Origin of the sequence: Vibrio kyushuensis (assembly GCF_050337325.1) — a bacterium.
Classification (GTDB): domain Bacteria; phylum Pseudomonadota; class Gammaproteobacteria; order Enterobacterales; family Vibrionaceae; genus Vibrio; species Vibrio kyushuensis.
Window position 1 is genome coordinate 1 of sequence record NZ_JAKJSV010000019.1, and the last position, 49,745, is coordinate 49,745.

The 49,745-nt window shown below is 43.5% G+C and carries 43 protein-coding genes and 6 tRNA genes; 37 read left to right on the plus strand and 12 right to left on the minus strand.

All coding sequences use genetic code 11. From position 1 onward, the window contains the following. Positions 1-121 precede the first annotated feature (121 nt). From L4D20_RS23695 to L4D20_RS23710, 4 genes are all read left to right on the plus strand, one after another. A tRNA-Gly gene (locus L4D20_RS23695) sits at positions 122-197 on the plus strand. Positions 198-267: 70 nt separating this feature from the next. Continuing rightward, positions 268-344: transfer RNA gene (locus tag L4D20_RS23700), tRNA-Met, on the plus strand. 59 nt (positions 345-403) lie between these two features. Then, a tRNA-Gly gene (locus tag L4D20_RS23705) sits at positions 404-479 on the plus strand. A 53-nt stretch (positions 480-532) separates the two neighbouring features. After that, positions 533-609, plus strand: a tRNA-Met gene (locus L4D20_RS23710). Positions 610-1,199: 590 nt separating this feature from the next. Here L4D20_RS23710 and queG read toward each other — a convergent pair. Further along, on the minus strand, positions 1,200-2,324 hold the full coding sequence (gene queG, locus L4D20_RS23715) for a tRNA epoxyqueuosine(34) reductase QueG (protein WP_428804072.1): 1,125 nt from the start codon (positions 2,322-2,324) through the stop codon (positions 1,200-1,202). 226 nt (positions 2,325-2,550) lie between these two features. On the opposite strand from queG, the gene tsaE reads away from it, so the two are divergent. The 9 genes from tsaE to L4D20_RS23760 all read left to right on the plus strand — a co-directional run bounded on the left by tsaE (position 2,551) and on the right by L4D20_RS23760 (position 11,929). Then, positions 2,551-3,015, plus strand: a complete 465-nt coding sequence (gene tsaE, locus L4D20_RS23720; RefSeq protein WP_428804040.1) for a tRNA (adenosine(37)-N6)-threonylcarbamoyltransferase complex ATPase subunit type 1 TsaE — start codon at positions 2,551-2,553, stop codon at positions 3,013-3,015. A gap of 38 nt (positions 3,016-3,053) precedes the next feature. Further along, positions 3,054-4,754: a LysM peptidoglycan-binding domain-containing protein gene (locus L4D20_RS23725; protein WP_428804073.1), complete on the plus strand. Its 1,701-nt coding sequence runs from the start codon at positions 3,054-3,056 to the stop codon at positions 4,752-4,754. An 8-nt stretch (positions 4,755-4,762) separates the two neighbouring features. Next, entirely contained in the window at positions 4,763-6,700 is a 1,938-nt protein-coding gene (gene mutL / locus L4D20_RS23730) for a DNA mismatch repair endonuclease MutL (RefSeq protein ID WP_428804041.1), read from the plus strand. Between the two features lie 3 nt (positions 6,701-6,703). Continuing rightward, positions 6,704-7,636: a tRNA (adenosine(37)-N6)-dimethylallyltransferase MiaA gene (miaA, locus tag L4D20_RS23735; protein ID WP_428804042.1), complete on the plus strand. Its 933-nt coding sequence runs from the start codon at positions 6,704-6,706 to the stop codon at positions 7,634-7,636. 201 nt (positions 7,637-7,837) lie between these two features. Continuing rightward, positions 7,838-8,095 (plus strand): RNA chaperone Hfq, encoded by a 258-nt coding sequence (hfq, locus tag L4D20_RS23740; RefSeq protein WP_428804043.1) that lies wholly within the window; start codon positions 7,838-7,840, stop codon positions 8,093-8,095. A gap of 44 nt (positions 8,096-8,139) precedes the next feature. Beyond that, the gene (gene hflX, locus L4D20_RS23745; RefSeq protein ID WP_428804044.1) at positions 8,140-9,429 is read left to right on the plus strand and encodes a ribosome rescue GTPase HflX; all 1,290 of its coding nucleotides are present in this window, start codon (positions 8,140-8,142) and stop codon (positions 9,427-9,429) included. Between the two features lie 44 nt (positions 9,430-9,473). Next, entirely contained in the window at positions 9,474-10,655 is a 1,182-nt protein-coding gene (hflK, locus tag L4D20_RS23750) for an FtsH protease activity modulator HflK (RefSeq protein WP_428804045.1), read from the plus strand. 2 nt (positions 10,656-10,657) lie between these two features. Then, on the plus strand, positions 10,658-11,635 hold the full coding sequence (gene hflC, locus L4D20_RS23755) for a protease modulator HflC (RefSeq protein WP_428804046.1): 978 nt from the start codon (positions 10,658-10,660) through the stop codon (positions 11,633-11,635). Between the two features lie 108 nt (positions 11,636-11,743). After that, positions 11,744-11,929, plus strand: a complete 186-nt coding sequence (locus tag L4D20_RS23760) for a DUF2065 domain-containing protein (RefSeq protein ID WP_428804047.1) — start codon at positions 11,744-11,746, stop codon at positions 11,927-11,929. A gap of 42 nt (positions 11,930-11,971) precedes the next feature. On the opposite strand, the gene L4D20_RS23765 is transcribed toward L4D20_RS23760, so the two are convergent. Both L4D20_RS23765 and L4D20_RS23770 read right to left on the minus strand, forming a co-directional pair. Next, positions 11,972-12,199: a SlyX family protein gene (locus tag L4D20_RS23765; protein ID WP_017035793.1), complete on the minus strand. Its 228-nt coding sequence runs from the start codon at positions 12,197-12,199 to the stop codon at positions 11,972-11,974. Beyond that, positions 12,192-13,172: a WD40 repeat domain-containing protein gene (locus L4D20_RS23770; protein WP_428804048.1), complete on the minus strand. Its 981-nt coding sequence runs from the start codon at positions 13,170-13,172 to the stop codon at positions 12,192-12,194. The genes L4D20_RS23765 and L4D20_RS23770 overlap by 8 nt, the downstream gene beginning before the upstream one ends. 131 nt (positions 13,173-13,303) lie before the next feature. On the opposite strand from L4D20_RS23770, the gene fkpA reads away from it, so the two are divergent. The 17 genes from fkpA to rpoC all read left to right on the plus strand — a co-directional run bounded on the left by fkpA (position 13,304) and on the right by rpoC (position 33,027). Continuing rightward, the gene (gene fkpA, locus L4D20_RS23775; RefSeq protein ID WP_428804049.1) at positions 13,304-14,092 is read left to right on the plus strand and encodes an FKBP-type peptidyl-prolyl cis-trans isomerase; all 789 of its coding nucleotides are present in this window, start codon (positions 13,304-13,306) and stop codon (positions 14,090-14,092) included. A 248-nt stretch (positions 14,093-14,340) separates the two neighbouring features. After that, positions 14,341-15,075 (plus strand): helix-turn-helix transcriptional regulator, encoded by a 735-nt coding sequence (locus tag L4D20_RS23780; RefSeq protein WP_428804050.1) that lies wholly within the window; start codon positions 14,341-14,343, stop codon positions 15,073-15,075. Continuing rightward, on the plus strand, positions 15,075-15,470 hold the full coding sequence (gene tusD, locus L4D20_RS23785; RefSeq protein WP_428804074.1) for a sulfurtransferase complex subunit TusD: 396 nt from the start codon (positions 15,075-15,077) through the stop codon (positions 15,468-15,470). Before L4D20_RS23780 ends, tusD begins: the two co-directional genes overlap by 1 nt. After that, positions 15,467-15,823, plus strand: a complete 357-nt coding sequence (tusC, locus tag L4D20_RS23790; protein WP_428804051.1) for a sulfurtransferase complex subunit TusC — start codon at positions 15,467-15,469, stop codon at positions 15,821-15,823. Before tusD ends, tusC begins: the two co-directional genes overlap by 4 nt. Before the next feature lie 8 nt (positions 15,824-15,831). Continuing rightward, a complete protein-coding gene (tusB, locus tag L4D20_RS23795) occupies positions 15,832-16,110 on the plus strand; it encodes a sulfurtransferase complex subunit TusB (RefSeq protein ID WP_428804052.1) in 279 nt (92 codons plus the stop codon). 182 nt (positions 16,111-16,292) lie between these two features. Beyond that, positions 16,293-16,667 carry a 30S ribosomal protein S12 gene (gene rpsL / locus L4D20_RS23800; RefSeq protein ID WP_017035800.1) on the plus strand — a complete coding sequence of 125 codons (375 nt, stop codon included), beginning with the start codon at positions 16,293-16,295 and terminating at the stop codon, positions 16,665-16,667. Positions 16,668-16,772: 105 nt separating this feature from the next. Beyond that, complete coding sequence (rpsG, locus tag L4D20_RS23805) at positions 16,773-17,243, plus strand: 30S ribosomal protein S7 (RefSeq protein WP_017035801.1); 471 nt, start codon at positions 16,773-16,775, stop codon at positions 17,241-17,243. A gap of 126 nt (positions 17,244-17,369) precedes the next feature. Next, positions 17,370-19,466 (plus strand): elongation factor G, encoded by a 2,097-nt coding sequence (gene fusA, locus L4D20_RS23810; protein ID WP_428804053.1) that lies wholly within the window; start codon positions 17,370-17,372, stop codon positions 19,464-19,466. A 145-nt stretch (positions 19,467-19,611) separates the two neighbouring features. Then, on the plus strand, positions 19,612-20,796 hold the full coding sequence (gene tuf / locus L4D20_RS23815; RefSeq protein ID WP_428804054.1) for an elongation factor Tu: 1,185 nt from the start codon (positions 19,612-19,614) through the stop codon (positions 20,794-20,796). 232 nt (positions 20,797-21,028) lie between these two features. Further along, entirely contained in the window at positions 21,029-21,409 is a 381-nt protein-coding gene (secE, locus tag L4D20_RS23820) for a preprotein translocase subunit SecE (protein WP_428804055.1), read from the plus strand. A gap of 12 nt (positions 21,410-21,421) precedes the next feature. Next, on the plus strand, positions 21,422-21,970 hold the full coding sequence (nusG, locus tag L4D20_RS23825; protein WP_017035408.1) for a transcription termination/antitermination protein NusG: 549 nt from the start codon (positions 21,422-21,424) through the stop codon (positions 21,968-21,970). Positions 21,971-22,114: 144 nt separating this feature from the next. Continuing rightward, positions 22,115-22,543 (plus strand): 50S ribosomal protein L11, encoded by a 429-nt coding sequence (rplK, locus tag L4D20_RS23830; RefSeq protein WP_428804056.1) that lies wholly within the window; start codon positions 22,115-22,117, stop codon positions 22,541-22,543. A 4-nt stretch (positions 22,544-22,547) separates the two neighbouring features. Continuing rightward, positions 22,548-23,249, plus strand: coding sequence for a 50S ribosomal protein L1 (gene rplA, locus L4D20_RS23835; RefSeq protein ID WP_428804057.1), 702 nt, complete (start codon positions 22,548-22,550; stop codon positions 23,247-23,249). Positions 23,250-23,550: 301 nt separating this feature from the next. Continuing rightward, a complete protein-coding gene (gene rplJ, locus L4D20_RS23840; protein WP_428804058.1) occupies positions 23,551-24,045 on the plus strand; it encodes a 50S ribosomal protein L10 in 495 nt (164 codons plus the stop codon). A gap of 57 nt (positions 24,046-24,102) precedes the next feature. Next, the gene (gene rplL, locus L4D20_RS23845; RefSeq protein WP_428804059.1) at positions 24,103-24,471 is read left to right on the plus strand and encodes a 50S ribosomal protein L7/L12; all 369 of its coding nucleotides are present in this window, start codon (positions 24,103-24,105) and stop codon (positions 24,469-24,471) included. Between the two features lie 235 nt (positions 24,472-24,706). Further along, positions 24,707-28,735, plus strand: a complete 4,029-nt coding sequence (rpoB, locus tag L4D20_RS23850) for a DNA-directed RNA polymerase subunit beta (RefSeq protein ID WP_428804060.1) — start codon at positions 24,707-24,709, stop codon at positions 28,733-28,735. An 89-nt stretch (positions 28,736-28,824) separates the two neighbouring features. Then, positions 28,825-33,027 carry a DNA-directed RNA polymerase subunit beta' gene (rpoC, locus tag L4D20_RS23855; protein WP_428804061.1) on the plus strand — a complete coding sequence of 1,401 codons (4,203 nt, stop codon included), beginning with the start codon at positions 28,825-28,827 and terminating at the stop codon, positions 33,025-33,027. Positions 33,028-33,296: 269 nt separating this feature from the next. Here rpoC and rsd read toward each other — a convergent pair whose 3' ends face one another. Then, positions 33,297-33,791, minus strand: coding sequence for a sigma D regulator (gene rsd, locus L4D20_RS23860; RefSeq protein WP_428804075.1), 495 nt, complete (start codon positions 33,789-33,791; stop codon positions 33,297-33,299). A 163-nt stretch (positions 33,792-33,954) separates the two neighbouring features. On the opposite strand from rsd, the gene nudC reads away from it, so the two are divergent. The 4 genes from nudC to L4D20_RS23880 all read left to right on the plus strand — a co-directional run bounded on the left by nudC (position 33,955) and on the right by L4D20_RS23880 (position 37,845). Further along, on the plus strand, positions 33,955-34,725 hold the full coding sequence (nudC, locus tag L4D20_RS23865) for an NAD(+) diphosphatase (protein WP_428804076.1): 771 nt from the start codon (positions 33,955-33,957) through the stop codon (positions 34,723-34,725). 269 nt (positions 34,726-34,994) lie between these two features. Next, positions 34,995-36,062: a uroporphyrinogen decarboxylase gene (hemE, locus tag L4D20_RS23870; protein WP_428804062.1), complete on the plus strand. Its 1,068-nt coding sequence runs from the start codon at positions 34,995-34,997 to the stop codon at positions 36,060-36,062. 104 nt (positions 36,063-36,166) lie between these two features. Beyond that, positions 36,167-36,802 (plus strand): TetR/AcrR family transcriptional regulator, encoded by a 636-nt coding sequence (locus L4D20_RS23875; RefSeq protein ID WP_428804063.1) that lies wholly within the window; start codon positions 36,167-36,169, stop codon positions 36,800-36,802. Between the two features lie 86 nt (positions 36,803-36,888). Continuing rightward, positions 36,889-37,845, plus strand: a complete 957-nt coding sequence (locus tag L4D20_RS23880; protein WP_428804077.1) for a DHH family phosphoesterase — start codon at positions 36,889-36,891, stop codon at positions 37,843-37,845. On the opposite strand, the gene L4D20_RS23885 is transcribed toward L4D20_RS23880, so the two are convergent. From L4D20_RS23885 to rsgA, 7 genes are all read right to left on the minus strand, one after another. After that, on the minus strand, positions 37,842-38,981 hold the full coding sequence (locus L4D20_RS23885; protein WP_428804064.1) for a murein hydrolase activator EnvC family protein: 1,140 nt from the start codon (positions 38,979-38,981) through the stop codon (positions 37,842-37,844). The two genes, L4D20_RS23880 and L4D20_RS23885, sit on opposite strands and share 4 nt — an antisense overlap. A gap of 206 nt (positions 38,982-39,187) precedes the next feature. Further along, positions 39,188-40,720 carry a 2,3-bisphosphoglycerate-independent phosphoglycerate mutase gene (gene gpmM / locus L4D20_RS23890; RefSeq protein WP_428804065.1) on the minus strand — a complete coding sequence of 511 codons (1,533 nt, stop codon included), beginning with the start codon at positions 40,718-40,720 and terminating at the stop codon, positions 39,188-39,190. Positions 40,721-40,881: 161 nt separating this feature from the next. Next, positions 40,882-41,769 (minus strand): DMT family transporter, encoded by an 888-nt coding sequence (locus tag L4D20_RS23895; RefSeq protein WP_428804066.1) that lies wholly within the window; start codon positions 41,767-41,769, stop codon positions 40,882-40,884. Positions 41,770-41,858: 89 nt separating this feature from the next. Next, entirely contained in the window at positions 41,859-43,739 is a 1,881-nt protein-coding gene (locus tag L4D20_RS23900) for a methyl-accepting chemotaxis protein (RefSeq protein WP_428804067.1), read from the minus strand. A 261-nt stretch (positions 43,740-44,000) separates the two neighbouring features. Next, the gene (locus L4D20_RS23905; protein ID WP_428804068.1) at positions 44,001-45,416 is read right to left on the minus strand and encodes an SLC13 family permease; all 1,416 of its coding nucleotides are present in this window, start codon (positions 45,414-45,416) and stop codon (positions 44,001-44,003) included. Between the two features lie 181 nt (positions 45,417-45,597). Next, positions 45,598-46,479 (minus strand): archaetidylserine decarboxylase, encoded by an 882-nt coding sequence (gene asd, locus L4D20_RS23910; RefSeq protein ID WP_428804069.1) that lies wholly within the window; start codon positions 46,477-46,479, stop codon positions 45,598-45,600. A 112-nt stretch (positions 46,480-46,591) separates the two neighbouring features. Further along, positions 46,592-47,647: a small ribosomal subunit biogenesis GTPase RsgA gene (gene rsgA / locus L4D20_RS23915; RefSeq protein ID WP_428804070.1), complete on the minus strand. Its 1,056-nt coding sequence runs from the start codon at positions 47,645-47,647 to the stop codon at positions 46,592-46,594. Positions 47,648-47,794: 147 nt separating this feature from the next. Between rsgA and orn the strand changes: the two genes are divergently transcribed. Next, complete coding sequence (gene orn / locus L4D20_RS23920; RefSeq protein WP_428804071.1) at positions 47,795-48,340, plus strand: oligoribonuclease; 546 nt, start codon at positions 47,795-47,797, stop codon at positions 48,338-48,340. 66 nt (positions 48,341-48,406) lie between these two features. Here the strand turns inward: orn and L4D20_RS23925 are convergent, their stop codons facing one another. Continuing rightward, positions 48,407-49,135, minus strand: coding sequence for a hypothetical protein (locus L4D20_RS23925; protein WP_428804078.1), 729 nt, complete (start codon positions 49,133-49,135; stop codon positions 48,407-48,409). A gap of 311 nt (positions 49,136-49,446) precedes the next feature. Here L4D20_RS23925 and L4D20_RS23930 point away from each other — a divergent pair. Then, positions 49,447-49,522 (plus strand) — tRNA-Gly (locus L4D20_RS23930). 90 nt (positions 49,523-49,612) lie between these two features. After that, positions 49,613-49,689, plus strand: a tRNA-Met gene (locus L4D20_RS23935). Positions 49,690-49,745: the final 56 nt, after the last annotated feature.

The window sequence follows — 49,745 nt, forward strand, 5'->3', positions numbered from 1 at the left end:
TTTGGTAGCTCGTCGGGCTCATAACCCGAAGGTCGTCGGTTCAAATCCGGCTCCCGCAACCACATTACAGTTAGACGTCGATTTATTGCTTCATGGAAGTAAAGAGTGACGGTTAACTAATGCGATACTAGCTCAGTTGGTAGAGCGCAACCTTGCCAAGGTTGAGGTCATCGGTTCGAACCCGATGTATCGCTCCAAATTCTTTCTTTGAGCGTTTGCTCAGAATGAAAATGGTTTAGTCTCATTGTCTTAAACAATGCATCCGGACGCGGGATGGAGCAGTTTGGTAGCTCGTCGGGCTCATAACCCGAAGGTCGTCGGTTCAAATCCGGCTCCCGCAACCACATTACAGTTAGACGTCGATTTATTGCTTCATGGAAGTAAAGAGTGACGGTTAACTAATGCGATACTAGCTCAGTTGGTAGAGCGCAACCTTGCCAAGGTTGAGGTCATCGGTTCGAACCCGATGTATCGCTCCAGTTTCTTTTCGAAGAAAGATGAAAGTCTCATTATCTTAAATAATACATCCGGACGCGGGATGGAGCAGTTTGGTAGCTCGTCGGGCTCATAACCCGAAGGTCGTCGGTTCAAATCCGGCTCCCGCAACCACTTTCTTGTTACTTGCTACTAAGCACTCAAGAATAAAATATTAGCTCTTCTACTGTCATAGTGATTCTTTCACTAATAGCCGCAAGGCTTTGCTCTTTTCTATCATGCTGCGAAGCATAACCCCCCACAATGAATAAAACACTGCCTAACGGTAGATGTTCTTGTCTGACTTAAATAGCCTATTGGTTTTAAGACGAGCCAACGCCGCGTCATCATTGATGTTGAGTGTTACTTTGTACTGTCTATCAACAGAGTTATCCACAAAACAAGTCGTGTGGATAAGTTGGTGGGTAAACTGATTTTTCGGGCTAGAAGCGATGAAGAATAAAAGATCTTTTTCAATTTAACTAACGGAAATAAAATACAGTAAGCTCCATAACCTGTTGATTTTTAAGTTATTGGTCACTCAAAAAGAACATGGTGAACCATTTACTTAAGATCATTAAGTGATTGTTTTTTGATCCTAGTCATTTAAAGACTTTGTGGCTAACTTTCTCTAGCTATAGGAAACGCTGTCTAGTTTAGTTTTTTTTCCACATTCTGATTTTTTAGAACTAAGTCAAAAAATGAGCAATGGATTTATGTAAGATTCATGCGTCCCTAGGAAGACCTTTTTCTATCACTCGAATTAATCTTTGTTTTTTAGTATCAATTTTTTCACTACTTGATGGTATTTGATTAAGTTGTTGCTCTAATGCCCAGTTAATATGTATATCAAGCATTTCATTAAGGCCAGTCTTGCTCTCTAAAACAGAAACAATAGCTTGAGAGAAGGGCGCATTTCCCATCGCTATCGATAAATTTCTTAGCCATTGAATATGACCAATTCTTCGAATGGCAGAGCCTTCCATTTTTTGCAAAAACTCATCTTCACTCCAACAGAAGAGCGAAACCAAATCAGCGTTGGATAAAGTATCTCTACGGTGAAAGTCTTTTTGTTCAGTTAATTCAGCAAATCGATTCCATGGGCAAACAAGTTGGCAGTCGTCGCAACCGTAAATACGATTTCCCATAGGCTTACGAAATTCTTCCGGAATGACACCGTCAAATTCTATAGTCAAATAGGAGATACATCGTCGTGCATCTACAACGCCATCAGCGATAATCGCTTGGGTTGGACAAGAGGTAATACAAGCTTTGCATTTTCCACACTCATTGATGCTAGGCTCATCGACAGGAAGTGGCAGGTCAATCAGCAATTCGCCCAGAAAAAACCAAGATCCAGTCTCTTTATCGAGTAGTAAAGAGTGTTTACCCGCCCAACCTAAACCTGCTTTCTCAGCTAATGGCCGTTCTAGTATTGGCGCAGTATCCACAAATGGACGATAACCAAAGCTACCGGCTTCTTGTTCAATTCGTTGACCAAGTTTCTTTAGTCGGTTACGAATTAACTTATGATAATCACGACCAAGTGCATAGCGGCTGATATAAGCTTGAGTTTTGTCTGCTAAGTTTGAGGCAAACTGTGCCTCTGGTGGGAGGTAGTCCATTCTTACGCTGATAACTCGAATGGTTCCAGGAAGTAACTCAGCAGGACGCGCTCGCATCATTCCGTGGCGTGCCATCCAGTCCATTTCACCATAAAGCCCAGCATCAATACTCTTTTGCAGTTGAGGTTCGTGCTCTGAAAGGTCGATATCGCAAATGCCAACCTTTTGAAAGCCTAGCTCTGTCGCCCACACTTTGATTTGATTAGCGAGGTGTTGGTAATCCAAAGATGGAGAACTTGCCATGATAAAGAGCCTGGTGAAATAGGGGGGCGCGATCTTACAAGATCTTATTACAAGGATCTAGCAATAAGATGACCTAGATTTTGAGATTATTTGCCATTATTTGCGTTTAATTACACAAGAGCCCTTGTCTCTCAATTCTAACCCAGTTTACTATTCCTATTCTTTTGATTTATATATAGTCAGTTTGAGTAAGTTCGAGAAGCCAGTCATGAATACAAAACAATTTACCTTAATCAATGAAGAGGCGACGATTAAAGTCGGTACTCTGCTCGCCAACTACTGTACACAGCAAACGACTATTTATTTGCATGGTGACCTTGGAGCAGGAAAAACAACCTTTAGCCGTGGTTTTGTGCGCGCTCTTGGCCATCAAGGGAATGTAAAAAGCCCAACGTATACACTTGTGGAACCATATCAATTAGATAAGTGGCAGGTTTACCACTTTGACCTCTATCGCTTGGCTGATCCCGAAGAATTGGAGTTTATGGGAATACGTGACTACTTTACTTCTGATGCTATTTGTTTGGTCGAATGGCCAGAAAAAGGGGCGGGCTTACTCCCACAGCCTGACCTTGATATTGAATTGCGTTACCTAGGGGAACAGCGCGTCATTACACTGACCGCTAATAATGAGTACGGACATTCATTGCTAAATCAATTGGAGTTAAGTTGAGCATTCAAGCTATTTCAATAAATAGAGCTATTCCTGTGATGAAATCGGTTCCTGCTTTTCGAGCAGGTTTGGTTGCCATTACCGCATTCTTTCTATTTTTCTCAAACTCTCTATGGGCTAATGCTCTAGAAGGGGTTCGTGTCTGGCCATCACCGGATGAAACACGAGTTGTTATCGATTTAAAAAATGAGGCTGATTTTAGTTATTTTACCTTAAGTAGCCCAAGTCGCTTGGTTGTTGATTTAAACAAGACATCGCTCAGCACTAAGCTTCCTTTAAAAGTAACTGATAGCCCGGTGCTTAGTCAGGTGAGAAAGAGTACACCGCCTGAGAAGTCAACGTATAGGCTTGTGTTTGAGCTAAAACGTAAAGTCTCAGCCAATATATTTAAGCTTGCTCCGACTCCTGGTGGTCAATATGGCCATCGTTTGGTGATTGACTTACCACATGGCTCGACCTCTGCTAAAGTGCCAACGGCGACGGCACCAACGGTGAGTAAAGATGCCTCTCAGATAAAGCGCCAAGAAGAAATTCTGATTGTGATCGACCCTGGTCATGGCGGAGAAGACCCGGGTTCAATTGGGCCAACTCGTAAGTATGAAAAGAATGCGACGTTGAGTATCTCAAAGAAAATGGCGGCGCAATTAAATGCGATACCAGGCATTAAAGCAAAGCTAACCCGCTCTGGTGATTACTTTGTTAATTTGAATAGACGAGTCGCGATCGCCAGTGAAAATAATGCACACTTACTAATATCTGTGCATGCTGATGCCTTTACTACACCTCAGCCGCGTGGGGCATCGGTTTTTGTTTTGAACACACGTCGTGCCAATACTGAAATATCACGATGGATTGAAGATAAAGAAAAACAATCTGAGCTGCTCGGTGGTGGTGGGGCTGCTTTTCCTAGCAGTATTAATGATCGGAACGTAAACCAAACCCTACTTGATCTTCAGTTTAGCCATTCTCAAAAAGAGGGTTATAAACTGGCGACAACCATTTTGTCTGAGATGGGAAAAGTTGCAAAACTGCATAACTCGAAACCAATTAATACCAGCTTAGCTGTACTGCGTTCTCCACAGATCCCATCAGTCTTGGTTGAAACGGGGTTTATTTCGAATCCTACTGAAGAGAAACTACTTTTCCAAAGATCGCATCAAGACAAGCTTGCACGTTCAATTACTAAAGCGGTGGTTAAATACCTAAAAGCGAACCCGCCAGAAGGTACCTCGTTTACAGCGCAGACAAAGGCGAGAACTTATAAAGTAAAAAGTGGTGACTCTTTGTCGGCGATTGCGAAGAAGTTTGGTACATCAACCAGCGTATTGATGAAAGAAAATAAGCTTAAAAGCAGTGGTCTAGCGATTGGCCAAGTGTTGAAAATTCCAGGTAGTGGCTCTGTTTCGACGGCTGCGAATACTGTTGAGACCAAGAAGGTCACTCATACCGTTCGTTCTGGTGACTATTTAGGCAAGATAGCCAGTAAGTATAAAGTCACGGTAGCAGCGATTAAGCGAGAGAATAACCTGAAATCGGATACATTAAGGCTAGGGCAAAAGCTTAAAATTACTGTCAGCCTAAAAGATGTTCCAATCCGCAAGCATAAAGTTCAGCGAGGGGAGTTCTTAGGCAAGATTGCGAGTAAATATGGTGTTTCGGTTAGTAGCATTCGACAAGCTAATAAACTGCGCTCCGACGAACTGGCTATTGGCCAAGTATTGATCATCCCTAATAAGTAGCGCATGTCATGACAATAAAGATCTTACCAGCTCGTCTAGCTAACCAAATTGCAGCAGGAGAAGTCGTTGAACGACCGGCTTCTGTTGTAAAGGAGCTGGTAGAGAATAGCTTGGATTCCGGCGCTACTCGAATCGATATCGATATTGAAAAAGGTGGCTCGAAGCTCATTCGAGTGCGAGACAATGGAAAGGGCATTGATAAAGATGAATTAGGCTTAGCGCTTAGTCGTCATGCTACTTCAAAAATTCACTCTTTGGATGATCTGGAAGCGATCGTTAGTCTTGGATTTCGTGGCGAAGCACTGGCGAGTATTAGCTCTGTTTCACGTTTAACGATGACCTCACGCCCCGCAACTCAAGAGCAGGCATGGTCTGCTTATAGTGAAGGGCGAGATATGCAGGTAAAGCTAAAGCCAACAGCTCACCCTATCGGCACTAGCGTAGAAGTGCTGGATCTTTTCTTCAATACTCCGGCTAGGCGCAAATTTCTTCGCACAGAAAAGACCGAATTTACCCACATTGATGAGCTCATAAAACGCATCGCGTTGAGCTGTTTTGATGTCACCATCAACCTAACTCACAACGGTAAATCAGTTAGACAATATCGTGCGGCTAAAACAGAGATACAAGCAGAAAAACGCATTGCAGCTGTTTGTGGAAGTGGTTTCGTTAAAAACATGCTCAAAATAGAGCTAGAGCACCAAGGCTTGCATTTACATGGGTGGATAACCACACCTGAAGGTGCGAGGCAGCAAAACGATCTTCAGTACTGCTATGTTAATGGCCGTATGATGAAAGATAAACTAATCAATCATGCGATCAGGCAAAGTTATGAAAATACACTACGCCCAGATCAGTTTGCTACTTATATTCTGTTTATTGAAATCGATCCCCATCAAGTTGATGTCAATGTACATCCTGCCAAACACGAAGTTCGTTTTCATCAAGCTAGACTAGTTCATGATTTTATCTATCAAGCGTTGAGTGATGCGCTTGTTCAAAGTAAGCACATAGAGACTCCACAAATCACAGAGTCGGCATTTCATCGAGCAGAGCCACAAGGGGAAGATGTTGATACGGTATCACCTCAAGTGATTGCTGCGGTAGAGCGTACTCCTGATTATCCAAATAAAGTGCCTAGTGTTAGCTCTGGTGAAGTGAATGAAACGGCTCGCCATGCTAATGAGTGGGTAGGTTCTAAAAGCCCTTCTTCTCGTTCAGTATATAAACCCGATCTGCCACAAGCACCGACTAAGCGAGAGCTTCATGCATATACTGATCTGCTGACAACAGAAACCCTAGAGTCGACTATAGAAGCAAAAGATCCCAACATATCATTGTCGGTAGAGAAGACGATTGAACAGACATTACCGATAGACGCGCTTGGCAAAGCCATATGTGTGACAGGTGGACATTACCTAGTGATGGGAGATAAGAAGAGCTGCGTATTGGTCTCTTTAGCAAAAGCGGAATGGCTTCGTATCCGTGGTCAGCTTGATACGGCCCACGGTAACCTTAAACCTCAACCGTTACTTGTTCCTCTATCTTTGAAAGTTGACGATGATCAGCGTTTAAGTTGCGAAGCTATTCAACCACTCTTTCATAAATTGGGCATTCAAATTAAAGAGCGCAACAAGCACGCCTTAATGATCATGGGGGTTCCACAGCCACTGCGCCAGCAAAACCTACAAAAAATCATTCCAGATCTGTTATCTTACGCAGCATCAAATGACTTGGGTACCGGCTCACCGTTGGGGGAAACTCAACTAGTGGTTTGGTTAGCAAATCATATAACTCAGGTGAAAAGCGACTACACTTTATCGGAAGCTATTCAAATTATTGCGGAACTAGAACAGCTTTGGCATGGTCAACTACCTTTAGATGATCCTAATTTTGTGCAACCGATAGATTTTTCGGTCACAATTGCTGCGTTACTGGCTAAATAAAAAATGACTAATAAATTACCTTTGGCTCTATTCTTAATGGGCCCAACAGCGTCTGGAAAAACGGATCTAGCGATTCGTTTAAGACAAAAGTTTCCTGTAGAAATAATAAGCGTGGACTCTGCACTAATCTATAAAGATATGGATATTGGCACGGCTAAGCCTGATGAACGAGAGTTGGCACTGGCACCCCATCGTTTAATTGATATTTTAGATCCGAGTGAAGCTTATTCAGCTGCGGACTTTCGTCGTGATGCACTTTCGGAAATGAACCGTATTGTTGCAGATGGAAAAATCCCACTTCTTGTTGGTGGAACCATGCTGTATTACAAAGCACTGCTTGAAGGGCTTTCACCGTTACCTGCCGCGAATCCTGAAATTAGAAAACAAATTGAAAGTGAAGCATTGAGCGAGGGTTGGCAGTCATTACATGATCAATTACGAGAGATTGATCCTGTTTCAGCAACAAGAATTCACCCTAATGACCCACAAAGATTGTCTAGGGCATTGGAAGTTTATCGAATTTCCGGTAAAACTCTTACTGAGCTAACTGAAATTAAAGGCGAAAGTCTGCCATTTCGAGTTAAGCAGTTTGCAATAGCTCCCAAGGAAAGGGCTGAGCTCCACCGCCGTATTGAGCTGCGCTTTAACAATATGATGGAAGCTGGATTTGAAGATGAAATGAAGGCACTTTATGCCCGAAAAGATCTTCACCCAGAATTACCGTCAATTCGTTGCGTTGGCTACAGGCAGATGTGGGACTATTTAGATGGGAACTGCAGTAAGGATGAAGCGATATTTCGTGGAGTCTGTGCAACCCGTCAATTGGCCAAGCGTCAGATCACCTGGTTGCGCAGCTGGGATGATTTAACTTGGTTAGATAGCGAGAACGTTGAACACGCGCTAGAAACGTTATCAAATGCAATAGCATCTGATTAAATTAGCTGTGTATAATGAGATCGCTTTTGCGTGAATATACCCTGTAAAGGATCCGTTACTTGAAAAACGTATGCATTGCCTACATAACAAGTAACGACGGGGTATTTATTACTCGTTTAGCTCAGATGCAAAGCAACACAACTTTTTGCACGAAACCACTAGCTAAATAATTACAACAAAATACAAAATAAGGAAAATAAAATGGCTAAGGGGCAATCTTTACAAGACCCATTCTTGAATGCACTCCGTCGTGAGCGTATTCCCGTTTCAATCTATCTTGTGAACGGTATTAAACTACAGGGACAAATCGAATCATTTGACCAGTTTGTAATTCTATTGAAGAACACTGTTAACCAAATGGTTTATAAGCATGCTATTTCTACTGTGGTTCCTGCTCGTGCAGTAAGCCATCACAATGGTGACCGACCTGATCGTCCACAAGAGAAATCAGAAGATTAATAACCTGACGTATTTAATTAGTTCAACAACAAGGAGTTGGCTGCTTGTTTGACCGTTATGAATCCGGTGAACGAGCCGTACTTGTTCATATTAATTTCTCGCAAGAGGGTGAGTGGGAAGATTTAAGCGAATGTGAAATGCTTATCTCTTCTGCTGGAGTGTCGACGCTGCAAGTTGTGACTGGTAGTCGTCAATCTCCACACCCTAAATATTATGTCGGAGAGGGTAAAGCTCAAGAAATTGCACAGGCGGTTCAATTGGTCAGTGCCGATATCGTGATCTTTAACCATGCCCTATCGCCAGCCCAAGAACGTAATCTAGAAGCCCTATGTCAATGTCGAGTATTAGACCGAACAGGTTTGATCCTGGATATTTTTGCTCAACGAGCAAGAACTCATGAAGGTAAAATGCAAGTCGAGCTTGCTCAATTGCGTCATATCTCTACGAGGTTGATCAGAGGGTGGACACACCTAGAGAGACAAAAAGGTGGGATTGGATTACGTGGACCCGGTGAAACTCAGTTAGAGACCGACAGACGGTTATTGCGTGACAGAATTAAGACGATCTTACGACGTTTAGCGAAAGTGGCTAAACAGCGAGAGCAAGGCCGTCGAGCAAGGAATCGTGCAGAAATCCCAACTATCTCACTGGTGGGATATACCAATGCAGGCAAATCAACCCTATTTAACTGTATTACAGAGGCGGGAGTTTATGCCGCGGATCAGTTGTTTGCTACGCTTGATCCAACATTACGAAAAATTGAACTGTTAGATGTTGGTACTGCTATTTTAGCGGATACCGTTGGTTTTATTCGACATCTTCCTCATGATCTTGTCGCGGCATTTAAAGCCACGTTACAAGAGACGCAAGAAGCTGACATTTTGTTACATGTTGTTGATGCCAGTGATGACCGTTTTCGTGAGAACATTCAAGCCGTTCATGACGTGCTAGAAGAGATTGATGCGCACGAAGTACCAACTCTTGTCGTTATGAACAAGATTGATAACCTAGAAGGTCAGAAGCCTAGAATTGAACGAGACGAGGAAGGAAATCCTCGTACTGTTTGGGTATCTGCAATGGATGGACTAGGTATTGATCTACTGTTTGAAGCACTAACTGAAAGGTTAGCCAGTCAAATGGTGTCTTATCAATTGCGAATCCCCCCTGAGTATCAGGGAAGAATTCGTAGTACCTTCTTCCAAATGAATTGTATTCAACAAGAAGAATATGACCAAGAAGGCGATTTGCTTATTGATATTCGAATGCAACAAGTCGATTGGTCAAAGTTAGAGAAAAGAGAAGAGGTAGTTTTACGTGACTTTATAGTTACTTAAAGGACTGCTACAGTATAACGTCATATCAATGATGGAGCTTTCTAATGGCGTGGAATGAGCCTGGTAATAACAACGGCAATAACGGCCGCGATAAAGACCCTTGGGGTAATAAAGATAATCGCGGTGGCCGAGATCAAGGACCGCCAGATTTAGACGAAGTGTTTAATAAACTGAGTCAAAAATTGGGTGGCAAGTTTGGTAAGAAAGGTGGAAGTGGTCCCTCTTTTGGTGGCGGCGGCGGTGCAATTGGCGTAGGTGTCATTGCAGCAATCGCAGTCGCAGTTTGGGCATTTTCTGGCTTTTACACAATTGGTGAAGCCGAGCGCGGTGTCGTATTACGTTTAGGTAAATACAATCATATCGAGGATCCAGGTTTGAACTGGCGTCCTGCAGGTATTGATACGTATGAAGCCGTGAACGTTCAAGCGATTAGATCTTTACGCGCATCAGGTCTGATGCTAACGAAAGATGAGAACGTAGTAACGGTTGGTATGGATATTCAGTACCGAGTATCTGATCCATACAAATACCTATACACAGTAACGAATGCTGATGACAGCTTAAGTCAAGCTGCCGATTCTGCTCTACGTGCGGTAATTGGTGACTCGTTAATGGATAGTATCCTGACCAGCGGTCGTCAACAAATTCGTCAAAGCACTCAAGAAACATTGAATGACATCATTGATGCTTACGATATGGGCTTGACCATTGTTGATGTGAACTTCCAGTCAGCTCGTCCGCCTGAGCAAGTGAAAGCGTCGTTTGATGATGCAATCGCAGCTCGAGAAGATGAAGAGCGTTTTGAGCGTGAGGCAGAAGCGTATCGAAATGATATTTTGCCGAAAGCAACAGGTCGTGCAGAACGTTTGAAGAGAGAAGCTCTTGGTTACTCTGAGCGTACGGTCAACGCAGCAATCGGTGAAGTGGCTCAGTTTGAGAAACTATTACCGGAATATACCGCGGCACCTGAAGTAACTCGTAACCGTATGTATCTAGATACAATGGAACAAGTTTACTCAAGTACGTCGAAGGTACTGATTGACTCTGAGTCTAGTGGCAACCTACTGTACTTACCAATTGATAAGTTGGCAGGTAAAGAAGGCAGCTCTAACGCAACTCGTAACTCAACGTCATCTTATGATCAAATCGAACTTGAGTCAGAAGCTAATGTTTCACAGTCTGATTCACAATCCCGTTCATCGGGCTCACGTCAAGGGAGATACTAATAATGCGTAAGTTAATGATCCCTGTATTGGCAGTGACTATTGTTCTCATGTTGATGTCACTTTTTGTTATTCAAGAAGGTGAGCGCGGCATGGTGATTCGTTTTGGCCGTGTTCTTGATGACAATGGTGTATCTCGTATCTACGAACCTGGCGTTCACTTTAAAATGCCACTGTTTGATCGCGTGAAAACATTAGATGCACGTATTCAAACGATGGATGGTGTTTCGGACCGTTTTGTAACATCAGAGAAGAAAGACGTTTTAATTGATACCTATGCTAAATGGCGTATCTCTGATTTTGGACGTTTTTATCTGAGTACTGGCGGTGGTAATATTATGACCGCAGAAGCACTTCTTGAGCGTAAAGTGACGGATGTTCTTCGATCAGAAATCGGTTCGCGTGAAATAAAGCAAATCGTTTCGGGTCCACGTAACAAAGATGTCTTGCCTGACAGTGCTGATAGCGAAGAAGTGACCACGGAAGCGGCCAAAGAAGCGTTAGAGATTGATGGCGAACGTGACAAGGTTATGGAAAATGTACTAGCGGGAACAGCCGAGAGTGCAATGGCAGATTTAGGTGTTGAGATTGTTGATTTCCGTATGAAGAAAATCAACCTTCCTGACGAAATCAGCGAATCTATATACCGTCGTATGCGTGCAGAACGTGAATCTGTAGCTCGTAGACACCGTTCTCAAGGTCGTGAGAAAGCGGAAGTTATCCGTGCTCAAGCGGAACTTGAAGTTGCAACTGTAATTGCAGAAGCAGATAGAACAGCTCGTGTAACTCGTGGTGACGCGGATGCACAAGCAGCAAAAATCTACGCAGATGCGTTTAGTCAAGACCCTGAGTTCTTTGGCTTTGTTCGTTCGCTGCAAGCTTACGAGCGTTCATTTAGTGATAAGAGTGATATCTTAGTGTTAGACCCTAAGAGTGACTTCTTCCAGTATATGAATAATGCGAAAGGCATGGCTGCGAAATAATCGCTGACTATAGCTAAGCTTCAGTGTTATTGCTGAAAACAGATTTAAGGCTCCTAATTAGGGGCCTTTCTTTTTACCCGTACTTACTAGGTCAGAAAAGGAAGAATAATGTCGAACTCTATTTGGGTTGCGTTAGGTTTAGTGTTGATCGTTGAAGGTTTAGGCCCGCTCATCGCTCCAAATGGCTGGCGAGCAATGGTTGCTCAGCTGAGTGAACAACCAGATAATCAATTGAGAAGAATGGGAGGCTGCTTGGTGGTGGCAGGTACTGTGATCGCTTACGTCTTCTCTTAAATTTATCGTTTGCCATCTGCTATTTACATAAAATGCTGGCGGTTAATAATGCGGTGGAGGCGTCTCTTCCGAAGGGTCAGCAAGGTTTGAAGAGTCCATATTCTTTACCTTTCCAGCAACATACTTCATTTGATCTTGCATCTTAGTGATCAGTAGTTGTTGCGTTGAAAGTGCATCGTTAAGTTCACTCACGGTCTGCTCTTGAAAAGCAAGTTGGCACTCTAAATCGTTAATGCGATCTTCAAGCGCTTGGTAGGATTTATCAGTCATCAAATTTCCAAGCCTGTGCAATACCAGCGGATGTGCCTGAGACAACACGCTGTTGATTATCGAAAGCGGCATCATACACTACCGCACGAGGAGGACGAGCATCTTTTAATGGCTCAGCCTCAAATCCATCAAGCTTCTTACCACTATTTGTATCCCAAACCATGATTCGACTAGAGGGTGTACCGGTAATGAGCTTTGATCCATCGTCAGAAAATCGAGCCGTTGAAAAAATGAGCTGACGAGAAAAGCTGCTTAATTGCGCCTGTTCATTTCCTGTTTTTAAGTCCCATACAATCGCTTGATTGCCTCCATCAGAGCTAAAGGCAAGTAACCCGTCTCGTTGTAGTGCGACTCGAATGACGCGTTGCTCATGTTCAAATGTACGTAAAATCTGACCGGATTCAGTGTCCCAAAGGTACGCTTTATAGTCATTGCCACCTGATAAGGCGAAGCGGCCATTTGGGGAAAGTGCAACGGAATTAATTTTTTCTTGATGTGCAAGGAACTCTAAGCGCCGTCCGGTGACTAAATTTACGTAGATGGCTTTGCCGTTGGAAAGCCCCAGCAGAACTTGCTCGCCATTACTGGATATATCAACATCGCGAATAAGGCCATCTGAAATGGACCATAAGCCTTCTGCTTGTGTCCAAGAGAGGTCCCAAACAGCGAAGTTGATTTGACTAGCGGTGATAGCAAAGCGTCCGTTGTCGGAAATACGAATCCGAGAAACGGAGTTTTCTTGAGCATCTTGTTGGCCTAGTTGAGCCAGTTGTTCGTTTTGTGCAAGATCCCAAAGAACCAGTTTATGTTCTTTGGAATAGATCAGAGCAAACCTAGCATCACGACTTAGTGCAAAGCTTGTCGTGCCTTTGGGCTCTAGCTCCCAACGTTGATCATTTTTGGAAGAGAAAAAGCATCCATTTAACGCTAGGATGACAAAGCCACACAAAATTGAATGAAGAATATTTCGCATCAAGTCCAATTATCCGCTTGGTGTGTAAAGACAATTTGTAAACATATAGCTATATTGGTACAACAACGTCTCGCATTCCAGTCATAACTGAATGATTGTGACGAATGGTTAGCCTAAAACTGGAGAAATAAATGAAATCGATGTTTAAAGTGTCACTGCTTGCAGCAACTGTATTGTTGGCAGTTGGCTGTCAAAAAGAAGAAGAGCCAAAAGTTGAAACTGCAGCCGCGGCTGAGCAAGTAGCAGAAACTGGCAAAGCTGTTCACTTTAAAACGGATGACGATAAAGCGGCATATGCGATCGGTGTTTCATTTGCAAACTACCTAAGCACAAGCATTGAAAAACCAAGTGAAATTGGTATCAATCTAAATAAAGACCTTGTGCTAAAAGGTATTGAGCACGTATTTTCGGGTAATGCTGAATTAAACGAAGAAGAGACTCGTGAAGTTCTTGAGCAATTAGATGTACGTGTTTCAACAGCGATGCAAGCTCAAGCGGAAGAGAAGTCAGCGGCTGCGGAAAAAGCAGGTCAAGATTTCCAAGCTGATTTTGCACAGCAAGATGGCGTAACAAAAACAGATTCTGGCCTTCTATACCAAGTAATCACAGAAGCTAAGGGCGACCAACCTAAAGATACTGATACGGTTCAAGTACACTATAAAGGTACTTTGATTGACGGTACTCAGTTTGATAGCTCATACGATCGTGGTGAGCCAGCTGTGTTCCCACTTAACCGTGTTATCCCTGGCTGGACTGAAGGCGTTCAACTAATGCCTGTTGGTTCTAAGTTCAAGTTTGTTATCCCACCACAACTTGCTTATGGCCCACAAGACACACCAACAATCCCAGCTAACTCGACATTAGTATTTGAAGTTGAACTACTAAAAATCGAAAGCGATGCGAATGTTGAAGTTCAATAATAACGATTGAGCTGAATATTGATTAGGGTCTGACTTGTTCAGGCCCTTTTTTATGAGCGATGTCTAAATGAGCAATAGTTTAGTTGAAAGATCATTGACTATATTTAGACGTCCTTCGCTTTATTTAGCGATCTTGGCCATATTCTTTGCGTTAAGTCAGCAGATTGCTACTTAGCTAGGTGCTCTATTCAAATTTTCTGATAAACTTAGTTAGATTTGTTGATTTTTTGCGCTAAGGCTAGAATATCGTGACTACTACCGAAACACTTACAGACATGCCACTAGAGACAGAACTGCTTGAAATGGAATCAGTCCATGTAAAGCCGTTCAGTGACCATGACAAAATAATTCTAAGATCTTATGAAGCGGTAGTTGATGGTATTGCCAGTCTTATCGGCCCGTTTTGTGAAATCGTTTTACACTCGCTTGAAGATCTTAATACATCGGCGATAAAAATTGCTAACGGTGAAAACACCGGAAGACAAGTGGGTTCCCCAATCACTGATTTAGCACTAAAAATGCTAAAAGACATTGAAGGCTCTGAGCGTAACTTCTCTCGTTCGTATTTTACCCGTGCTAAAGGCGGGGTATTGATGAAGTCGATCACTGTTGCTATTCGCAATGGCGAAAATCGAGTGATAGGGCTTCTTTGTATTAATGTGAATTTAGATGCACCATTCTCACAAGTTCTAAAATCGTTTATGCCTACTCAAGAAGCAAATGAAGCGGAGTCTTCAGTAAACTTCGCAAGTGATGTTGAAGAGTTGGTGGACCAAACGGTCGAACGTACGATTGAAGAGATCAATGCAGATAAGTCGGTATCGAATAATACCAAGAACCGTCAAATAGTGATGGAACTGTACGACAAAGGTATTTTTGATATTAAAGACGCAATAAACCGAGTCGCCGATCGTCTTAATATCTCAAAGCACACTGTTTACCTATATATTCGTCAACGCAAAACAGAGGATGAAGAGTCTTGATCTCTTCTCTTAGCTATACCTTAGTCGTTAACGGCTCTGTGTATGGCTCTCAAGCTGCGCGCAGTGCCTTTCTATTTGCAGAGGCACTGATAAAAAAAGGACACATCTTAACGAGTGTCTTTTTTTATCAAGATGGCGTCACTAACGGCTCTTGTTTGACCGTTCCAGCGAACGATGAATTTAATTTAGTTGATGCGTGGCAGAAACTAGCTTTAGAGCATAATGTTGCTTTAGAAACCTGTGTCGCGGCAGCACTTCGGCGAGGTGTTGTTAGCGAAAGTGAAGCAACGCAGCATCAATTGCCAAGTGCAAATCTAGCTGAGGGATTTAATCAGGCCGGTTTAGGCAGCTTAGCTGAAGCCATGTTGACGCAAGATAGGGTAGTGCAGTTTTGAAAAAGCTCGGTTTTGTATTTCACTCTTCTCCACACGCTACTGCTTCGGGCAGAGAAGGCCTTGATGCTCTATTAGCGGCCTCGGCGTATAGTGAAGATATCCATGTGTTCTTTGTTGGTGAAGGCGTCACTCAACTCGTCGGTGAGCAGAGGCCTGAACACGTATTAGGCCGAGACTACATTAGTAGCTTCAAATTGATGGATCTGTACGATATTGAACAAGTGTATGCGTGTCAGAAGGGATTAGAAGATCGAGGCTTACTGGATACACCATTGGCTTTTGATGTTGAGATCGTTTCAAGTCGTGATATTGCATCGTTAATGGCGAGTTGCCATCACCTTCTTAGTTTCTAGGCGTACAGATGCTTTATATTATCTCCAAACCAGAAAACGTAATGTTAGCAGCGCAGTTTACCACTGATGCCGATGAGCTTTTATTGACGCAGTCTGCGGTATATCTTTCGAATCCGAAGCACTATCAATATATCTTACTGAAAAGCCTGCCGTGTTCAATATCTGCCTTGGTGGAAGACCTTAAGGCTAGAGGTGTAGAAGCATCGGTTGCGCAAGGTATTCATGTAATCGACATGGATCAATTTGTTGATTTAACGGCAAAGCACGCTAAATCAATCTCTTGGTAGAGCCGTTACTTGTCTATTGTTATCTGTAAAGTCATTTTTTAACCAATTTGGTGAAAAAAGATCTGTATATTTCTTGACACATCCCCCCCGTCTGAATAGAATTTTGCGTCCCTAATTGTATGAACTACATTAGGGCTAGATTTTTCACAAAGCTTACTTTCAAGTAAATCAGGAGCTAGTTAATGGCAACTATTAACCAGTTGGTACGTAAACCTCGTGTAAAGCAAGTTGTTAAAAGCAACGTGCCTGCACTAGAAGCGTGCCCACAAAAACGTGGTGTATGTACTCGTGTTTACACTACTACACCAAAAAAACCTAACTCAGCACTTCGTAAGGTTTGCCGTGTTCGTCTAACGAACGGCTTTGAAGTGACTTCGTACATCGGCGGTGAAGGCCACAACCTTCAAGAGCACAGTGTTGTTCTAATCCGTGGTGGTCGTGTTAAAGACCTTCCGGGTGTACGTTACCACACTGTTCGCGGCGCATTAGACTGTGCTGGCGTAAATGACCGTAAGAAAGGTCGTTCTAAGTACGGTGTGAAGCGTCCTAAGTCTTAATGGATTCCGTTAAGTAAGGCCAAACACTAAATTAATTTTAATTCTTAATTTTTGAAGAAACTGAAAAGTTTTGGATAACCTGAAGAAGACAACGGAGATATATCCATGCCACGTCGTCGCGTTATAGGCCAGCGTAAGATCCTTCCAGATCCTAAGTTCAAATCTGAACTGCTGGCAAAATTCGTTAACATCCTTATGGTTGACGGAAAAAAATCTACTGCAGAGAAAATTGTTTACACTGCACTAGAAGTTATGGCTGAGAAATCTGGTAAAGATCACTTAGCTGTATTTGAAGAAGCTCTTGAAAATGTTCGTCCATCGGTAGAAGTTAAATCTCGCCGTGTGGGTGGTTCAACTTACCAAGTACCTGTAGAAGTTCGTCCGGTTCGCCGTAACGCTCTTGCTATGCGTTGGGTAGTTGAAGCTGCGCGTAAGCGTGGTGAAAAATCTATGGCTCAACGCCTAGCTGCTGAAATGCTAGACGCGTCTGAGAACAAAGGTACTTCGGTTAAGAAACGTGAAGACGTTCACCGTATGGCTGATGCTAACAAAGCATTCGCTCATTACCGCTGGTAATACCTTTTTAGTGCTGCGAGTTTCTCTCGCAGCACTTTCTACTTCCTACCTATAAGACTTTAGGGTTTATTTATATTTCAAAATCTCTTTTTGAAACATCAATAATTCCTACAAAGAGGATACACCGTGGCTCGTAAAACTCCTATTGAGCGCTACCGTAACATCGGTATCGTAGCTCACGTAGATGCAGGTAAAACAACCACAAGTGAACGTATTCTGTTCTATACTGGCCTTTCTCATAAAATCGGTGAAGTTCACGATGGTGCTGCAACCATGGACTGGATGGAGCAGGAGCAAGAACGTGGTATTACTATCACATCTGCTGCTACTACAACCTTCTGGCGTGGTATGGAAGCACAGTATCAAGATCATCGCATCAACATCATCGACACTCCAGGACACGTAGATTTCACTATCGAAGTAGAACGCTCTCTGCGCGTACTTGATGGTGCGGTTGTTGTTTTCTGTGGCTCATCTGGTGTAGAACCTCAATCTGAAACTGTATGGCGTCAAGCTGATAAATACAGTGTTCCTCGTATGGTTTTCGTTAACAAAATGGACCGTACAGGCGCTGATTTCTTACGTGTTGTTGATCAAATTAAAGATCGTCTAGGTGCTACGCCAATTCCAATTCAGCTGAATATCGGTGCTGAGGAAGAGTTTAAAGGTGTTGTTGACCTGATTAAGATGAAAGCAATCAACTGGAATGAAGCCGATCAAGGCATGACGTTTAAATACGAAGACATTCCAGCTGACATGCAAGAAGTGGCTGAAGAGTACCGTACAGAACTTGTTGAAGCTGCTGCTGAAGCATCTGAAGAACTAATGGATAAGTACCTTGAAGAAGGTGAGCTTACTGAAGCTGAGATCAAACAAGGTCTTCGCTCGCGTACTCTTAGTAATGAAATTGTACTGGCGACGTGTGGTAGTGCGTTTAAAAATAAAGGCGTACAAGCTGTTCTTGATGCAGTCGTTGATTTCCTTCCTTCTCCAGCGGATGTTCCTGCAATTCAGGGCATTGATGAGAAAGAGAATGAAGTGGAGCGTCATGCTGATGACAACGAACCGTTTTCTGCATTAGCTTTCAAAATTGCGACAGACCCTTTTGTCGGCACTTTAACGTTTATCCGTGTATATTCCGGTGTGGTTGAAAGTGGCAAAACGGCTTACAATTCAGTTAAGCAGCAACGTGAACGTTTGGGACGCATTGTTCAAATGCACTCAAACAAGCGTGAAGAAGTGAAAGAAGTGCGAGCGGGTGATATCGCAGCTATTATTGGCCTTAAAGATGTGACAACAGGTGAAACCCTGTGTGATCAGAATCATAAGATCATTCTTGAGCGCATGGAATTCCCAGATCCAGTGATTCAGATTGTTGTAGAACCTCGCTCTCAAGCTGATCAAGATAAAATGACTATTGCGTTAGGTAAACTAGCTGCAGAAGATCCATCGTTCCGTGTTGAAACGGATAACGAGACAGGCCAGACATTGATTTCTGGTATGGGTGAACTGCATTTAGATATTATTGTTGACCGCATGCAACGTGAATTTAGCGTTAACTGTAACGTTGGTAATCCACAAGTTGCTTACCGCGAAACTATTCGTGGCACAGCGAAAGCTGAAGGTAAGTTTATCCGTGAATCGGGTGGTAAAGGGCAATATGGTCATGTTTGGCTGAAGCTCGAACCATCAGAAGTTGGCGAAGGTTTTGTCTTCGTGGATGAAATTGAAAATGGTACGGTACCAAAAGAGTTTATCGATTCAGTCGCCAAAGGCGCTGCAGAGCAGATGAATAGTGGTGTTGTTGCGGGTTATCCAATTCTGGATATCAAAGCTACACTATATGATGGCTCTTACCATGAATCAGATTCAAGTGAGACAGCGTTTTTAATCGCTGCCTCTATGGCTTTCAAAACGGCAGCGCTTGAAGCGCAACCAGTTTTGCTTGAGCCTATGATGAAAGTTGAAGTAACTACTCCAGAGGATTGGATGGGTGACGTTGTTGGCGATATTAACCGCCGCCGCGGCATCATCGAAGGAATGGACGAGGGGACTGCTGGCCTGAAGATAATTCGTGCACAAGTTCCGTTGTCTGTCATGTTCGGTTACGCAACTGATTTACGTTCTGCGACACAAGGTCGTGCTTCTTACTCTATGGAGTTTAGTGAGTACGCTGAAGTGCCAAACAATGTTGCAAAAGCAATCATTGCAGAGCGTGTTTAAAAAATAGGGTAAATTTTTCTTCTTTTTTGGAAGAACAATGCGCCCAAATATTGCGCTGACGCACGTTGACGCATAAAATAGCAAATTCTGGATCTTCCTGATCAATAAGGATCAGGTCGAATCATAACTAGGAAGGAACACGATCGTGTCTAAAGAAAAATTTGAACGTACGAAACCGCACGTAAACGTTGGTACTATCGGCCACGTTGACCACGGTAAAACAACTCTAACTGCTGCTATCTGTACTACTTTGTCAAAAGTATACGGCGGTGAAGCGAAAGACTTCGCATCAATCGATAATGCTCCAGAAGAGCGTGAGCGCGGTATCACAATCGCAACTTCACACGTTGAGTACGATACTCCAGAGCGTCACTACGCACACGTAGATTGCCCAGGACACGCGGATTACGTTAAAAACATGATCACTGGTGCTGCACAAATGGATGGTGGTATYCTAGTTGTTGCTGCAACAGATGGCCCTATGCCTCAAACTCGTGAGCACATCCTACTTGGTCGTCAAGTTGGTATCCCTTACATCATCGTATTCATGAACAAATGTGACATGGTAGATGATGAAGAGCTTCTWGAGCTAGTTGAGATGGAAGTTCGTGAACTTCTTTCTGAGTACGAATACCCAGGAGATGATCTTCCAGTAATCCAAGGTTCAGCTCTTGGTGCACTAAACGGCGAAAAGCAGTGGGAAGACAAGATCGTTGAGCTTGCAGAAGCACTAGATTCTTACATTCCACTTCCAGAGCGTGCAGTAGAYCAACCGTTCCTACTACCAATTGAAGATGTATTCTCAATTCAAGGTCGTGGTACTGTTGTAACTGGTCGTATCGAGCGCGGTATCCTAAACGTAGGTAACGAAGTAGAAATCGTAGGTATCAAAGAGACTACAACTACTACTTGTACTGGTGTTGAAATGTTCCGTAAGCTGCTYGACGAAGGTCGTGCAGGTGAGAACGTTGGTGCACTTCTACGTGGTACTAAGCGTGAAGAAGTTGAACGTGGCCAAGTACTAGCTGCTCCWGGTTCAATCAACCCACACACTCGTTTTGAGTCAGAAGTATACGTTCTGTCTAAAGACGAAGGTGGTCGTCACACTCCATTCTTCAAAGGTTACCGTCCACAGTTCTACTTCCGTACAACTGACGTAACTGGCGATATCACGCTTCCAGAAGGCGTAGAAATGGTAATGCCTGGTGATAACATCCAAATGACTGTAGAGCTAATYGCTCCAATCGCAATGGATGAAGGTCTACGTTTCGCAATCCGCGAAGGTGGCCGTACAGTAGGTGCTGGTGTTGTTGCTAAAATCTTTGATTAAGATTTGACTAACTACTAGTAAAAAGGGCATCATTTGATGCCCTTTTTATGCACTGAATATTATGCTCGTTGGTTTTACGAACAATGAAGTGTAAAATAAGGAATTTGGTTTGAGGTTTTTTCCTCATCCGCGAGAGTATGCATCAATAGTGACATTTTGTTGATGTTATGGAATTCGCCCTGCAACAGCGGGGTTATTGTCGTCTATATTAAGACTTATGACAGGTTGGTTTATGAAAGCAAATAATGCTGAAACTCCTGATAGCTCAAATGGCGCAGACATGATGAAGTGGATCCTCACTTTTGTTTTGCTAGCCGCAGCTGTTGTGGGTAATTACCTGTATGGTGAAATGTCTGTAGTCATTCGTGCTGCAGGCGTCGTTGTATTAATCGCTGCTGCACTTGGTGTATCTGCGACAACGACTAAAGGTAAAGCAGCGATCGTGTTTGCACGCGAATCCCGTATGGAAGTACGCAAAGTGGTGTGGCCTACACGCCAGGAAACCATGCAAACAGCATTGATCGTATTAGCAGTATGTATTGTAATGGCTCTAGTACTTTGGGGCATTGACGGCATTATGGTTCGTCTTGTTGCCTTTGCAACTGGAATCTGAGGGTTTTAATTCATGAGTGAAGCTCCAAAAAAACGTTGGTATGTTGTTCAAGCCTTTTCAGGCTATGAAGGCCGTGTAGCTCAATCGTTACGCGAACATATTAAAATGCACAACATGGAAGAGTTGTTTGGTGAAGTACTGGTTCCTACAGAAGAAGTTGTAGAAATGCGTGCTGGCCAGCGTCGTAAAAGCGAACGCAAATTTTTCCCTGGTTATGTGTTAGTGCAAATGTTGATGAACGATGAATCTTGGCACTTAGTGCGCAGTATTCCTCGTGTAATGGGCTTCATTGGTGGTACCTCTGACCGTCCGGCACCGATCACTGACAAAGAAGCTGATGCTATTTTGAACCGTCTTGAGAAAGCGAGCGAAGCTCCGCGTCCTAAGACTATGTTCGAAGCGGGCGAAGTGGTTCGTGTTAATGATGGTCCATTTGCTGACTTCAACGGTACTGTTGAAGAAGTAGATTACGAGAAGAGCCGCATTAAAGTGTCTGTATCGATCTTTGGTCGTGCAACACCAGTTGAGCTTGAATTTGGTCAAGTTGAAAAACTTGATTAAAAAAACACCTTTTTAATGCTTGTTAATGGCGCGGATTATGCTTATAATTTCGCGCCTTTTTACAGGTATTACTGTAGAAAGTTTTTTTGAAAAACGGGGAGCTTGCTTAAAAGCTGGCGTTTGAACCCAAAATTAGGAAATATCATGGCTAAGAAAGTTGAAGCTTATATCAAACTGCAAGTAGCAGCTGGTATGGCGAACCCAAGTCCACCGGTTGGTCCTGCTCTAGGTCAACACGGCGTGAACATCATGGAATTCTGTAAAGCGTTTAACGCAAAAACAGAATCTGTTGAGAAAGGTCTACCGACTCCAGTTGTAATCACTGTTTACAACGATCGTTCTTTCACATTCGTAACTAAGACTCCACCTGCTGCTGTTCTTCTTAAGAAAGCTGCTGGCGTTAAGTCTGGTTCTGGTCGTCCGAACACTGAAAAAGTGGGTACGGTTACTGACGCTCAAATCCAAGAAATCGCAGAAGTTAAAGCTGCTGATATGACTGGTGCTGACGTTGAAGCGATGAAGCGTTCTATTGCGGGCACTGCTCGTTCAATGGGCCTAGTGGTAGAGGGTTAAGATCATGGCAAAACTAACTAAGCGCATGCGCACTATTCGTGAAAAAGTTGAAGTAACGAAAGAATACGAAATCAACGAAGCTGTAGCTCTTCTTAAAGAACTAGCAACTGCTAAATTCGTTGAGTCTGTAGACGTTGCTGTAAACCTTGGCATCGATGCTCGTAAATCTGATCAGAACGTACGTGGTGCAACTGTACTTCCGCACGGTACTGGCCGCGACATTCGCGTAGCAGTGTTCACTCAAGGTGCAAACGCTGAAGCAGCTAAAGAAGCTGGCGCAGACATCGTTGGTATGGAAGATCTTGCTGAGCAAGTTAAGAAAGGCGTAATGGACTTTGACGTTGTTGTTGCTTCTCCAGATGCAATGCGCGTTGTAGGCCAACTAGGTACTATCCTAGGTCCACGCGGACTAATGCCAAACCCTAAAGTTGGTACTGTAACTCCTAACGTTGCTGAAGCAGTTAAAAATGCTAAAGCTGGTCAGGTTCGTTACCGTAACGACAAGAACGGCATCATCCACACTACTATTGGTAAAGCTTCTTTCGAAGTAGCGCAAATTCAAGAGAACTTAGAAGCTCTTCTAGTTGCACTTAAGAAAGCAAAGCCTTCTTCAGCGAAAGGTACTTTCCTGAAGAAAGTAAGCATCTCTACCACTATGGGTGCTGGTGTTGTTGTTGATCAAGCTAGTCTTGATACAAAAGCATAATTATTTGCTTAGACGCAGAATTGATGTATAATTCTGCGCCTAATTTGTGGTTGGGGCTGACGTTGATTCCTTTTATTGATTAATCAATAAATTGAGTTAGAAACAGTCTCCGTCCAAGACCGTAGGTGTTAACTTTTTGAGTTAACTTAATCGTCCTACGTAGATGGTGCCCGAACTGACAGAAAGATTTTTTGTATGATGTTTCATTGTATCGAGTTTCTTTCTTCTGGGACTGCACCTTATTAACTCTCACTGTTGTGATAATAGTGAGTGGTGTAACGACAACCAGGAGTAAATCCAAATGGCTTTAAACCTTCAAGACAAAAAAGCAATTGTTGCTGAAGTCAACGAAGCTGCCAGTGGTGCACTTTCTGCAGTTGTAGCTGATTCTCGTGGCGTTGAAGTTGGCGCAATGACTTCTCTACGTAAACAAGCGCGTGAAGCGGGTGTTTATGTGAGAGTTGTGCGTAACACTCTAGCACGCCGTGCAGTTCAAGGTACAGACTACGAGTGTCTACAAGACACTTTCACTGGTCCTACTCTGATTGCATTCTCTAACGAGCACCCAGGTGCTGGCGCGCGTCTTTTTAAAGACTTCGCGAAAGAGAATAAAACGTTCGAGATCAAAGCCGCTGCATTTGAAGGCGCACTAACTGACGCTGAAGTACTAGCGACACTACCAACTTACGACGAAGCTATTGCACGCCTAATGATGTGCATGAAAGAAGCTTCAGCTGGCAAGCTGGTACGTACTATCGCTGCTTTACGTGATCAAAAAGAAGAAGCTGCGGCATAAGCCTTGCTTTCTACTGATTGTAAAATAAACTAATTGTTGACTTAAAAGAGAATTGTTATGTCTATTACTAACGAGCAAATCCTAGACGCAGTTGCAGAAATGTCTGTAATGCAAGTTGTTGAGCTTATCGAAGCTATGGAAGAGAAATTTGGTGTTACTGCTGCAGCTGCTGTTGTAGCTGGTGGCGCTGCTGGCGGCGAAGCTGCTGCTGAGCAAACTGAATTTGACGTAGTTCTTACTGTTGTTGGCGGTAACAAAGTACAAGTTATCAAAGCAGTACGTGGCGCTACAGGTCTAGGCCTTAAAGAAGCTAAGGGTCTTGTAGACTCAGCTCCTGCTGCACTTAAAGAAGGCGTTGACAAAGCTGAAGCTGAAGCGCTAAAAGCGACTTTAGAAGAAGCTGGTGCAACTGTTGAAATCAAGTAATTATTACTTAATTTCATAGCCGCAAGGCTAATGGCTGGTGGTTTATTAACCACCGGCCTTTTTGCGCTGTAGGGTCCCGGTGAATTTTCCCGCTGTTTAAGCACCGTTATCCATGCAAAAAAGCATTATTATTTTTAGATAGTAATGTCACTACAGTAAACAGTTGTTAGTCACTGCCCCATTCTTTGAATGCCTTGGGCAGTTTGGGTCACTTATCAGCGAGCTGAGGAACCCCATGGTTTACTCTTATACCGAGAAAAAACGCATCCGTAAGGATTTTGGTACTCGTCCACAAGTTTTGGACATTCCATACCTGTTATCGATCCAGCTCGATTCGTTCGACAAATTTATCGAACAGGATCCTGAAGGGCAATACGGTCTTGAAGCTGCTTTCCGTTCTGTATTTCCAATCCAGAGCTATAACGGCAATTCAGAGCTGCAATACGTTAGCTACCGTCTTGGTGAGCCTGTATTTGATGTTAAAGAATGTCAAATCCGCGGCGTAACTTATTCAAAACCTCTACGCGTTAAACTACGCCTAGTGATTTATGATAGAGACGCGCCAGCAGGTACCGTAAAAGATATTAAAGAACAAGAAGTCTACATGGGCGAAATTCCGCTTATGACAGACAATGGTACCTTCGTAATTAATGGTACTGAGAGGGTTATCGTATCCCAGCTGCACCGAAGCCCAGGCGTGTTCTTCGACAGCGATAAGGGTAAGACCCACTCGTCAGGAAAAGTTCTATATAACGCACGTGTAATTCCTTACCGTGGCTCATGGTTAGACTTTGAGTTCGATCCTAAGGATAACTTATACGTACGTATAGACCGTCGTCGTAAGCTACCAGCTTCGATCATTCTTCGTGCACTTGGTAAAACGACAGAAGAGATCCTAGATCTGTTCTTTACTAAAGTGAACTTCGAAGTTAAAGACAAAACTCTATTAATGGAGTTAGTTCCTGATCGTCTACGCGGTGAAACTGCGTCATTTGATATTGAAGCAAATGGTAAGACTTACGTTGAGACAGGTCGTCGTGTTACGGCACGTCACATCCGTCAACTTGAAAAAGATGGCGTAGAGCACATCGAAGTACCAGTAGAGTACATCGTTGGAAAAGTTGCATCGAAAGATTACATCAACGAAGCAACTGGCGAGATCATTGTTGGTGCAAACCACGAGATCAGCCTAGAAGCTCTTGCAAACTTATCTCAAGCGGGTCACAAAGCTCTAGAAGTTCTATTTACGAACGATCTAGACCACGGTCCATTCATGTCTGAAACATTGCGTGTTGACAGTACTGTCGATCGCCTTTCAGCTCTGGTAGAAATCTACCGCATGATGCGCCCTGGTGAGCCGCCAACAAAAGACGCTGCAGAGACATTGTTCCAAAGCTTGTTCTTCAATGAAGATCGTTACGACCTATCAACTGTAGGCCGTATGAAGTTCAACAGCTCTATTGAGCGTGAAGAAGAAGAAGAACGTGGCACGCTAGATGAAACTGACATCATTGCGGTGATGAGAAAGTTAATCGAGATCCGTAACGGTATAGGCGAAGTGGACGATATCGACCACCTTGGTAACCGTCGTATCCGTAGCGTTGGCGAAATGGCAGAAAACCAATTCCGTGTTGGTTTAGTTCGTGTAGAACGTGCTGTTAAAGAACGTCTAAGCCTTGGTGATCTTGATGCAATTATGCCTCAGGACCTTATCAACGCTAAGCCTATTTCAGCTGCAGTTAAAGAATTCTTTGGCTCTTCACAGCTGTCTCAGTTTATGGACCAAAACAACCCATTGTCAGAAGTAACGCACAAGCGTCGTATTTCTGCTTTAGGTCCTGGTGGTCTAACTCGTGAGCGTGCTGGTTTTGAAGTTCGAGATGTACACGTAACTCACTACGGTCGTCTATGTCCTATCGAAACACCTGAAGGTCCAAACATCGGTCTGATTAACTCTCTATCAGCATTTGCACGTTGTAACGATTACGGTTTCCTAGAGACTCCGTACCGTCGTGTTGTTGATGGTGTAGTAACTGAAGATGTTGACTACCTTTCTGCTATTCAGGAAGGTCAGTTCGTTATCGCTCAGGCGAATACAATACTAACTGAAGGTTCAACTTTCGCTGAAGAGCTAATCACTGCTCGTCAGAAAGGTGAATCTGGTCTTCACCCACGTGAACATGTTAACTACATGGACGTTGCGACGAACCAAGTAGTATCTATCGCTGCATCGCTTATCCCGTTCCTAGAACACGATGATGCGAACCGTGCATTGATGGGTGCGAACATGCAACGTCAAGCCGTACCTACACTAAAAGCAGATAAGCCTTTAGTTGGTACAGGTATCGAGCGTAACATCGCAGTTGACTCTGGTGTTACAGCGGTAGCGAAACGTGGTGGACAAGTTCAGTCAGTAGACGCTTCTCGTATCGTAGTTAAGGTAAATGAAGATGAATTGATTCCTGGCGAAGCCGGCATCGACATCTACAACCTAACGAAATACACGCGTTCGAACCAAAACACATGTATTAACCAACGCCCAACCGTAATGCCAGGTGAACCTGTTGCTCGCGGTGACGTTCTTGCTGATGGTCCTTCAACAGACCTTGGTGAACTAGCGCTTGGTCAAAACATGCGTATCGCGTTTATGCCTTGGAATGGTTACAACTTCGAAGACTCGATCTTAGTATCTGAGCGCGTAGTTCAAGAAGACCGTTTCACGACGATTCACATTCAAGAACTATCTTGTGTGGCTCGTGATACTAAGCTGGGTTCTGAAGAGATCACTGCTGATATTCCAAACGTAGGTGAATCTGCTCTGTCTAAACTAGACGAGTCAGGTATCGTTTACATTGGTGCTGAAGTTAAGGGTGGCGACATCCTAGTTGGTAAAGTAACCCCTAAAGGTGAAACGCAACTGACTCCTGAAGAGAAGCTACTACGTGCAATCTTCGGTGAAAAAGCATCAGATGTTAAAGATACATCACTGCGTGTACCAAACTCTGTTTCAGGTACTATCATCGACGTTCAAGTCTTCACTCGCGATGGCGTAGAGAAAGACAAGCGTGCGCTTGAAATTGAACAGATGCAGCTGAAAGAAGCTAAGAAAGACCTTACTGAAGAGTTCCAAATTCTTGAAGGTGGTCTACTTGCTCGTGTTCGTGCTGTTCTAATCAATGGTGGTTACTCTGAAGCTAAGCTTGACTCTATTGGTCGTAAGCAATGGCTAGAGCAAACGCTTGAAGACGATGCGCTTCAATCGCAGCTTGAGCAACTTGCTGAGCAATGGGATGAGCTAAAAGCTGATTTCGATAAGAAGTTTGAAACTAAGCGTCGTAAAATCACTCAAGGTGATGACCTAGCACCTGGTGTACTTAAGATTGTTAAAGTATACCTAGCTGTTAAGCGTCGTATCCAACCGGGTGATAAGATGGCCGGTCGTCACGGTAACAAAGGTGTAATCTCTAAGATTAATCCTGTTGAAGACATGCCATACGATGAAACAGGTCGTCCTGTTGATATCGTACTGAACCCGCTGGGTGTACCATCGCGTATGAACATCGGTCAGATCTTAGAAGTACACTTAGGTCTAGCTGCGAAAGGCATCGGTGACAAGATCAATAAAATGCTGAAGGAACAACAGGAACTGCACAAGTTCCGTAATTTCCTACAGGAAGTTTACGATCTTGGTGATACTCGCCAGAAAGTTGACATTGCTGAGTTGTCTGATGATCAAGTTCGTACGTTGATTCAAAACCTACGTGCTGGTCTTCCGATTGCAACGCCTGTGTTCGACGGTGCTTCTGAAGCATTGATTAAAGATCTATTGAAACTAGGTGATCTGCCAGAGTCTGGTCAGCTTACATTGTTTGATGGTCGTACTGGTGATGCGTTTGAGCGTCCTGTAACTGTTGGTTACATGTACATGCTGAAACTAAACCACCTTGTTGATGACAAGATGCACGCTCGTTCAACTGGTTCGTACAGCCTAGTAACTCAGCAACCACTTGGTGGTAAAGCTCAGTTCGGTGGTCAGCGTTTCGGTGAGATGGAAGTATGGGCACTAGAAGCATACGGTGCTGCTTACACGCTTCAAGAAATGCTAACTGTTAAGTCTGATGACGTTAACGGCCGTACTAAGATGTATAAAAACATCGTAGATGGCGACCATAGCATGGAACCTGGTATGCCAGAATCGTTCAACGTATTGTTGAAAGAGATTCGCTCGCTAGGTATCAACATCGAGCTAGAAGACAAAGAGTAATCTCTTTTTCTGTTATAGAGAATTGGGTTATTTGTTAGAAAGCAGCCTGGATAAACCGGGCTGCTTTTAACTCCTTACAGGAGCTGAATGTGAAAGACTTATTAAACTTTCTAAAAGCACAGCACAAGACCGAAGAATTTGACGCAATCAAAATCGGTCTTTCTTCTCCAGACCAGATTCGTTCATGGTCTTTTGGTGAAGTTAAAAAACCGGAAACGATCAACTATCGTACGTTCAAACCAGAACGTGATGGTCTTTTCTGTGCGCGTATTTTTGGTCCAGTTAAAGACTACGAATGTCTTTGTGGCAAATACAAGCGTTTGAAACACCGTGGTGTTATCTGTGAGAAGTGTGGCGTTGAAGTTACACAAACTAAAGTTCGTCGTGACCGTATGGGCCACATCGAATTAGCATCTCCAGTTGCGCACATCTGGTTCCTTAAATCACTGCCGTCTCGTATCGGTTTGTTGATGGATATCCCTCTACGTGATATCGAACGTGTTCTTTACTTCGAAATGTACGTAGTAACTGAACCGGGTATGACGGATCTAGAAAAATCACAGATGCTTACTGAAGAAGAGTATCTTGATCGTCTAGAAGAGTGGGGTGATGAATTCACCGCTAAGATGGGTGCTGAAGCGATCAAAGATCTGCTTTCAACCATGGATATGAACGCTGAAGCTGAGCAGATGCGTGAAGAGTTAGAGACAACAAACTCTGAAACTAAGCGTAAGAAGCTGACTAAGCGTCTTAAGCTAGTTGAAGCGTTTATTCAATCAGGTAACAATCCTGAGTGGATGATCCTAACTGTACTTCCTGTACTTCCGCCAGATCTTCGTCCTCTAGTACCACTAGATGGCGGTCGTTTTGCAACGTCTGATCTGAACGATTTATACCGTCGTGTAATCAACCGTAATAACCGTTTGAAGCGTCTTCTAGAGCTAGCGGCTCCAGACATCATCGTACGTAACGAAAAGCGTATGCTGCAAGAGTCTGTTGATGCCCTTCTAGATAACGGTCGTCGCGGTCGTGCGATTACAGGTTCGAACAAGCGTCCTCTGAAATCTCTTGCTGATATGATCAAGGGTAAACAAGGTCGTTTCCGTCAGAACCTTCTAGGTAAGCGTGTAGATTATTCTGGTCGTTCTGTAATCACAGTTGGTCCATACCTACGTCTGCACCAGTGTGGTCTTCCTAAGAAGATGGCACTAGAGCTATTCAAACCATTCATCTACAGCAAGTTAGAGACTCGTGGCATGGCTACGACAATCAAAGCAGCTAAGAAAATGGTAGAGCGCGAAGAAGCTATCGTTTGGGATATCCTAGACGAAGTTATCCGTGAACACCCAGTACTATTGAACCGCGCACCAACACTTCACCGTCTTGGTATTCAAGCGTTCGAACCAGTACTAATCGAAGGTAAAGCGATTCAGCTTCACCCACTAGTGTGTGCGGCATATAACGCCGACTTCGATGGTGACCAAATGGCGGTACACGTACCGTTAACATTGGAAGCTCAGCTAGAAGCTCGTACCCTAATGATGTCGACGAATAACATTCTGTCGCCAGCATCAGGTGACCCAATCATCGTTCCTTCTCAGGATGTTGTATTAGGTCTTTACTACATGACGCGTGACATGATCAACGCGAAAGGTGAAGGTATGTACCTTGCTGGCCCTGAAGAGGCTGAGAAGGCATACCGTACTAAGAGTGCTGAGCTACACGCTCGCGTTAAAGTACGTATCACTGAAACCGTTGTTGATGAAGATGGTAACAGCACAACTAGTACTGACATGGTTGATACAACTGTTGGTCGTGCAATGTTGTGGGCTATCGTGCCTAAAGGTCTACCGTTTAGCCTAGTTAACCAGAAGTTGGGTAAGAAACAAATTTCTACTCTTCTTAACGAGGCATACCGTAAGCTTGGTCTTAAAGACACTGTTATCTTCGCTGACCAAATCATGTACACAGGTTTTGCATACGCTGCACTTTCTGGTGTTTCTGTTGGTATCGACGATATGGTTGTACCTGCGGCTAAGTACACTGAGATCGAAGAAGCAGAAGCAGAAGTTCGCGAAATCCAAGAGCAATTCCAATCTGGTCTTGTTACTGCGGGTGAGCGTTACAACAAAGTTATCGATATCTGGGCATCTACCAATGACCGTGTTGCGAAAGCAATGATGGATAACCTGTCTTCTGAGACTGTTGTAAACCGTGACGGTGAAGAAGAGCAACAAGAGTCGTTTAACAGCATCTACATGATGGCTGACTCGGGCGCTCGTGGTTCTGCTGCACAGATTCGTCAGCTAGCGGGTATGCGTGGTCTGATGGCGCGTCCAGATGGTTCAATCATCGAAACGCCGATCACTGCGAACTTTAAAGAAGGTCTAAACGTCCTTCAGTACTTTATCTCAACGCACGGTGCTCGTAAGGGTCTTGCGGATACAGCACTGAAAACGGCAAACTCGGGTTACCTAACTCGTCGTCTAGTAGACGTTGCTCAAGACGTTGTAGTTCACGAACATGACTGTGGCACACATGAAGGTGTCGACATGATGCCTCATATCGAAGGTGGTGACGTTAAAGTTGCACTTTCTGAGTTGGCTCTTGGTCGTGTTGTAGCTGAAGATGTTCTTAAGCCTGGTACTGAAGATGTACTGATTCCACGTAATACTCTGATTGATGAGAAGTGGTGTCAAATCATGGAAGATAACTCAGTTGACCGTATGCGAGTACGTTCAGTAGTTACCTGTGATGCAGACTTCGGTTGTTGTGCACAGTGTTACGGTCGTGACCTAGCACGTGGTCACCTAGTAAACCAAGGTGAGGCAGTAGGTGTTATTGCTGCTCAGTCTATCGGTGAGCCGGGTACACAGCTAACGATGCGTACGTTCCACATCGGTGGTGCAGCATCTACAGCCGCAGCAGAAAACAGCATTCAAGCTAAGACTACTGGTACTGTTAAACTTCACAATGCTAAGTTTGTTATCAACAAAGATAAGAAACTGGTTATCACATCTCGTGCTTCTGAGATGACGATTATTGATGAATTTGGTCGTACCAAAGAGAAACACAAACTGCCATACGGTTCGATTCTAAGTAAAGCAGACGGCGATGCAGTTACTGCAGGCGAAGTTGTTGCTAACTGGGAAGCGCACACAATGCCAATCATCACTGAAGTGGCAGGTCGTATCCAATTCGTTGATATGATCGATGGTGTTACAGTTTCTCGTCAAACTGATGATCTTACTGGTCTTTCTTCAAGTGAAGTAACTGATGCAGCCGCTCGTCCAGCAGCAGGTAAAGATATGCGTCCAGCTATCAAACTTGTTGATGCACAAGGTCAAGACGTAATGATTCCTGGTACTGATATGCCAGCTCACTACTTCCTACCTGGTAAAGCGATTGTAAACATCGAAGATGGCGCAGAAGTTGGCATCGGTGACACGTTATCTCGTATCCCTCAAAAATCGAGCGGAAACAAAGATATCACCGGTGGTCTACCACGCGTTGCTGACTTATTCGAAGCTCGTAAGCCTAAAGAGCCTGCGATTCTTGCTGAGCACACAGGTACTGTGTCATTCGGTAAAGAGACGAAAGGTAAGCGTCGTTTAGTTATCACTCGTGAAGGCGGTGACGCTTACGAAGAGATGATTCCTAAGCATCGTCAACTTAACGTGTTCGAAGGTGAGAAGATCGAACGTGGTGATGTAATCGCTGATGGTCCAGAGACTCCACATGACATTCTACGTCTACGTGGCATTCACGCTGTGACTCAGTACATCGCTAACGAAGTTCAAGAAGTTTACCGTCTACAAGGCGTTAAGATTAACGATAAGCACATTGAGACTATCGTTCGTCAAATGCTACGTAAGTGTACTATTACACACGCGGGTGACTCTGAGTTCTTACCTGGTGAGCAAGTTGAATACCACAACGTTAAGATTGCTAACCGTGCTCTAGAAGCTGAAGGTAAAGAACTAGTACGTTACGAACGTGACCTACTAGGTATTACTAAAGCATCTCTAGCGACTGAGTCATTTATCTCAGCAGCATCGTTCCAAGAAACGACTCGCGTACTAACAGAAGCAGCTGTTTCTGGTAAGCGTGATGACCTTCGTGGTCTGAAAGAGAACGTAATTGTTGGTCGTCTGATCCCAGCTGGTACTGGTTTCGCATACCACCAAGAGCGTCAAAAGCAGCGTGAAGCTGAGCAAGAAGGTCCGTCAGCTGAACAAGCGACTGATAATCTAGCAGCACTTCTAAACGCTGGCTTCTCTTCAGAAGACTAAGCTCTCTGATAAAGAATCACTTTTAGTGATGAAAAAAGGCACCTTCGGGTGCCTTTTTTGTTTTTAAACGATCGGGAATGGCAACAAATGAATAGAAATTAAAGGAGTGGGTACAATTACGCGAAAGAACCATTAAGGAGGTGTTATTAGTATATCTGTCTGCGGAGGGCTGCTAGGTTATAAGGACTAGTAGATTCTAGATATCCATGCGTACGTTTAAGTACCACCCAAGAAAGTGATACTTATTCTATCTTTTATTAGCCAGTTATTTATGCGCCAGGAGGCACTGCTAGGCTATTTGCTATTAACTGAATGAGCTCATCTTCAACTTCAAATCGCACTTCGATAATCTCACCGATAAGCGAAAGATCACCGACAAAATCTTCAAGTGGATCATCACTGCTCACAGCCGCGTAGCTGTCTGTGAAATTAAGCAAAGGCTCAGTGGTGAGTACGATTTTTCCATAGGCCTGGTTAATATCGTCCGTGGCTTCAAAGCCAGTCGAACGCCATTGATCCATTACCATGTCATAAATTTTAAAGTGCCCTTCAGATATATAATCCACCAAGTGTTGGCAGAAAGACTGGAGTGCTTTAGGTGTTGGGAGTTCTGATACTGCCGCTTTTTGAGCCGACGGCTGTAAAGCCGCTAGTTTGCAGTATTCAACAATGAGTAGTTGACGAGTTTCCAGCCAGTGATCAATAACCTCACTTGAGCCGCCCCATTGTTGTTGCGTTTGTTTGAATTTACTTAGCATGACCATGCCCTCATGATCGGTACACAACGTTGTGTACTCATTAGCTTTGCAGTGCAAAGTGTCCATTTAGAATACGTCCAGAGTGTTGAAATATACTAACTAAGAATAATCTCTGGTATAAATTAGATTGCCAGTAAAATGAACGAACTGCAAGCTAAGAGATAAGGTGATGTTAAAAAAAGGTAACAACAAAGGATCGGGTAAAGTGTTTTGGTGTGTGGTATCGGGCAGTGATATTTGGTTGGTTGATGATTTGCTACCTTTTGGGACAGCGAGCGAGCTAAACCTTCCTGATGAACAGGCTGTAAAAATTGCAAGTTATCAAGGCCATCCTGTCATGTGGCTAAATGAAGCTGATATTAGCATTGAGCTTGAATTTACTTCGCTAAGGGATTGTTTACAGTTCCCTGAAGCGCTTTTTTTATTAATGAGTAAGGCGGTTCAGTTTGGCCATATGATCCAAACACAACGTTTTTGCTCAATTTGTGGTGGGCGAAATCATCTCAACCTTAATCAATTAGCGATGCAGTGTTCAGAATGTCGAACATTGCATTATCCTCGGATTTTCCCATGCATCATTGTTGCTGTTCGTAAGAGTAATCAAATTTTGCTTGCACAGCACCCAAGGCACCGAAATGGTATGTACACAGTGATTGCTGGTTTTCTTGAAGTTGGTGAAACCCTTGAACAATGCGTAGCTAGGGAGGTCAAAGAGGAGACCGGGATTGAGGTGAAGAATATCGAATATTTTTCTAGCCAACCTTGGGCGTTCCCGTCGAGTATGATGATGGCATTTTTTGCAGATTATCACTCAGGAGAGGTAAAACCAGATTATCGAGAATTGAGTGACGCGAAATGGTGTGATTTTGATGATTTGCCGCCCATCGCACCAAAAGGAACCATCGCACGTGAACTAATTGATACGATGATTTCTCAATAAAAATAGCGTGTTGCAGGCAAAAAAAAACCCTCCGAGAAGGAGGGGGTAAGTAAGATGTCGTTATGAGATGCTGAGTACTAAGTACTCAGATTATTATTGTAATTTTCGCTAGCAAACGAATTTTTAGCACTGTTAGATCATGGGTGCAAATTAAGCATTGATTTAATAGTTAATAACTTGATCTTCGTTGCAAAGCATACCGCTTTTGAGAGCTGATCGGTGTTAGAATACTGGCCTCAACAGAAAGCCTAAAATATCGGAAGAATGGAATGACAGAATTAAAAAATGATCGTTATCTTCGTGCGTTGCTCAAACAGCCCGTTGATCACACTCCAGTATGGATGATGCGTCAGGCAGGTAGATATCTACCTGAGTATAAAGCTACTCGCGCGGAAGCTGGCGACTTCATGTCTTTATGCAAAAATGCAGAATTAGCATCTGAGGTGACTCTTCAACCTCTTCGTCGCTTCCCTCTGGATGCTGCGATCCTTTTCTCTGACATATTGACGATCCCTGATGCGATGGGATTAGAATTGCGCTTTTCGACAGGCGAAGGTCCGGTATTTGATAAGCCAATTACATGTAAAGCTGATGTTGAGAAAATTGGTCTTCCAGACCCTGAAGGTGAGCTTCAGTACGTAATGAATGCAGTACGTCAGATACGTAAAGACCTTAACGGCGATGTACCGTTAATTGGCTTCTCTGGTAGCCCTTGGACACTTGCAACATATATGGTTGAAGGTGGCACGTCGAAAGCGTTCACTAAAATCAAGAAGATGATGTATGCCGAGCCACAGACGCTGCACATGCTTCTCGATAAACTGGCTGACAGCGTGATTGAGTATCTTAATGCTCAAATTAAAGCGGGTGCTCAGTCTGTCATGGTGTTTGATACTTGGGGCGGTGTTCTGACCCCTCGTGATTACAACCTATTCTCACTTCAGTACATGCATAAGATTGTTGATGGCTTGATTCGTGAGAACGAAGGGCGTCGTGTTCCTGTTACCTTGTTCACTAAGAATGGTGGTATGTGGCTAGAATCGATTGCTGCGACAGGTTGTGATGCGGTTGGTCTTGATTGGACGATTAACGTTGCTGATGCGAAAGCTCGAATTGGCGATAAAGTGGCACTGCAAGGTAATATGGACCCATCTGTACTTTATGCACAGCCAGAGAGAATTCGTGAAGAGGTCGCAACCATTCTTGAAGGTTTTGGTAACGATGGAACCGGCCATGTGTTTAACCTTGGTCACGGTATCCATCTGGATGTACCGCCTGAGAATGCAGGGGTATTTGTTGAGGCGGTTCACGAGTTATCAAAGCCATACCACAAATAACCGAGTAAACCATTGAAAGCGCCTGATACGACCAGGCGCTTTTTTGTTATGCGGTACACTTGTCGCTATACTGATTCGATTGACCGAAAGGATACGAGCAATAAATGAAGACTCGCGATAAAATAGTACACGCAGCCTTAGAGCTATTTAATGAGCATGGTGAGCGTAATATTACGACCAATCATATTGCTGCTCATATAGAAATTAGTCCTGGCAACCTCTATTACCACTTTCGAAATAAACAAGAAATTGTCCACGATATCTTTACTCTTTATTCGGAAGAGTTACTTGAACGATTTACGCCAATTCAAGGGCAGCAAGAGAGCTTAGTGTTGCTTAAGCATTATCTTGACTCTATCTTCACACTTATGTGGAAGTACCGTTTTTTCTATGCCAATTTACCTGAAATACTTCAACGTGATACCAAGTTGCACGATGACTACATACAAGTACAAGATAAGCTGCAAACGAACCTAGTGAATATTATGAGGGCGTTTGTCGAACTTGACTTGTTGGTTGTTGAAGAAGTAGAAATGAAACAACTCGTTACGACATTGCACTTAATCGCTTGTGGCTGGCTGGCTTATCAGTCTGCTATGTCTCCGGACTCTAAGATTACTGAACAAGTTGTGCTGCAAGGCATGTTGCAGATGATAGCGGTCGTGAAACCTAAAGCCACAGAGCTCGGTATCGAACAGCTGTTGCTGTTAGAAGACGGTGTCAAAGCGATCCACGCTTAACAAATTAAGTTATTCCGTATTATTTAAAGAAGTGCTTAATGGCACTTTTTTTCTTTCTATATTTGTCGAACTATCAAGGGTTTATTATGCACTTCGATGTTTTTAATGGTGATGCTGATGGCATTATCGCTTTGCTTCAATTGCGACTGGCTGAGCCTAAGACCTCTACGTTGGTTACCGGAGTAAAGCGAGACATTAAGTTGGTTGAAACACTGGATCTGTCTAAACAAGACTCGCTGGCTGTGCTTGATGTATCGATGGCAAAGAATATTGATGGCTTACAAGCTGCTTTAGAGAAAGGTGTTGAAGTTTTTTATGCGGATCATCATCAGTCTGGTGATATTCCCAGCCATCCAGCATTAGATGTACACATCGATCTTGACGCAAATACTTGTACTGCACTGATTATCGATAAACTGTTGGGCGGTCAATATCACCTTTGGGCTATTACAGCGGCCTATGGTGATAATTTAATTGTGGTAGCGGATGAGCTCTCGGATAAACAAGGTTTGTCTCAAGGGCAAAAAGATCAGCTGAAAGAGTTGGGCACTTTGATCAATTACAATGGATACGGTGCGAAAGTAGAGGACCTTCACTATCCCCCTGCTGACCTGTATAAGGCACTGATCAAATACACATCTCCATTTGATGTAATTGCAGATCTTGATTCGCCGTTTTACAAGTTACAAGAAGCATATCAAGAAGATATGGATAAGGCGCTCGCGATTAATGCAAAGCATCGCAGCGACAAGCTTGGCCTGTTTGAGTTACCCAATAATGCAGCATCACGTCGTATTAGTGGTGTGTATGGCAATTTATTAGCTAACCAAGTACCAAGTTCTGCACACGCAGTGCTTACTGAGAATACTGATGGGACGTATACGGTCTCTTTGAGAGCACCGCTAAATAATAAGCAAGGTGCTGGTGATATTTGCAGTCAGTTTGTTACTGGTGGTGGTAGGGCTGCTGCTGCGGGCATCAATGCACTAGATAAAGGTGATGTAGATACCTTTATAAAAACAGTTGAAGAGTTTTACTCTTAGCGAGTGAGCCAAGACTTAGGGTTCTGAGTTTTGCTGTTACGACGTAGTTCAAAGTACAGAGAAGGGCGGCTCTGCCCTCCTGTATCGCCCGCTAAAGCGATAGTTTCACCAGCTGCAATCTTATCCCCTTCTTTTTTTAGTAGGGTTTGATTAAAGCCATACAGAGTCATATCACCCTTACCATGGTCAAGCAGTACGACAAGGCCATAGCCTCTCAAATATTCAGCAAAAACAACCGTGCCTGGGTAGACTGACTTAATCGCTTGGCCATATTTTGCGTCAATAACAATACCATTCCAGTTACTTTGCCCAGCCTGTTTTGAACCATAGCTGTGAAGTAATTTTCCTTTAAGTGGCCAAGGTAGCCGGCCTTTTTGCTTAGCAAGCCCATCCATTGGAACGCTATTTCGCTTGGCTGCTTTCGCAATTTCGGCTTTAAGTCTGGTTTCGTTACGTTGCAGTTCTGAAAGGTAAACCTTGTCGCTAGAGATACTTTGTCGAATTTGCGTAACGGTTTGGTTTCGCTGAGTTTGCCCCTGCTTTAAGCTTTTGTGTCTCTTTGTTTGCTGGTCAAGTAACTTAGCAATTTGCTGTTTTTCAAGCTGAAGCTGTCTTTGATTCTTATCGAGTTCTTGATGGGTTTGCTCAAGCGAAGTAATCGTTGATGCTCGCTCTTTTGCTAAGTGCTGAAAGTATTGGCTAATGCGGTCTTCTTCGACCCCATTATTTAGAATATTAGAGGCGGTGTTTGCTCGCTGGGTGACATAGTAGGTCTTGATGAGTTCAGCGAGAGTATCGCTTTGGGCTTTCTTTTGTGCATCAAGCTGAGCGATCTTTGCATCAATCTGGTTAATATTTTTATCTGAAGACGCGAGCGAATGTTTGGTTTTCTTAATTTCATTTTCTAGATCGCTAATGCTTAGTTCTTGTTTTTTTAGCGTACTTTGCAGATTGTTGAGTTTTTTCTGCTGACTTGAGACAGAACTTTGTTGGCGAGATATTTCATTTTTAACCCCTTTCAACTCATTGGGAGAAGAAGCATGACTAGGCGTTATGAAGTTCAACGTTAATACGGTGAGTACGATTAAAAACTCACTACGATTCTTAAATGATAACGTTGATAAAAACTTCGCCATAGAGCGTGGGGTCCAATAATTAAAATAAGCGCTTAGTATACCCAAAGAATTTTGTGAGAAGAAAGAGCTATGTTAAAAGTTGCAGGGTAGTTGGTATTTCACGAAGGCTATTTTTTGATAAACATAGGCAATAAAAAATGCCTCAATGCACTTTCAATTAAAGAGAGTGACTTTTGAGGCATTTTATCAAATCAAGCTAGGCTCAATTACTTAGTTAGTACATCACCTGTCATTTCAGCAGGGATCTCAAGACCTGCAAGATCAAGCATTGTTGGCGCAAGATCCGACAGCTTACCGCCTTGCTTAAACTCTAACTCTTTGTTGCCAACATAAATTAGCGGTACAGGTAAGTTAGTGTGAGCTGTGTGAGTTCCACCAGTAGTTGGGTCAACCATCATTTCAGCGTTACCGTGGTCAGCTGTAATAAGTAGCTGGCCGTCAACGTCTTTAATTGCTGCAACAACTTTAGCAACACAAGAATCAAGTGCTTCAATCGCTTGTTCTGCAGCTTCGTAGACGCCAGTGTGGCCAACCATATCTGCGTTAGGGAAGTTACAGATGATAGTGTCGTATTTACCTGACTTGATTGCGGCAACCAATTTATCCGTCAGTTCTTCAGAGCTCATTTCAGGCTGAAGGTCGTACGTCGCTACTTTTGGAGAAGCGACAAGCTGACGTTCTTCACCGTCAAACTCGTTCTCGATACCGCCATTGAAGAAGAAAGTGACGTGTGCGTATTTTTCAGTTTCTGAAATGCGCAGCTGCGTTTGACCTTTCTTAGATAGCCATTCGCCGTACGTGTTCTCAAGAGACGTTGATGGGAACGCTGTCGCGAGAGGGATGTCAGCCGCGTACTGAGTTAGCATCACGAAGTTGATCGCAGGGAATGCCGCGCGTTCAAATCCATCAAAAGCAGGAACGAATGTACGGGTGATCTGACGAGCACGGTCAGCACGGTAGTTCATGAAGATAACAGCGTCGCCATCTTCAATTTTCGCGCTTTCTTGGCTTTCAGTTTTTAGTTCCGTTGCTTTTACGAACTCGTCATTTTCATCACGAGCGTAAGCTGCTTCAAGGCCTGCAACCGCTGAATCAAACGTGAACTCAGCTTTTGCTTGAGTTAGCAAATCGTAAGCTACTTGTACGCGATCCCAATTGTTATCACGATCCATTGCGTAGTAACGACCAACTAGAGAAGCAACACGGCCTTTACCTAGTTTAGCGAATAATTCATCAAAACGTTTTAGTGAGTTTTCAGCGCTACGAGGTGGTGTATCACGTCCGTCTAGGAAGCAGTGTAGGTAAATTTTCTCAGCACCGCGTGCCGCTGCCATTTCAACAGCTGCGTAGATGTGATCTTCGTGAGAGTGAACGCCACCAGGAGACATTAGCCCCATTAGGTGAACCGCTTTACCAGCAGAAACAGCGCCATCAATAGCTTCGACTAGAGCTGGTGTCTCAACGAACTCACCATCAGAGATTGATTTAGTAATGCGTGTTAAGTCTTGGTATACCACTCGGCCTGCGCCGATATTGGTGTGACCAACTTCAGAGTTACCCATTTGACCATCAGGTAAACCTACATCTAGGCCTGAAGCTGAGATAAGAGTATTTGGGTTGCTTGCAATTAGCTCATCCATTACTGGTGTTTTAGCATTGTTGATTGCATTGCTTGCGTTGTCTTCACGGTATCCCCAACCGTCAAGAATCACTAGAGCCATTGGCTTCTTAGCAGACATAGATATGACCTCGTCAAAAATTAAAGTAACTTTAAAAACAAATTAGCGTAACTTTACTACATTTTATAGGGTTTGCAGTAGCTAAAGATCAATGATTCTTCCTATCGATACAATAAAGAGTTGCCTATTGATCAAATTGCTATCACAACTGAAAGTGTTATTTATTGAACTAAAATCGCGGTGCCAACGACAGCGACAATGGCCCCAAGCCATGCATAAAAATTAGGACGTTGCTTGGTATAGAACCACAGGATAGGCAGTAACATAATCGGTGTAGTTGATGAGAGTAGAGCGACCATACCCACATTGCCAGTTTGCAAGGCGAATAGAATTAAGGTCATACCAACGGCCATGGCGAGAAAGCCGTTAAGAGCGGTAATCTTAAAAATAGACATTGTCATGGGGTTTGTCGCCTTGGCTAACTTAGCCCCCGATAACAAAAACAGACTATGAGCGGCAAATGCGGTGATCATACGAATCGCTGAGGCAGCAATAGGATCAACGGATGTCACCATAATCGGTTTAGCAATAATCCCACCTAACGCTTGGCAAAGTGCCGCGAGCAGCCCGAGAGCTAAACCAATCCAAGCTTTCCCCTTTATGTGGTCTAAGTTACTTTGGTGACGTCCCTTTCTACCAAAGAAGATCGCTGTGATAACCCCTGAGAAGACAAGAGCTGAACCTAACAACTCTGCACTACTCATGGTTTCACTGAAAATAAAGTAGCCGAGAACGGCAGAGAAAACAGCATGGCAGGAGAAAAGTAGCCCGGCTTGTCTCGGACCCATTCGATTTAAACAAGCGAACAGGGCAGTGTCACCAATGAAGATTCCGATTAATCCTGAGAGCATCATCGGTGTAATGTAGCTAAGTTCAATGGTTCCCCAACCACCAGTAATGAGCGCCATGATTGTGAGCATGACTGAGGTGCAGCCCATGCGCCATCGACTATAAGCGAAAGAACCAAGGTGCTGAGCGGGTGTTACTGAAAGTAAGCTGGCGATTGCCCAAAGAAATGCTGCCGCTAAAGCGAGCCATTCAAAACCCATAGTTCGATACGTCCTTGTGGTCGTGGGTTAGAGATGGCTCTCAATATGCCTTAAGCTTTACTTGATGCAAAGCAAAATGAATTAGAACGCTATACTTTGAAGCGGCTAATTTGATTTCTCATGGAATTGGTTGCGTGATTCATGTTTGAAGCACTTTGGCTGCTTAGAGCAGCTTGGTTAGCCAGTTCATCTGATGCGTCCTTGATGCCTTGAGTATTACGGCTGATGTCTTCACTCACTGCTCGCTGCTCTTCAGCCGCGCTTGCAATTTGCAGTGCCATATCGTTGATTTCTGAAATACTGGATGTGATACGACTTAAACTGTCCTGCGCTTCTTCTGCGTAACTCACGCTCGTATCGGCTAGTTTGGTACTCGACGCCATGCTTTGGACGGCTTGTCGAGTGTTCGACTGCAATGTCTCAATCATGGCTTGGATCTCTTCCGTTGAACCGTGTGTTCTTTGGCTTAGTATCCGAACTTCATCTGCGACAACCGCAAATCCGCGACCTTGCTCTCCAGCCCGAGCCGCTTCAATGGCGGCATTGAGTGCGAGTAGATTAGTTTGATCTGCAATCTCCTGAATTGTCGACAGTATTTGGTTGATGCATTGAGTATTACTTTCAAGCTCACCAATAACAGTCGAAGCTTCTGATATTTGTTTTGCTAAGTTTAAAATCGATTCGCGGTTCTGTTGGATGACGTGCTGACCCTCTTCACAAGCCGTTGAAGACGCTTGGGAAGCATTTGCTGTCAACTCGGCGTGATTAGCCACTTCGGCTGCGGTTGCAGACATTTCATGAATCGCCGTGGCAATTTGGTTAACATCATTTTGTTGGTGTTCGATTCGTTTCGCGGCCTGTAAAGATATGTTGTTTGCCTCACTGGCGTTATCTGACATAGTTTGGCTATTTTCGACCACACTTTTGAGCATCTCTTGAAGTTGGGACAAGAACTGATCCATATACTTCGCCAATTCTCCAATTTCATCCATTCGCTTTATATTAATTCTCTGTGTTAAATCGCCTTCACCTTGTGACAGCTCTTGGACGGCATCTGAGAGAATTTGAAGTGGCTGTAGCAGGCGTGTAATGACCCAAGTACTGATGGCTGCAATAAGAATGTACAAAATAATTGATGCGATGGCGGTGAACTTGATTTGCTCTGTGACAGAGTGAAAAGCAAGATCTTCATCAACCACCAAGCCCAGTGCCCAATCGGTATTTGGAACATTTGTCACGTAAAGTAATTTGTTTCCTTGTTCAGGCCATGACATAGACGAGAGTGTCGAGTTCTGAATCAAAGAACCCATCTTTTGTTTGGATAGAGCAGGGTTTAGTTGGGTTAGTGGTTTCTGGCTGAGCTGTTCATCTTGATAGGCTACGATATTGTTGTTGCCATCAACTAAGAAAGCAAAACCATCGTTATCGAGTTTAACGCTAAGTATCTCTTCGATAATAGTTGTAACAGTTAGATCGGCAGCCAGTACGCCCTGTTTTGTACCAGAGAATGCTTTTGCAAAGCTGATGACAATGCTGCCATCAAAATCTTGGTAAGGCTCTGTTAAAATTAAACCTTGCTGATTCATCGCATCTTTGTACCAAGGACGAGTGCGAGGGTCGTAATCACTTGGCCAGTCTTCTGTTTTATCACCGTAGGCAATTGTTCCATCATTAAATCCGGCATAGACAGATAAGAAATTCCCAGCCTTTTTAGTGATGAGTAAGCCTTTATCTGGATTACTTTCGTTTGCAATGCTTGATTCATTGGCTAGCATCATTTTTGAGCGTATATCTAGCCATTCACTGATGTAACGAGTAGTGGCGATACTGACGTTCTCCATCTCACTGCTAAGGGCAGAGTTGGTTTCATGCTTGAGTTGATTGACGGAGACCCACGCTTGAACACCACTTACGATGGCAATAATGATTGCAATAGCGATTTGAATCTTCTTTTTAATGGTATATCTCATTGTCCTTCCTTCGTTTCTTAAATCGTAAATAACTTACAATGCTCAAACTCTGAGCGAGATATAAAATTGGGATATTTATTTTATTCAGCGTATTTCACTGGATATAACAAGATATGCTATTGAATGTAACCAGTTGTAAAGTTGATCTTGAGCGGATATTTCGGTTAGAAGTGGTGAGGTTAATGCGATTTATATGCAGTTGTGTTCAATAATGAGATCTGCTCGTCAAAATATTTAACGAGCAGATCGGGTTCATTTTACTTACGTGATGATCAAAACGGCGGCGTAAACGATAATTAAGCCAATTAGGCCGATAATTATGCCGGTCTTTGCCATGTCTTTGCTTTCAATGAGCCCTGTAGAGTAAGCCAATGAGTTTGGTGGTGTTGAAACGGGTAAAATCATACCGAGTGATGCCGAGAATGCGACGACGACAAGCAGCCCCTGCAGCCCACCAACGGCCGCAAGGCTCTCCATTGAGGCGCCAATAGCGGCTGCGATTGGCATCAGTAAGTTTGCCGTTGCCGTGTTCGACATGAAATTTGCCATTAGCCAACAGACGATCGAAAGAGTGAATACAACCGCAAGTGGAGAAAGAGACTCGTAATCGATCGCATGAGCTAGGGCAACTGCTAATCCGGTTTTATCAAGACCGATACCAATTGCTATACCACCTGCTACCAGCCACAGTACATCCCAATTGATTTGCTTTAATTCTTCCTTACCCATGATGCCAGTTAGAGTAAAGACAGCCAGTGGAATGATGGAAACCACGTAGGTGTTCATACCGTGAACTTTGGTGGTCATCCACAGCAAAATCGTCATGCCAAACGTTATATAGACGGTGATCGCGCGCCAGCTGGTTTTAAATGTTCCGTTAAGTTTTAGAATCATTCTTTCTTGCTGCGATGGGAATAATTTCTGCAGTAAAAACCATGCAATCGTGAGCTGTATGATGACAAAAGGCAGCCCCATCATCATCCAAGAAAGAAAATCAATGCTGTGCTCTTCCGTTAAATACTGCAGTGCAATGGCATTGGGGGGTGTTCCAATGGGAGTCGCAATCCCTCCCGTATTTGCAGCAATAGGAATACATAGAACCAGCGCTTTGATACCAACATCCCCTTTTGGCGCTGAAGCAACGATAGGCCCCAATAGAGCAAGCATCATGACTGTCGTTGCCGTATTAGACATAAACATCGAAAATACAGCGGTAATCAGCATCAAACCGAGCATGATGAACTTTGGTTGAGTACCGAAGGGTTTAAGCAGCACTCGAGCTAAGTTATTGTCGAGTTCATATTTTGAAGCGGCAATTGCTAATGCAAATCCGCCCATAAATAGGATGATAATCGGTGAAGAAAAAGCACTGAAAATATCGGTGTACTTCATTAACTCGCCAAGCTCATGCCCTTGCGGTGGTTGGCGAAAAAAGTGGAGCCCTTTATCTGAAATCATGATCAATTCAAGAGCGATGATCAGTATTGACGTGGCAAACACGGGAACAGGCTCAAGCACCCATAAGAGAGCTGCGAGTAAGAATATGGCGAGTAAGCGATGTTGAATTAAAGTGAGATCATCGATGGGAATGAGATCAATCGGAATGAATAGTACGGCGAGAGGAATAATAAAGCTGATAAATAGCCTTATTAATGTCCCTTTATTCAGTGCTGGCATGAAGCAGTTCCTACAATAAAAATAACTCAAAGTAGAATAAGCTATTTGATATTCAAGGACTTGGACGGACGTTATAGTTTTGAAAAATGGCGAGGTTTATCGAGATAGGTTTGTTTTTAGTCAAAAATGCCCTGAGTTTCTCTAGATTGAGTTAAGGCAGGGCATATATAGATTTAGCGTCTTATTCTGAAACTGGATTCTCTTCAGTTTTTACGTGGGCATACGGTGCACCCATACGAGTCGGTGCTGTTAACGCCATAGAATCATCGAAGCGAATCTTATCTTTAGCGAATAGATTGATGACCGTTGAGCCAAGCTTGAAGCGGCCCATCTCTTCCCCTTTCTTAAACGACACAGACTTGTTGCCTTCAGAAGGGTAGTCCCAACGATAGACCGTGTTACCACGTGGAGGTGTCACAGTGCCAGCCCAAGTGAGTTCGATACTACCAACAATAGTCGCACCAACTAATATCTGCGCCATTGGGCCAAATTCAGTATCAAAGATACAGACAACACGTTCATTACGAGCAAATAGGTTTGGAATATTTTCTGCCGTTAGTGGATTTACAGAGTAAAGATCACCTGGGACATAAATCATCTGGCGAAGTACACCGTCACATGGCATATGTACACGGTGGTAGTCACTTGGTGATAAGTACAGCGTAGCAAACTCGCCATCGGTAAATTCATCAGCAAGCGCAGCATCGCCACCAAGCAGTTCAACTGACGTATAATCATGGCCTTTCGCTTGAATTAATTTGCCATCAACAATAGGGCCAAATTGGCTAACGCAAGCGTCAGCAGGGTGAGTAATGAGTTGCTCACCTTCAGAAACAGGGCGTACGCCTTCTTTAAGTTCACGAACGAAAAACTCGTTAAAGGTGTTGAAGTGTTTAGGATCTGAATGCAACGCTTCATCCATGTTCACTTTGTATTGTTTAATAAACCCACGAATAATTGCGGTGGTCAAACTGCCTAATCGAGCCGACGCTATTTTACCAACTAATCGGGTCAAAGCATGCTTTGGAAGCCAATGTTGCAGTTCAACTTTAATCTTATCCATTATGAAAATTCCAATACTGTTTAAATGTTCGACATACGTTCTGGGCGCGAGATATTACTTAAATATGATTTCAAAGTCAGTAATAGCACAATATTTACATACAATTTTGTGCTTAAAGATCCGCTTTTTTGTTTTTTGAGTATTGTCGATTGGCTTTGTTTTCCGCCATGCTCTCAATGATTCGATGGTAGTTCTTAAAGCGAGCTTGGCTAACATCACCTTTCTCAACCGCTTCACGTATGATACAGCCCGGGTCATCATTGTGCGTACAGTCTCTAAACTTACATCCACCAAGTAATGGACGAAATTCAACAAACGCTTCAGTGACTTCTTCCGGTTCAAGGTGCCACAGGCCGAACTCACGCACTCCTGGAGAGTCGATCAAATCACCGCCACTTGGAATGTGATAGAGACGAGCTGCCGTCGTGGTATGTTGACCAAGCCCTGAGTTTTCAGACACAGCACCTTCTTCAATATGAAGTTCAGGCATCAACGCGTTTACTAAGCTCGACTTACCAACACCAGATTGACCAACAAAAATATTAATACGGTCACTCAGTTTCGCTTCTAGCTCTTTAATACCTTCACCAGATTCTTTACTGACAAAAAGAACTTCATAACCAATGCGCTCGTACTCGCTCAATTGAACGCGATACTCTTTGCGTTGCTCTTCATCAAGTAAATCAATTTTATTGAGTACAACCAAAGGTGCAATTTGCACGGTTTCAGAGGCGATGAGGTAGCGATCGATAATATTAAGAGATAATTCAGGAAGCACCGAAGAGACGATCACCATCTGGTCAACGTTCGCGGCTACTGGCTTTAAACCATCGTAGTAGTCAGGACGAGTTAAGATAGATGTGCGTGGCTCAACGGCTTCGACAACACCAGAAATTCCAGCCATAGATTCAAGCCCGGCACGCCAAATGACTTTGTCGCCAGATATTATGCTTTCAATTCCACGACGCAAATTACAGCGGTGGATTTCTTGGGTTTCAAGATCTTCAATATCAGCATGTTGACCAAAACGAGTGATAACAAGGCCCATTTTGGTTGCACCCAGCATCGTCTCATCCCATTGAACGGAGTCTTCTTTTGTTAGGCGCTTTTTCTGGTTACTACGAACTCGTCTAACCTGACCTTTAGTTAATTTTTTCTTCTTTGCCAAAATGATGTCTTCAATATGTTATTGATGATGCGATCTACCCTCGGAAGTGCCTATTTTTCACCGAATGCCAATGATTCAAAGCTATCTTGGGGATCCTTATTTGGGTATAGTACCTCTTTTATACGTAAACAAATAGGCAACTGATTCATGTCCTTTAGCGAGCAAAACTTAATTTGGGTCGATCTTGAGATGACAGGCTTAGATCCTGAAACACATAAGATCATTGAAATTGCCACTGTCGTTACCGATGGTGAACTCAACATTCTAGCTGAAGGTCCCGTTCTTGCGATTCATCAAACAGAAGATGAACTCGATAAAATGGATGAGTGGTGTACCACAACTCACAATGGAAGTGGTCTTGTTGAAAGAGTTCGCCAAAGTAAAGTGACTGAACAGCAAGCTATTTCTCAAACGATTGAGTTTTTAGAGAAGTGGGTACCGAAAGGTAAATCTCCTATTTGTGGAAACAGCATTGGTCAAGATCGTCGTTTCTTATACAAGCATATGCCAGAGCTTGAGCAGTACTTCCATTATCGTTATATCGACGTTAGTACTTTGAAAGAACTAACTCGTCGCTGGAAGCCTGAAGTACTGGATGGTTTTTCAAAAAGTGGCAGTCACTTAGCGCTTGACGATATTCGTGAATCGATTGCAGAGCTTCAGTATTATCGTAAAACGATTATCTCTATTTAATTTCGTCTCCCTTTGATTTAAATGCCAGCATTCGTGTTGGCATTTTTCGTTATGAGCTTTCTTCAATTAAGGGATCGGGATAAAGACAAACTGCGCCACACCATGAACGACCTTAGTGATACCTCGGTCTGTTTTGTCAGCGACGATAAGTGCCATCATATCTTGGACTGATGCCATTTTAGCAAACAGCCGATCAAAGCTGGTATCAAAGTCTTTCTCGCTCAAGCGGTTGGAAAGGATGTACAGATCTCCATTTGAATCTCTACGGTGGTACAGCCGCCAAACAAATACTTCAATATTTCGCGCACTGTTATAGAGAGCTTGCTCATCTAGTGAGTCGAGAATAAAGAACTCCTGTTGGTGGTTGTATGAACGTCTTAACATCTCTGCTAGACCAACAACAGCGGCGAAGACGCGATCACCTTTAAATTCCTCATCGAAACTTAATAGAACAGCATCAATACTGGTGGCCCCGCCAAGCTCATCAAAAATCAGGGATGGAAGCTCTGTTTCATCAGGAGAGCCAAATATTTGCTCAATCCTCTTCTCAAGAGTCATGCCCGGGGACTTTTTAAGTTGAGATGGATTTCGCGTATACAGTTTTTGGGTTAATCGAATCATCATCTGCTTTTGCTGGCGTGTATGCACATCCATGACAAAGTCGATATCGCTTTTTCCTAGGTTTCTTAGTGGTTTTGGCACTGAACCACAAGATGAGAGCAGCAGACATACTAATACGCCGAAAACCAGTGTTCGGAAATAGGGCAAAATAAGACGGTTTACTAAGTGTGGCATTAACTGTCGTTCCATGACTGCGCACGCTGCTTCAAGGTGAAGAGCTATGGGTTAACGTTATATCAAAGTTGAAGTTTCTTCTAACAATTCGCGATTCGGGCAAAGAAAATAATGGCTTATATCGCAATCTTCGGTTGGTACGAGTTAGAATGCTTTGCCGAATATGCTTACATGACAAGCAAACAGTGCTGATTGTGCGTGGTTTTTAAGCAGGTATGAAAAAAAAACCATTTTTTTTTCATAATGACTTGCATCACAAATAAATGCTCTTATAATTCGCATCCCTAAACAGCGGAAACGTTGTTAGAAAAGCGATACTAGCTCAGTTGGTAGAGCGCAACCTTGCCAAGGTTGAGGTCATCGGTTCGAACCCGATGTATCGCTCCARTTTTRTTCTTAGAAGAAATTTAGGTTTCTTYGAGCGTTTGMTCAGAATGAAAATGGTTTAGTCTCATTGTCTTAAACAATGCATCCGGACGCGGGATGGAGCAGTTTGGTAGCTCGTCGGGCTCATAACCCGAAGGTCGTCGGTTCAAATCCGGCTCCCGCAACCACATTACAGTTAGACGTCGATTTATTGCTTCATGGAAGTAAAGAGTGACGGTTAACT

Coding starts and splice junctions, on each gene's coding strand:
- tsaE (WP_428804040.1), top strand. CDS start 2,551: ATGAATACAAAACAATTTACCTTAATCAATGAAGAGGCGACGATTAAA.
- L4D20_RS23725 (WP_428804073.1), top strand. CDS start 3,054: ATGAAATCGGTTCCTGCTTTTCGAGCAGGTTTGGTTGCCATTACCGCA.
- mutL (WP_428804041.1), top strand. CDS start 4,763: ATGACAATAAAGATCTTACCAGCTCGTCTAGCTAACCAAATTGCAGCA.
- miaA (WP_428804042.1), top strand. CDS start 6,704: ATGACTAATAAATTACCTTTGGCTCTATTCTTAATGGGCCCAACAGCG.
- hfq (WP_428804043.1), top strand. CDS start 7,838: ATGGCTAAGGGGCAATCTTTACAAGACCCATTCTTGAATGCACTCCGT.
- hflK (WP_428804045.1), top strand. CDS start 9,474: ATGGCGTGGAATGAGCCTGGTAATAACAACGGCAATAACGGCCGCGAT.
- hflC (WP_428804046.1), top strand. CDS start 10,658: ATGCGTAAGTTAATGATCCCTGTATTGGCAGTGACTATTGTTCTCATG.
- L4D20_RS23760 (WP_428804047.1), top strand. CDS start 11,744: ATGTCGAACTCTATTTGGGTTGCGTTAGGTTTAGTGTTGATCGTTGAA.
- L4D20_RS23765 (WP_017035793.1), bottom strand. CDS start 12,199: ATGACTGATAAATCCTACCAAGCGCTTGAAGATCGCATTAACGATTTA.
- L4D20_RS23770 (WP_428804048.1), bottom strand. CDS start 13,172: ATGCGAAATATTCTTCATTCAATTTTGTGTGGCTTTGTCATCCTAGCG.
- fkpA (WP_428804049.1), top strand. CDS start 13,304: ATGAAATCGATGTTTAAAGTGTCACTGCTTGCAGCAACTGTATTGTTG.
- tusB (WP_428804052.1), top strand. CDS start 15,832: ATGCTTTATATTATCTCCAAACCAGAAAACGTAATGTTAGCAGCGCAG.
- rpsL (WP_017035800.1), top strand. CDS start 16,293: ATGGCAACTATTAACCAGTTGGTACGTAAACCTCGTGTAAAGCAAGTT.
- rpsG (WP_017035801.1), top strand. CDS start 16,773: ATGCCACGTCGTCGCGTTATAGGCCAGCGTAAGATCCTTCCAGATCCT.
- secE (WP_428804055.1), top strand. CDS start 21,029: ATGAAAGCAAATAATGCTGAAACTCCTGATAGCTCAAATGGCGCAGAC.
- nusG (WP_017035408.1), top strand. CDS start 21,422: ATGAGTGAAGCTCCAAAAAAACGTTGGTATGTTGTTCAAGCCTTTTCA.
- rplK (WP_428804056.1), top strand. CDS start 22,115: ATGGCTAAGAAAGTTGAAGCTTATATCAAACTGCAAGTAGCAGCTGGT.
- rplA (WP_428804057.1), top strand. CDS start 22,548: ATGGCAAAACTAACTAAGCGCATGCGCACTATTCGTGAAAAAGTTGAA.
- rplJ (WP_428804058.1), top strand. CDS start 23,551: ATGGCTTTAAACCTTCAAGACAAAAAAGCAATTGTTGCTGAAGTCAAC.
- rplL (WP_428804059.1), top strand. CDS start 24,103: ATGTCTATTACTAACGAGCAAATCCTAGACGCAGTTGCAGAAATGTCT.
- rpoB (WP_428804060.1), top strand. CDS start 24,707: ATGGTTTACTCTTATACCGAGAAAAAACGCATCCGTAAGGATTTTGGT.
- rsd (WP_428804075.1), bottom strand. CDS start 33,791: ATGGTCATGCTAAGTAAATTCAAACAAACGCAACAACAATGGGGCGGC.
- nudC (WP_428804076.1), top strand. CDS start 33,955: ATGTTAAAAAAAGGTAACAACAAAGGATCGGGTAAAGTGTTTTGGTGT.
- hemE (WP_428804062.1), top strand. CDS start 34,995: ATGACAGAATTAAAAAATGATCGTTATCTTCGTGCGTTGCTCAAACAG.
- L4D20_RS23875 (WP_428804063.1), top strand. CDS start 36,167: ATGAAGACTCGCGATAAAATAGTACACGCAGCCTTAGAGCTATTTAAT.
- L4D20_RS23880 (WP_428804077.1), top strand. CDS start 36,889: ATGCACTTCGATGTTTTTAATGGTGATGCTGATGGCATTATCGCTTTG.
- L4D20_RS23885 (WP_428804064.1), bottom strand. CDS start 38,981: ATGGCGAAGTTTTTATCAACGTTATCATTTAAGAATCGTAGTGAGTTT.
- gpmM (WP_428804065.1), bottom strand. CDS start 40,720: ATGTCTGCTAAGAAGCCAATGGCTCTAGTGATTCTTGACGGTTGGGGA.
- L4D20_RS23895 (WP_428804066.1), bottom strand. CDS start 41,769: ATGGGTTTTGAATGGCTCGCTTTAGCGGCAGCATTTCTTTGGGCAATC.
- L4D20_RS23900 (WP_428804067.1), bottom strand. CDS start 43,739: ATGAGATATACCATTAAAAAGAAGATTCAAATCGCTATTGCAATCATT.
- L4D20_RS23905 (WP_428804068.1), bottom strand. CDS start 45,416: ATGCCAGCACTGAATAAAGGGACATTAATAAGGCTATTTATCAGCTTT.
- asd (WP_428804069.1), bottom strand. CDS start 46,479: ATGGATAAGATTAAAGTTGAACTGCAACATTGGCTTCCAAAGCATGCT.
- orn (WP_428804071.1), top strand. CDS start 47,795: ATGTCCTTTAGCGAGCAAAACTTAATTTGGGTCGATCTTGAGATGACA.
- L4D20_RS23925 (WP_428804078.1), bottom strand. CDS start 49,135: ATGCCACACTTAGTAAACCGTCTTATTTTGCCCTATTTCCGAACACTG.